At 59.1% G+C, this 57,671-nt stretch carries 49 protein-coding genes (2 of these 49 only partly in view); 42 read left to right on the plus strand and 7 right to left on the minus strand.

Going from position 1 to position 57,671, the window contains the following annotated elements; translation table 11 throughout:
- The 3 genes in view from AC1V0D_RS17175 to AC1V0D_RS17185 are tightly spaced (at most 12 nt apart) and all read left to right on the plus strand, a layout consistent with a single transcriptional unit that may run on beyond the window.
- Positions 1-155 carry the final stretch of a YqcC family protein gene (locus AC1V0D_RS17175; protein WP_046102467.1) on the plus strand. Its footprint begins 175 nt before the window's first position, so the window shows 155 of its 330 coding nt (coding positions 176-330); the start codon falls outside the window, past its left edge; its stop codon occupies positions 153-155.
- A complete protein-coding gene (gene truC, locus AC1V0D_RS17180; protein WP_482907803.1) occupies positions 155-934 on the plus strand; it encodes a tRNA pseudouridine(65) synthase TruC in 780 nt (259 codons plus the stop codon). The genes AC1V0D_RS17175 and truC overlap by 1 nt, the downstream gene beginning before the upstream one ends.
- Before the next feature lie 12 nt (positions 935-946).
- A complete protein-coding gene (locus AC1V0D_RS17185) occupies positions 947-1,393 on the plus strand; it encodes a flavodoxin (protein WP_046102465.1) in 447 nt (148 codons plus the stop codon).
- Between the two features lie 55 nt (positions 1,394-1,448).
- On the opposite strand, the gene garD is transcribed toward AC1V0D_RS17185, so the two are convergent.
- Positions 1,449-3,008 carry a galactarate dehydratase gene (gene garD / locus AC1V0D_RS17190; protein ID WP_482907804.1) on the minus strand — a complete coding sequence of 520 codons (1,560 nt, stop codon included), beginning with the start codon at positions 3,006-3,008 and terminating at the stop codon, positions 1,449-1,451.
- Positions 3,009-3,513: 505 nt separating this feature from the next.
- Here garD and AC1V0D_RS17195 point away from each other — a divergent pair.
- The 6 genes from AC1V0D_RS17195 to AC1V0D_RS17220 all read left to right on the plus strand — a co-directional run bounded on the left by AC1V0D_RS17195 (position 3,514) and on the right by AC1V0D_RS17220 (position 10,491).
- The gene (locus AC1V0D_RS17195) at positions 3,514-4,875 is read left to right on the plus strand and encodes an MFS transporter (protein ID WP_482907805.1); all 1,362 of its coding nucleotides are present in this window, start codon (positions 3,514-3,516) and stop codon (positions 4,873-4,875) included.
- Positions 4,872-6,218 (plus strand): enolase C-terminal domain-like protein, encoded by a 1,347-nt coding sequence (locus tag AC1V0D_RS17200; protein WP_482907806.1) that lies wholly within the window; start codon positions 4,872-4,874, stop codon positions 6,216-6,218. Before AC1V0D_RS17195 ends, AC1V0D_RS17200 begins: the two co-directional genes overlap by 4 nt.
- 10 nt (positions 6,219-6,228) lie before the next feature.
- On the plus strand, positions 6,229-7,560 hold the full coding sequence (gene gudD, locus AC1V0D_RS17205) for a glucarate dehydratase (RefSeq protein ID WP_009086980.1): 1,332 nt from the start codon (positions 6,229-6,231) through the stop codon (positions 7,558-7,560).
- A gap of 42 nt (positions 7,561-7,602) precedes the next feature.
- Positions 7,603-8,373 carry a 2-dehydro-3-deoxyglucarate aldolase gene (gene garL, locus AC1V0D_RS17210; protein ID WP_058958278.1) on the plus strand — a complete coding sequence of 257 codons (771 nt, stop codon included), beginning with the start codon at positions 7,603-7,605 and terminating at the stop codon, positions 8,371-8,373.
- Between the two features lie 18 nt (positions 8,374-8,391).
- Entirely contained in the window at positions 8,392-9,276 is an 885-nt protein-coding gene (gene garR / locus AC1V0D_RS17215) for a 2-hydroxy-3-oxopropionate reductase (RefSeq protein ID WP_140029479.1), read from the plus strand.
- A gap of 75 nt (positions 9,277-9,351) precedes the next feature.
- Entirely contained in the window at positions 9,352-10,491 is a 1,140-nt protein-coding gene (locus tag AC1V0D_RS17220) for a glycerate kinase (RefSeq protein WP_482907807.1), read from the plus strand.
- Positions 10,492-10,510: 19 nt separating this feature from the next.
- On the opposite strand, the gene barA is transcribed toward AC1V0D_RS17220, so the two are convergent.
- Positions 10,511-13,240 (minus strand): two-component sensor histidine kinase BarA, encoded by a 2,730-nt coding sequence (barA, locus tag AC1V0D_RS17225; protein WP_482907808.1) that lies wholly within the window; start codon positions 13,238-13,240, stop codon positions 10,511-10,513.
- A gap of 92 nt (positions 13,241-13,332) precedes the next feature.
- On the opposite strand from barA, the gene rlmD reads away from it, so the two are divergent.
- The 6 genes from rlmD to queE all read left to right on the plus strand — a co-directional run bounded on the left by rlmD (position 13,333) and on the right by queE (position 21,995).
- Positions 13,333-14,649: a 23S rRNA (uracil(1939)-C(5))-methyltransferase RlmD gene (gene rlmD / locus AC1V0D_RS17230; RefSeq protein WP_154929337.1), complete on the plus strand. Its 1,317-nt coding sequence runs from the start codon at positions 13,333-13,335 to the stop codon at positions 14,647-14,649.
- A 29-nt stretch (positions 14,650-14,678) separates the two neighbouring features.
- Positions 14,679-16,910, plus strand: coding sequence for a GTP diphosphokinase (gene relA, locus AC1V0D_RS17235; protein WP_009086968.1), 2,232 nt, complete (start codon positions 14,679-14,681; stop codon positions 16,908-16,910).
- A gap of 156 nt (positions 16,911-17,066) precedes the next feature.
- Positions 17,067-17,852 carry a nucleoside triphosphate pyrophosphohydrolase gene (gene mazG, locus AC1V0D_RS17240; RefSeq protein ID WP_482907809.1) on the plus strand — a complete coding sequence of 262 codons (786 nt, stop codon included), beginning with the start codon at positions 17,067-17,069 and terminating at the stop codon, positions 17,850-17,852.
- A gap of 232 nt (positions 17,853-18,084) precedes the next feature.
- A complete protein-coding gene (pyrG, locus tag AC1V0D_RS17245) occupies positions 18,085-19,722 on the plus strand; it encodes a glutamine hydrolyzing CTP synthase (RefSeq protein ID WP_009086964.1) in 1,638 nt (545 codons plus the stop codon).
- 76 nt (positions 19,723-19,798) lie between these two features.
- A complete protein-coding gene (gene eno, locus AC1V0D_RS17250) occupies positions 19,799-21,094 on the plus strand; it encodes a phosphopyruvate hydratase (protein WP_009086962.1) in 1,296 nt (431 codons plus the stop codon).
- 229 nt (positions 21,095-21,323) lie between these two features.
- Positions 21,324-21,995, plus strand: coding sequence for a 7-carboxy-7-deazaguanine synthase QueE (gene queE / locus AC1V0D_RS17255; RefSeq protein ID WP_150030186.1), 672 nt, complete (start codon positions 21,324-21,326; stop codon positions 21,993-21,995).
- 106 nt (positions 21,996-22,101) lie between these two features.
- Here the strand turns inward: queE and queD are convergent, their stop codons facing one another.
- The gene (gene queD, locus AC1V0D_RS17260; RefSeq protein WP_009086958.1) at positions 22,102-22,461 is read right to left on the minus strand and encodes a 6-carboxytetrahydropterin synthase QueD; all 360 of its coding nucleotides are present in this window, start codon (positions 22,459-22,461) and stop codon (positions 22,102-22,104) included.
- Between the two features lie 298 nt (positions 22,462-22,759).
- Here queD and cysJ point away from each other — a divergent pair, with 298 nt between their 5' ends.
- The 3 genes from cysJ to AC1V0D_RS17275 are packed head-to-tail and all read left to right on the plus strand — an operon-like array spanning position 22,760 to position 27,023.
- Positions 22,760-24,571: an NADPH-dependent assimilatory sulfite reductase flavoprotein subunit gene (gene cysJ / locus AC1V0D_RS17265; protein ID WP_482907810.1), complete on the plus strand. Its 1,812-nt coding sequence runs from the start codon at positions 22,760-22,762 to the stop codon at positions 24,569-24,571.
- Positions 24,571-26,292 (plus strand): assimilatory sulfite reductase (NADPH) hemoprotein subunit, encoded by a 1,722-nt coding sequence (cysI, locus tag AC1V0D_RS17270; protein ID WP_482907811.1) that lies wholly within the window; start codon positions 24,571-24,573, stop codon positions 26,290-26,292. The genes cysJ and cysI overlap by 1 nt, the downstream gene beginning before the upstream one ends.
- A complete protein-coding gene (locus tag AC1V0D_RS17275; RefSeq protein WP_009086951.1) occupies positions 26,289-27,023 on the plus strand; it encodes a phosphoadenylyl-sulfate reductase in 735 nt (244 codons plus the stop codon). Before cysI ends, AC1V0D_RS17275 begins: the two co-directional genes overlap by 4 nt.
- Positions 27,024-27,082: 59 nt before the next feature.
- On the opposite strand, the gene AC1V0D_RS17280 is transcribed toward AC1V0D_RS17275, so the two are convergent.
- Positions 27,083-27,367 carry a YciI family protein gene (locus tag AC1V0D_RS17280; RefSeq protein WP_009086949.1) on the minus strand — a complete coding sequence of 95 codons (285 nt, stop codon included), beginning with the start codon at positions 27,365-27,367 and terminating at the stop codon, positions 27,083-27,085.
- A 9-nt stretch (positions 27,368-27,376) separates the two neighbouring features.
- A complete protein-coding gene (locus AC1V0D_RS17285; protein ID WP_046102457.1) occupies positions 27,377-28,396 on the minus strand; it encodes an aminopeptidase in 1,020 nt (339 codons plus the stop codon).
- 365 nt (positions 28,397-28,761) lie between these two features.
- Here AC1V0D_RS17285 and cysG point away from each other — a divergent pair, with 365 nt between their 5' ends.
- The 13 genes from cysG (at position 28,762) to rpoS (ending at position 40,133) form a co-directional block, all read left to right on the plus strand.
- Positions 28,762-30,177, plus strand: a complete 1,416-nt coding sequence (gene cysG, locus AC1V0D_RS17290; RefSeq protein WP_426608321.1) for a siroheme synthase CysG — start codon at positions 28,762-28,764, stop codon at positions 30,175-30,177.
- A gap of 9 nt (positions 30,178-30,186) precedes the next feature.
- Positions 30,187-31,095, plus strand: a complete 909-nt coding sequence (gene cysD / locus AC1V0D_RS17295; protein WP_009086943.1) for a sulfate adenylyltransferase subunit CysD — start codon at positions 30,187-30,189, stop codon at positions 31,093-31,095.
- 11 nt (positions 31,096-31,106) lie between these two features.
- Positions 31,107-32,534 (plus strand): sulfate adenylyltransferase subunit CysN, encoded by a 1,428-nt coding sequence (gene cysN, locus AC1V0D_RS17300; RefSeq protein ID WP_482907812.1) that lies wholly within the window; start codon positions 31,107-31,109, stop codon positions 32,532-32,534.
- Positions 32,534-33,139 (plus strand): adenylyl-sulfate kinase, encoded by a 606-nt coding sequence (gene cysC, locus AC1V0D_RS17305; protein WP_046102454.1) that lies wholly within the window; start codon positions 32,534-32,536, stop codon positions 33,137-33,139. The genes cysN and cysC overlap by 1 nt, the downstream gene beginning before the upstream one ends.
- A 54-nt stretch (positions 33,140-33,193) precedes the next feature.
- Positions 33,194-33,514 carry a DUF3561 family protein gene (locus tag AC1V0D_RS17310; RefSeq protein WP_140925056.1) on the plus strand — a complete coding sequence of 107 codons (321 nt, stop codon included), beginning with the start codon at positions 33,194-33,196 and terminating at the stop codon, positions 33,512-33,514.
- A gap of 176 nt (positions 33,515-33,690) precedes the next feature.
- Entirely contained in the window at positions 33,691-34,008 is a 318-nt protein-coding gene (gene ftsB, locus AC1V0D_RS17315) for a cell division protein FtsB (protein ID WP_009086936.1), read from the plus strand.
- 3 nt (positions 34,009-34,011) lie between these two features.
- Entirely contained in the window at positions 34,012-34,728 is a 717-nt protein-coding gene (gene ispD, locus AC1V0D_RS17320) for a 2-C-methyl-D-erythritol 4-phosphate cytidylyltransferase (protein WP_058958443.1), read from the plus strand.
- Positions 34,728-35,210 carry a 2-C-methyl-D-erythritol 2,4-cyclodiphosphate synthase gene (ispF, locus tag AC1V0D_RS17325; RefSeq protein ID WP_337021968.1) on the plus strand — a complete coding sequence of 161 codons (483 nt, stop codon included), beginning with the start codon at positions 34,728-34,730 and terminating at the stop codon, positions 35,208-35,210. The genes ispD and ispF overlap by 1 nt, the downstream gene beginning before the upstream one ends.
- Positions 35,207-36,247: a tRNA pseudouridine(13) synthase TruD gene (gene truD, locus AC1V0D_RS17330; RefSeq protein ID WP_426608322.1), complete on the plus strand. Its 1,041-nt coding sequence runs from the start codon at positions 35,207-35,209 to the stop codon at positions 36,245-36,247. The genes ispF and truD overlap by 4 nt, the downstream gene beginning before the upstream one ends.
- A 191-nt stretch (positions 36,248-36,438) precedes the next feature.
- Complete coding sequence (gene surE, locus AC1V0D_RS17335; RefSeq protein WP_009086929.1) at positions 36,439-37,200, plus strand: 5'/3'-nucleotidase SurE; 762 nt, start codon at positions 36,439-36,441, stop codon at positions 37,198-37,200.
- Positions 37,194-37,820, plus strand: coding sequence for a protein-L-isoaspartate(D-aspartate) O-methyltransferase (locus AC1V0D_RS17340; RefSeq protein WP_009086927.1), 627 nt, complete (start codon positions 37,194-37,196; stop codon positions 37,818-37,820). Before surE ends, AC1V0D_RS17340 begins: the two co-directional genes overlap by 7 nt.
- A gap of 162 nt (positions 37,821-37,982) precedes the next feature.
- On the plus strand, positions 37,983-39,083 hold the full coding sequence (gene nlpD / locus AC1V0D_RS17345; protein WP_009086925.1) for a murein hydrolase activator NlpD: 1,101 nt from the start codon (positions 37,983-37,985) through the stop codon (positions 39,081-39,083).
- A 57-nt stretch (positions 39,084-39,140) separates the two neighbouring features.
- Complete coding sequence (gene rpoS / locus AC1V0D_RS17350; protein ID WP_009086923.1) at positions 39,141-40,133, plus strand: RNA polymerase sigma factor RpoS; 993 nt, start codon at positions 39,141-39,143, stop codon at positions 40,131-40,133.
- 120 nt (positions 40,134-40,253) lie between these two features.
- Here rpoS and mutS read toward each other — a convergent pair whose 3' ends face one another.
- Positions 40,254-42,815, minus strand: a complete 2,562-nt coding sequence (mutS, locus tag AC1V0D_RS17355) for a DNA mismatch repair protein MutS (protein WP_482907813.1) — start codon at positions 42,813-42,815, stop codon at positions 40,254-40,256.
- A gap of 586 nt (positions 42,816-43,401) precedes the next feature.
- Between mutS and AC1V0D_RS17360 the strand changes: the two genes are divergently transcribed.
- Positions 43,402-44,325 carry an amidohydrolase family protein gene (locus AC1V0D_RS17360; protein WP_167432414.1) on the plus strand — a complete coding sequence of 308 codons (924 nt, stop codon included), beginning with the start codon at positions 43,402-43,404 and terminating at the stop codon, positions 44,323-44,325.
- Between the two features lie 23 nt (positions 44,326-44,348).
- Here AC1V0D_RS17360 and narL read toward each other — a convergent pair whose 3' ends face one another.
- Entirely contained in the window at positions 44,349-44,999 is a 651-nt protein-coding gene (gene narL / locus AC1V0D_RS17365; protein WP_111208205.1) for a two-component system response regulator NarL, read from the minus strand.
- Positions 45,000-45,312: 313 nt separating this feature from the next.
- On the opposite strand from narL, the gene AC1V0D_RS17370 reads away from it, so the two are divergent.
- The 10 genes from AC1V0D_RS17370 to recA form a co-directional block, all read left to right on the plus strand.
- Positions 45,313-46,707 (plus strand): NarK family nitrate/nitrite MFS transporter, encoded by a 1,395-nt coding sequence (locus AC1V0D_RS17370; protein WP_140925067.1) that lies wholly within the window; start codon positions 45,313-45,315, stop codon positions 46,705-46,707.
- 99 nt (positions 46,708-46,806) lie between these two features.
- A complete protein-coding gene (locus AC1V0D_RS17375) occupies positions 46,807-50,568 on the plus strand; it encodes a nitrate reductase subunit alpha (RefSeq protein WP_482907814.1) in 3,762 nt (1,253 codons plus the stop codon).
- A complete protein-coding gene (gene narH / locus AC1V0D_RS17380; protein ID WP_482907815.1) occupies positions 50,565-52,109 on the plus strand; it encodes a nitrate reductase subunit beta in 1,545 nt (514 codons plus the stop codon). The genes AC1V0D_RS17375 and narH overlap by 4 nt, the downstream gene beginning before the upstream one ends.
- Positions 52,106-52,834 carry a nitrate reductase molybdenum cofactor assembly chaperone gene (gene narJ / locus AC1V0D_RS17385; RefSeq protein WP_482907816.1) on the plus strand — a complete coding sequence of 243 codons (729 nt, stop codon included), beginning with the start codon at positions 52,106-52,108 and terminating at the stop codon, positions 52,832-52,834. The genes narH and narJ overlap by 4 nt, the downstream gene beginning before the upstream one ends.
- Positions 52,831-53,508 carry a respiratory nitrate reductase subunit gamma gene (gene narI, locus AC1V0D_RS17390; RefSeq protein WP_046102444.1) on the plus strand — a complete coding sequence of 226 codons (678 nt, stop codon included), beginning with the start codon at positions 52,831-52,833 and terminating at the stop codon, positions 53,506-53,508. The genes narJ and narI overlap by 4 nt, the downstream gene beginning before the upstream one ends.
- 150 nt (positions 53,509-53,658) lie before the next feature.
- Positions 53,659-54,741, plus strand: a complete 1,083-nt coding sequence (mltB, locus tag AC1V0D_RS17395; RefSeq protein ID WP_033736026.1) for a lytic murein transglycosylase B — start codon at positions 53,659-53,661, stop codon at positions 54,739-54,741.
- Between the two features lie 79 nt (positions 54,742-54,820).
- Positions 54,821-55,156, plus strand: a complete 336-nt coding sequence (locus AC1V0D_RS17400; protein ID WP_058958497.1) for a zinc ribbon domain-containing protein YjdM — start codon at positions 54,821-54,823, stop codon at positions 55,154-55,156.
- 178 nt (positions 55,157-55,334) lie between these two features.
- On the plus strand, positions 55,335-56,108 hold the full coding sequence (tam, locus tag AC1V0D_RS17405) for a trans-aconitate 2-methyltransferase (RefSeq protein WP_140029467.1): 774 nt from the start codon (positions 55,335-55,337) through the stop codon (positions 56,106-56,108).
- 101 nt (positions 56,109-56,209) lie between these two features.
- Positions 56,210-56,704 (plus strand): nicotinamide-nucleotide amidase, encoded by a 495-nt coding sequence (pncC, locus tag AC1V0D_RS17410; RefSeq protein WP_046102442.1) that lies wholly within the window; start codon positions 56,210-56,212, stop codon positions 56,702-56,704.
- Positions 56,705-56,799: 95 nt separating this feature from the next.
- A protein-coding gene (gene recA / locus AC1V0D_RS17415) for a recombinase RecA (RefSeq protein ID WP_009086899.1) crosses the window boundary here: on the plus strand, positions 56,800-57,671 show its 5' portion. It continues 196 nt past the right edge of the window; 872 of the gene's 1,068 nt are visible here — the first part of the coding sequence; it begins with the start codon at positions 56,800-56,802; the stop codon falls past the right edge of the window.

The raw sequence follows: 57,671 nt of genomic DNA on the forward strand, positions 1-57,671 counted from the left end.
TGCACGCCCTGATGGCGGCCGGTCATCCGCTGCCGCAAAACTTTGCCGTCGCGCCCTATTATGAGGTTGCGCTGGTGCCTGACCAGCCCGGCATTGCGCCGCTGCTGCTCACGCTGCGTCAGCTGGATGCGTTGCTCAGGGATGCGGCCCACTGATGCTGGAGATACTCTATCAGGATGCGTGGCTGGTTGCGGTCAACAAGCCCAGCGGCTGGCTGGTGCATCGCAGCTGGCTGGATCGGCATGAAACCGTGTTTGTGATGCAGACCGTGCGTGATCAGATCGGCCAGCATGTCTTTACCGTCCATCGTCTGGACAAGCCAACCTCCGGGGTGCTGCTGATGGGCCTTTCGAGTGAGGTTGGCCGCCAGCTTTCTCAGCAGTTTGAACAGCATCAGATGCAGAAAACCTATCACGCCGTGGTGCGTGGCTGGCTGGAGAGCAGCGGGACGCTGGACTATCCGCTGGTTGAAGAGCGGGACAAAATCGCGGACAAGCACGCCACTGAAGCACGCGCCGCACAGCCCGCGGTCACCGACTATCAGTCGCTGGCCACGGTCGAGATGCCGGTCGCCATCAGCCGTTACCCCACCTCACGCTACAGTCTGGTTGAGCTCTCACCTAAAACCGGTCGCAAACATCAGCTGCGCCGTCATATGTCCCACCTGCGTCATCCGATTATTGGCGATTCGGCGCATGGCGACCTGCGTCAGAACCGGGGCGCCGCGCAACATTTTGGCGCGGACCGGCTGATGCTACACGCCAGCAGTCTGGCCCTGACCCACCCGGTGACCGGCGAGCCACTGGTGCTGCGCGCCGGGCTGGATAGCGTCTGGCAGAGGCTGATGACGCAGTTTGGCTGGCAGGATTGCATTCCTGAGGTGCCGCGGGTTGAGTTTGACGCCGCGCCAGGACAGGATAACGTTTCAGAATAAGTGAGAGATCAGATGGCAAAGATTGGCATTTTTGTGGGGACGGTTTATGGCAATGCGCTGCTGGTGGCGGAAGAGGCCGAGCCGATTCTGCAGCAGCAGGGGCACAGCGTGACCCTGTTTGATGACCCGACGCTGGCGGACTGGCAGGCCTTTGCTGGTGATGTGGCGCTAATCGTCACCTCAACCACCGGTCAGGGCGATTTTCCTGACACCATTTCCGGTCTGTTCCACGCGATAAAGGATCAGCTGGGGCACCAGCCCGCGCTGCGCTATGGCGTCATTGCGCTGGGCGACAGCAGTTACGACCACTTCTGTGGCGCGGGCAAAGCCTTTGATGCGCTGCTGCAGGAGCAGGGCGCACAGCGGGTCGGTGAGGTGCTGCTGGTGGATGCCACCGAAAATCCAGAACCGGAAGCGGTGACCTCGCCCTGGGTCGATGCCTGGGGTGCGCTGCTCTGATCGCCTCGCCCGGGCTCTCTCTGCCAGCCGACGGCAGGGAGACGCCGGGCACGGCTCACGTCACCGGTGCCGGATTAAAGACCGCCAGCTGATTACGGATGCCCCAGCGATCGGACCAGGTCTGCTTCCTGCCACTGGCGATATCGAGAATCAACGCAAACAGCCGCCAGCCGACCTGCTCAATACTCTCTTCTCCGGTGGCAATCGTGCCGGCATTGATATCCATCAGATCGTGCCAGCGCTCGGCCAGCGCGTTACGGGTTGCCATCTTGATGACCGGAATGGCCGCCAGCCCGTACGGGGTGCCGCGACCGGTGGTGAAGACCTGCAGCGTAATGCCGGAGGCGAGCTGCTGGGTGCCGCAGACAAAATCGCTGGCGGGCGTTGCCGCGTAGATCAGTCCGCGGCGGGTGGGGCGCTGACCGGGGGACAGCACTTCCACAATGGCGCTGCGTCCCGATTTGGCGATGGAGCCGAGCGCTTTCTCCACCACGTTCGCCAGTCCCCCTTTTTTATTGCCCGGTGACGGATTGGCGCTGCGGTCGGTGTTGCCCTGGTCGAGGTAATTGTCATACCAGGCCATCTCTTCAAGTAAACGCCTTCCGACCTCCTCATTAATGACCCGCGGCGTCAGCAGATGAATGGCATCCCGCACCTCCGTGACTTCAGAAAACATCACGGTAGCCCCGCAGCGCACCAGCAGATCCGAGGCGAACCCCACCGCCGGATTCGCCGTCACGCCGGAAAACGCATCGCTGCCGCCGCACTGCATGCCGACAATCAGTTCCGAGGCGGGACAGGTTTCGCGCTGACGCTGATTCAGCCGCTGAAGATGACGCTCTGCCACCTGCAGAATCGCCTTTACCATCGCACCAAACCCCACCAGCTTTTCATCCTGCAAACGCACGATGTCATCATCATCCAGCGAAATCGCCTGCACGTCGGGGGTGCCGGTCAGCAGACGCTCCGGCTGTAACTTTTCGCAGCCGAGGCTGATGACCATCACTTCACCGCCGAAATTCGCATTCAGCGCCAGGTTGTGAATCGTGCGAATCGGCACCACCGCTGCAGGGGCGTTGATTGCCACGCCGCAGCCGTAGAGGTGATTCAGCGCGACCACGCCATCCACATTCGGATAGCGCGGCAGTAACTCCCGTTCGATGATCTGCACCACATGATCCACCACACCCGCCACACAGTGGACGCTGGTGGTGATGCCGAGCAGGTTACGGGTGCCCACGCTGCCATCCGCATTGCGGTAGCCCTCAAAGGTGTAGCCCTCCAGCGGCGGCAGGTCGGGCGGGACCTGGGTGGCTAACGGCAGGCTCGCCAGCGGCGGTGCCTCCGGCAGCGCCACCAGTGACTCATAGATCCAGCTGCCGCAGGCAATATCCCGCACGGCATAACCGATCACTTCGCCATAACGCACGATCGCCCCTCCCTGGTGAATCGCCTGCAGCGCGACTTTATGCCCCTGCGGCACATGTTCCGTCAGCGTCAGGCCATCCGCAAACTGCGTGCCAGCGGGCAGACCCAGCGTGTTGACCACAATCGCCACGTTGTCATGCTCATGGACTCTGATGCAGAGCGGCTGTTCATCTGTTGTGGGGTTCATCGCTCATCTCCTGTCGGGCGCACCGGCTTGTCCGGCTCGCATAATCTGACCTGTTACCTGCGGTGTATTAACCAGCTTCAGTATAAAGAGGGGAAGCAGGCCACACATTGTGCAACTGACCACTATTACGCCGATCTGCCGCGCTGTTTTGGGTCGATTCTCCAGAAGCAAGTGAAACGCCTCACAAAGCGGAGGGGAAAGGGCGACCCGGCACGGTTTCTGCGGCGCTATTTACCGCTTTCGTGAGCCATGCCGCAGGGTTTCGTGCATCCGCCAGACAATCACTTCATAACAGCCGTTATTCCAGGGCGATACGCCAATGTGCTCGCCACAGGCTGTTTTTATACTGAGCGCCGTTAGCCAAAGTCAGGTTATCTGTCACGACGTATTAGCCCGTCCTGAACCAAAGAGATCGCCGTGTTTAACCCAACTTCTCTCTGATACCCAACGCGATGTGTATGCAGTCAGAGCGAATGTAGCTCACGCTATATTTCAGGAGTGCATCATGAATAGTTTCAGCCAGACTGCGGAAGCGGTGCAGAAGCGCACCAACGCCCGTTACTGGATTGTGGTGATGTTATTCATCGTCACCTCATTCAACTACGGCGACCGCGCCACCATTTCGATAGCCGGTTCGGCGATGTCCAAAGATATCGGCCTCGATTCGGTCGGACTGGGCTACATCTTCTCTGCTTTCTCATGGGCGTACGTGATTGGTCAGATCCCAGGCGGCTGGCTGCTCGATCGTTTTGGCTCAAAGCGCGTCTACTTCTGGAGTATTTTTACCTGGTCGCTGTTTACCCTGCTGCAGGGCTTTGTCGATATCTTCAGCGGCTTCGGCATCATCGTGTCACTCTTTCTGCTGCGCTTCCTGGTGGGGCTGGCTGAAGCCCCCTCTTTCCCTGGCAACAGTCGCATCGTGGCCGCCTGGTTTCCGGCGCAGGAGCGTGGCACCGCGGTGGCGATCTTCAATTCAGCGCAATATTTCGCCACGGTGATCTTTGCGCCCATCATGGGCTGGCTGGTGTCGGAAGTGGGCTGGGCACACGTCTTCTGGTTCATGGGCGGGCTGGGGATCATCCTGAGCTTCATCTGGCTGAAAGTGATCCACGATCCCACCGACCACCCCGGCGTAAACAAAGCCGAACTGGCCTATATGGAACAGGGCGGGGCGCTGATCAATATGGATGTCAAAAAGGAGAGCCGCAGGGTGAGCTGGAGCGAAAAGTGGTTCCAGATTAAACAGCTGCTGACCTCCCGCATGATGCTCGGCATCTACCTCGGCCAGTATTGTGTTAACGCCTTAACCTACTTTTTTATCACCTGGTTTCCGGTCTATCTGGTGCAGGCGCGCGGCATGTCGATTCTCAAAGCGGGCTTTATCGCTTCGGTGCCGGCGGTGTGTGGCTTCCTCGGCGGGGTGCTGGGTGGGGTGATCTCCGACTGGCTGATGCGCAAAACCGGCTCGCTGAATATTGCACGTAAAACGCCGATTGTGCTCGGCATGTTGCTCTCTATCTCGATGGTGATGTGTAACTACACCGACACCGAGTGGCTGGTGGTCTTCTTCATGGCGCTGGCGTTCTTCGGTAAAGGGATCGGCGCGCTGGGATGGGCAGTGATGGCGGATACCGCCCCCAAAGAGATCAGTGGCCTGAGCGGCGGCCTGTTCAACATGTTCGGCAACTTCTCCGGCATCGTGACGCCCATCGCTATCGGCTACATCATCGCCACCAGCGGCTCCTTTGAGGGTGCGCTGATCTATGTCGGTATCCATGCCTTCGTCGCCGCCTTCAGCTTCCTGGTGATCGCCGGTGATATCAAACGTGTTGAACTGAAAACCCGGTCGGTTAAGGACGCCTCATGACGACGCAAAGTTCACCCGTGATTACAGCGATGCAGGTTATCCCGGTCGCCGGTTACGACAGTATGCTGCTCAACATTGGCGGCGCGCACAACGCCTGTTTTACCCGCAATATCGTGGTGCTCACCGACAGCGCCGGACACACCGGCGTGGGTGAAGCGCCCGGCGGCGACACCATCTATCAGACCCTGGTAGCGGCCATTCCGCAGGTCGAAGGCCAGCAGATTGCCCGCATGAATCGTCTGGTGCAGCAGGTGCACAAAGGGAATGCGTCGGCTGACTTCACCACCTTTGGCAATGGTGCCTGGACCTTTGAGCTGCGGGTCAACGCCGTGGCCGCGCTGGAAGCGGCGCTGCTCGACCTGCTGGGACAGTGTCTGGGCGTGCCGGTGGCGGAACTGCTGGGGCCGGGCAAACAGCGGGATGAAGTCACGGTGCTGGGCTATCTCTTCTATCTCGGTGACCGCCGCAAAACCGATCTGCCCTATCAGAGTGGCGAGCAGGCCAGCCACGACTGGTATCACCTGCGTCATCAGGAGGCGCTCACCAGCGAAGCGGTCGTGCGGCTGGCGGAGGCGGCGGCAGATCGCTATGGCTTTAAAGATTTCAAACTTAAAGGGGGCGTGCTGCCGGGCGAGCAGGAGATCGCCACGGCGGTGGCGCTGAAGCAGCGTTTTCCCGGCGCGCGCATCACGGTGGACCCCAACGGGGCATGGCGACTGGATGAGGCTATCACCCTCTGTAAGGGGATGCAGGATGTGCTGAGCTACGCCGAAGACCCCTGCGGGGCAGAGCAGGGCTATTCAGGACGTGAAGTGATGGCCGAGTTCCGGCGCGCGACCGGCCTGCCGGTCGCCACCAATATGATCGCCACCAACTGGCGGGAGATGAACCACGCGGTGATGGTTAACGCGGTCGACATCCCGCTGGCGGACCCGCACTTCTGGACGCTGAGCGGGGCCGTGCGGGTCGCCCAGCTATGCGATGAGTGGGGCCTGACGTGGGGCTGCCATTCCAATAATCACTTCGATATTTCGCTGGCGATGTTCACCCATGTCGGTGCGGCCGCGCCAGGTAACCCGACCGCGATTGACACCCACTGGATCTGGCAGGAGGGCGATCAGCGCCTGACGAAAAACCCGCTGCAAATCCGCAACGGAAAGATTGCCGTGCCGGATGCGCCGGGTCTGGGGATCGAGCTCGACTGGGACCAGGTGCACAAAGCCAGTGAGCTCTATCAGTCACTGCCCGCCGGTGCGCGTAACGACGCCACGGCGATGCAGTATCTGATCCCCGGCTGGACATTTGATCGCAAGCGCCCGGCATTTGGCCGTGCAACAGCATAAGGAGCAGGAGATGAGTTCAACACCTAAAGTGACCGCCATGCAGGTGATCCCGGTTGCCGGCTACGACAGTATGCTGCTGAATCTCAGCGGCGCGCACTCGCCATTCTTCACCCGCAACATTGTCATTATCAAAGATAACGCCGGACATACCGGTGTCGGTGAAATCCCCGGCGGGGAGAAAATTCGTCAGACGCTGGAAGATGCCGCCTCGCTGGTGGTCGGCAAAACGCTGGGCGAATATAAAAATACCCTCAGCCTGGTGCGCACGACGTTTGCCGATCGGGATGCGGCCGGTCGCGGCAACCAGACCTTTGATCTGCGCACCACAATCCATGTGGTCACCGGCATTGAGGCAGCACTGCTGGATCTGCTGGGTCAGCACCTGGGCGTTAACGTTGCCTCGCTGCTGGGTGACGGGCAACAGCGCGACCGCGTGGAGATGCTCGGCTACCTCTTCTATATCGGCGACCGCAGAAAAACCGCCCTGCCATATCAGAGCCAGCCGGACGATCCGTGCGACTGGTATCGCCTGCGTCATGAAGAGGCGCTGACCCCCGAGGCCGTGGTGCGCCTGGCGGAAGCCGCCTATGAAAAATATGGCTTTAACGACTTCAAACTCAAAGGCGGCGTGCTGCGCGGCGGCGAAGAGGCCGAAGCGGTGACGGCGCTGGCAAAACGCTTTCCCACGGCGCGTATTACCCTCGATCCCAATGGAGCCTGGTCGCTCAATGAGGCGATCCTGCTCGGCAAACAGCTCAAGGGCGTGCTCGCCTACGCAGAAGATCCCTGTGGCGCGGAGCAGGGCTACTCCGGGCGGGAAGTGATGGCGGAGTTCCGCCGCGCGACCGGCATGCCTACCGCCACCAATATGATCGCCACCGACTGGCGACAGATGGGACACACCCTGTCGCTGCAGTCGGTCGACATTCCGCTGGCCGACCCCCATTTCTGGACGATGCAGGGTTCGGTGCGGGTCGCACAGATGTGCCACGACTTCGGCCTGACCTGGGGCTCCCACTCTAATAATCACTTTGACATTTCGCTGGCGATGTTTACCCACGTTGCCGCGGCCGCACCGGGCGCGATCACCGCCATCGATACCCACTGGATCTGGCAGGAGGGGAATCAGCGTCTCACCAGAGAGCCGTTCCTGATCAAAGGCGGCATGGTGCAGGTGCCGCAGAAGCCCGGTCTCGGTATCGAGCTGGATATGGATCAGGTGATGCAGGCCCACGCGCTCTATCAGAAGCAGGGGCTGGGCGCGCGTGACGATGCCGAAGCGATGCAATTCTTAGTGCCTGGATGGACTTTTGATAACAAACGTCCGTGCCTGGTTCGTTAATCTTTCTGGCTCACGCGGAGCCGTCGTCACAGGAGTTCAACCATGAGTAATGCAGCCTGGCCCAACGGATTTCGTCGTCGCCTGTTAGCGGGTGAAACCCTGATTGGCAGCTGGTGCGCGCTGGCCAGTCCGATCTCTACCGAAATCCTGGGGCTGGCCGGTTTTGACTGGCTGGTGCTGGATGGGGAGCATGCGCCCAACGATATCACCACGTTTGTGCCACAGCTGATGGCGCTGAAAGGGAGCCACAGTGCGCCGGTCGTACGACCGCCCTGCAACGAGCCGGTGATCATCAAGCGCCTGCTGGATATCGGGTTTAACAACTTCCTCGTGCCCTTTGTTGAGACAGAAGAGGAGGCGCGGCGCGCGGTCGCCTCAACCCGCTATCCGCCCGCCGGTATTCGCGGCGTGTCGGTCTCCCATCGCAGCAACATGTACGGCACCCTGCCGGATTACAACCAGAGCATCAATGACAACATCACCGTGCTGGTGCAGATCGAAACCCGCCAGGCGGTTGACCACATCGACGCCATAGCCGCAGTCGACGGCGTGGACGGCATCTTCGTCGGGCCGGGCGATCTCTCTGCGGCGCTGGGCTACCTCGGCCAGCCCGCCCACCCGGAGGTGCTGGACGTGATTAAACACATTTTTGACCGTGCCAGAGCGGCCGGGAAGCCGGCGGGCATTCTGGCCCCGGTGGAGGCGGACGCCCGTCGTTATCTGGAGTGGGGAGCCACCTTTGTGGCGGTCGGCAGCGATCTCGGGGTATTCCGCAGCGCCACCCAGGCGTTGTGCGACAAATTTAAGCGCTAAGCAGCAAGGAGACACGCAATGAAGATTGGATTTATTGGCCTGGGCATCATGGGTAAACCCATGAGCAAAAATCTGCTGAAAGCGGGCTATTCACTGGTGGTGCGCGATCACCACGCCAGCAATGAAGCTGAACTGGCTGAACTGGGCGCGACCGTGGCAACCTCGCCGAAAGAGGTGGCTGAGCAGTGCGAGGTGGTCATTACCATGGTGCCCAACTCGCCGCAGGTGAAAGCGGTCTGTCTGGGAGAGGGCGGCATTATCGAAGGCGCGAAGCCGGGCCTGGTGGTGATCGACATGAGCTCGATTGCGCCGCTGGCGAGCCGGGAAGTGCACGATGCGCTGGCAGAGAAAGGGATCAGCATGCTGGACGCCCCGGTCAGCGGCGGGGAGCCGAAAGCGATTGAAGGCACGCTTTCCGTCATGGCCGGCGGAGAGAAAGCGGTGTTTGATCGCTGTTACGACATCATGAAGGCGATGGCGGGATCGGTAGTGCACACCGGTGACATCGGCGCAGGCAACGTCACCAAGCTGGCCAATCAGGTAATTGTGGCGCTGAACATCGCGGCGATGTCCGAAGCCCTGTCGCTGGCGACCAAAGCGGGGGTCAGTCCGGAGCTGGTGTTCCAGGCGATTCGTGGCGGCCTGGCGGGCAGCACGGTGCTGGAGGCGAAAGCGCCGATGGTGATGGATCGCAACTTCAGACCGGGCTTCCGCATCGACCTGCATATCAAGGATCTGGCGAACGCCCTGGATACCTCGCACACGCTGGGCGCGCATCTGCCGCTGACGGCGGCGGTGATGGAGATGATGCAGGCGCTGCGTAATGATGGCCAGGGAACGTCCGACCACAGTGCGCTGGCCTGCTATTATGAGAAGTTAGCGAAGGTTGAAATCGCCCGCTAAATCCCGGTGCCGGTCTCCGCGGAAACCGGCCGGGTTCAGCGCCGTTTCAATGACTCAACTGTGCTCGGATTGCCTATGAAAATCGTAATCGCACCGGATTCATATAAAGAGAGTTTATCCGCCCTGGAGGTGGCATCGGCGATTGAAGCGGGATTCCGTGACATCTTTCCCGATGCCCACTACGTGAAAATACCGGTCGCCGACGGCGGCGAAGGAACGGTAGAAGCGATGGTCGCGGCGACGAAAGGAAACATCGTCAGGCTGAAGGTGACCGGGCCACTGGGCACCCAGGTCGAGGCTTTCTATGGCCTCTCCGGCGATGCGTCCACCGCCTATATCGAAATGGCGGCGGCCAGCGGACTGGAGCGGGTGCCCGCCGCCCAGCGCGATCCGCTGATTACCACCTCGTTCGGCACCGGCGAGCTGATCCGGCATGCGCTGGATAAAGGCGTCGGCCACATCATTATTGGCATTGGCGGTAGTGCGACCAACGATGGCGGCGCCGGGATGATGCAGGCGCTGGGCGCCCGGCTGCTGGATGATCGCGGCCAGCAGATTGGTCACGGCGGCGGGGCGCTGCCTGACCTTGCCGCCATTGAGATTGATGCACTGGATGCCCGTCTTCGGCAGTGCCGCATTGAGGTGGCGTGTGACGTCACCAATCCGCTGACCGGAAAGGAGGGCGCTTCGGCTGTTTTCGGTCCGCAGAAAGGGGCGACACCGGCACTGGTGCAGCAGCTCGATCAGGCGCTGACCCACTACGCCGCGATTATTCAGCGCGACCTCGATATCGACGTACTGCATATCCCCGGCGGCGGTGCGGCAGGCGGTATGGGGGCGGCGCTGCACGCCTTTTGCCAGGCAGAACTGCGGCGCGGCATCGAAATTGTCACGGAGGCGCTGGGGCTGGCGGAGCAGGTAAAAGATGCCGACCTCGTGATCACCGGGGAAGGCCGCATCGACAGCCAGAGTATCAATGGCAAGGTGCCGGTGGGGGTCGCCAGCGTGGCAAAGCGCTTCAACAAGCCGGTGATAGGCATCGCCGGCAGCCTGACGGAGGATGTGGGGGTGGTGCATCAGCATGGTATTGATGCGGTGTTCAGCGTGCTCTACAGTATCTGCACGCTGGATGAGGCGCTCGCCACGGCCGGCAAAAATGTAACGATGACGGCGCGTAACGTCGCCGCCACGCTAAAGCTGGCCGGCTTTCACTGATCCTGCGGCCAGCCCCGGATTACCCGATGCCCAGCAGCTGCCGGGCTTCACGCGCCACGTTCTCCATCTCATCCTGTAGCTCCAGCAGTTCCGGCTCCAGGGCGGCGATATCGCTGGCCTGCAGCAGCTCTCTCTCCAGCTGGTGGCAGAGCTGCTTCATGCGCGGCACGCCGCTGTAGCTGGCACTGCCGTGCAGCTTGTGAATAATCTCCCGCAGGGCCGTGACCTCATTGGTGGCCATAAACTGCGCCATCTTCGCGTGGACTTCCGGTAAAAACTCCAGCAGCATCCGCAGCAGATCCCGTGCCAGGTCGGGTTTATTCGCTGCCTGCCGCAGTGCCAGCTGCCAGTCCAGCGTCGGCAGTATCGGCGGCAGTTCCGGCACGGCGACCACCGGCGCGGGCGTATAGCGCGCCAGCAGCTGCCTCAACTTGCTCTCATCAATTGGTTTGGCAAGATAGTCATTCATGCCCGCTTTGATGAGCTGCTCGCGTTCGCCATCAATGGCGTGAGCGGTCACCGCCACGATGGGGGTCGTGGCGTGCAGCGGCAGACCACGGATGATTTCGCTGGCGCGAATGCCATCGATGTCAGGCATCTGAATATCCATCAGAATCACATCCAGCGACTGCTGGCGCGCCTCGCGGATAGCGTGTTCGGCGCTGCTGCACAGCAGGATATTCTGCACCTGCTCCTCCAGCAGCGCACCAATCAGCTTGAGGTTGGCAGGGTTATCATCCACTGCCATCACCGTCAGCGGCAGGCGCGGGGAGAAGGGCAGCTCGCTGATCTGGCGGGTGTGCAGATCCAGCAGCATCGGCAGGAGTCGCGTCAGGGAGATTGGCTTGGCAATGCAGCCGTCAATGCCGCGCACCTTCAGTTCATCAGCCAGCAGCATCATCGGGCTGGGCAGGGCCATCAGCACATTATCTGCCCGATCCAGCAGCGCATTGATCCTCCCCTCGTTCAGCAGCTCGGGCTGGCTGATGCTGACCGGCATCGCCATCAGGAGCAGCGGATAGTGGGACGCCGGCAGGCCCTCCAGCGTTTCGCTGTAGTCGATCTGCAACGGCGTGGCGCTCAGCATCTCCAGCGCCGCGCGGGCGACGGTGGCATCCGCCTCGACATAGGCGATGCGGGACTGGGACAGCGCTTCCAGCACGCGCGGCATACCGGGCGCGTTGGGGTTGAGATCCAGCTGCACGCGAATCACAAAGGTAGAGCCCTGATCCGGCTGGCTGCTGAAGGTGATATCCCCGCCCATCTCCCGCACCAGTTTCTGGGTGATGACCAGACCCAGCCCGGTGCCGCCATGACGGCGCGAAATACTGGCGTCGGCCTGGCGGAACGCCTGAAACAGCTGCGTCTGCTGCTGCTCAGAGATACCGATGCCGCTATCCTCTACCTGAATCTCCAGCTCGACGCGCGTCTGGGTCATAACGCGCTGCGTGACGCGCAGGCCGATATGGCCCTGTTCAGTAAACTTGATGGCGTTGCCAATCAGGTTGATCAGAATCTGCTGCAGGCGCAGCGCGTCGCCGATGACGTTGTCCGGCACGCTGCTGTCGCACACCACCGTCAGCTCCAGCCCCTTGTCATGCGCCGACGGGGCCAGCAGCACCAGGGTCTCATCCAGGGTGGCACGCAGGGGGAAGGGGATCGCCTCCAGCATCAGCTTGCCCGCTTCCAGCTTCGAAAAATCGAGCACGTCATTAATGATGCTGAGCAGGTTGTTGGCCGAGCGCTCGATGGTCTGCATGTAGTCGCGCTGGGTCGTGCGCAGCTGAGTTTTCAGCATCTGGCGGGTAAAGCCCAGCACGCCATTAAGCGGCGTTCGCAGCTCGTGCGACATGTTTGCCAGGAACTCCGATTTGATGCGCGCCGCTTCCTGAGCGCGCTTCTTCGCCAGATCCAGTTCGACGTTCTGAATCTCCAGCTGCTCCAGCGTTTCCCGCAGATCGTACGTCGCCTGGTCGATGTTGTGCTGCATCTCTTCGTGATAGGCGGTCAGCGACATCGCCATGGCGTTGATGCCGTTTTTCAGCGTGCTGAGTTCGCCCAGCATGTACCCCTCAACGCGGCTGTCGAGCTGACCGCGACGGATGCGGTCAACGGTGGTCACCATGTTGCGGATCGGGCCAGTGACATCACGCATCAGACGATAGGCAAACAGCATCGCAAGGCAGAGGCAGAAGAGCAGCATCAGGGTGGCGACAAACACCTCTTTATACTGCTGCAGGCGCACCGACTGCAGATCGAGTTCAATCGCCACATAGCCCAGGGGGTTACCCGAGGGTTTGACCTTTTCATCGGGCAATTCATCCAGATCGTAGCGCTCGGCCGTGATCGGCGTGCGCAGAATCAACAGATTACCGTGACGCTCCATGGAGACATCATCGGGCAGGGCGTGGATATCCTCCTGCTGCAGCAGGCTGAGGTTCTGCCGGTTATTGGAGGTGACGTAGAGCTGGTTATGATTATCGAACACCGAGATCGCCCGGACGATGCCGGAGTGGCGGCGGTGCAGTAAACTCACCAGCTCCCGCATCGCATCGCGATCGTCCCAGGTCATGCTGTATTCGCTGGAGATCGCCAGCGGTTCGATGATATTCGCCCCGGCATCGATCACCTGGCGCTGCAGTTCATTGTAGCGATGGACCACAAAAAATGAGCTGAGCAGCAGGCCAACCATCAGCGTGGGTGCCAGAATTAAAATCATCATTCGCGCCCGCAGGCTGTATTTGGTCATAATAGTCGCCTGGCTACTCCGGCATTAACCTCCCTGCACATCCTGTCGACAGCACCGTGCAGGTCGTTTCGATAAAGAGAACTGATAACACTATGGCGCAATTTTACGTTGCAAAACAGCGCGTGGCGACACAACAGCGGATCACCGTCACCATCGATGAGCTCGATCCGTTCGGGCAGGGCGTGGCGCGTCACAAAGGCAAAACGATTTTTGTCGCCGGTGCCTTGCCGGGTGAGCAGGCGGAGATCACGCTGACAGAGGATAAACGCCAGTTTGCCCGGGGGAAAGTGAAACGGCTGCTCAGCCGCAGTCCGGCACGTGTCGCACCGCGCTGTCCCCACTTTGAGCGCTGCGGTGGCTGCCAGCAGCAGCATGCAGAGGTGGAGCTGCAGCAGCAGAGCAAAGCTCAGGCGCTGAGCCGGATGCTGAGCCAGGCCGCCGCGCAGACGATCGCGGTGGAGGAGGTGATCGCCGGTGAACCCTGGGGCTACCGGCGTCGCGCCCGTCTGGGTCTGCAGTGGCAGAATAAAGCGCAGCGGCTGCAGATGGGGTTTCGCCAGGAGGCGAGCAACGATCTGGTCGATATTCAGCACTGCCCCGTTTTAGTGCCCGAACTTGAGGCATTGCTGGTGCCGCTGCACCACTGCCTGAGTGCACTGCGCGCCGTCAGGCGTCTCGGTCATGTGGAACTGGTGCTGGCGGATAACGGCCCGCTGATGATCCTGCGCCATCTTGATGCGCTGCACCCGGACGACCGTGAAAAACTGGAACAGTTTTCGCATAAGCATCAGCTGATGCTCTTTCTGGATGCGGGTGATGAAGGGTTAACGTCGCTAACTACTCAGACACCTTTTTATCACTCTCACCAGCTTAAGCTAACCTTCAGTCCGCAGGACTTTATTCAGGTTAACGATGCGGTGAATCAGCAGATGGTGGCAAAGGCGATAGCCTGGCTCGATCTGCAACCGGAAGACCGGGTTCTGGATCTCTTTTGCGGCATGGGAAACTTCACACTTCCTATAGGAATCTTCGTACAAAATGTGGTTGGTGTGGAGGGGGTTGCAGCATTAGTGCGGCAGGCAGCGTATAATGCTGATTCGAATAATCTTAAAAACGTCAGTTTTTTTCAGCATAATCTGGAAGAGACGGTGTCGCGCCAGCCGTGGGCGGCACAGGGATTTAACAAGGTATTACTCGATCCGGCACGCGCCGGGGCTGCGGGCGTGATGGCACATGTGGTTAAACTTGCGCCAGAACGCGTGGTCTATGTGTCGTGTAATCCAACAACACTCGCCCGCGACAGTCAGGTCTTGCTGTCGGCAGGCTACCAATTGGAAAGGGTCGCGATGCTGGATATGTTCCCTCATACCCGTCATCTCGAATCCATGGTGCTGTTCAGAAAAACATAAGCGATGTATGTCGTTGTGCAGGAGAGGTTATGGTTGCGGTCAGAAGTGCGCATTTAAATACTGAGGGGGAATTTGCCCTCGACCAGTGGATCGCCAGTCTCGGTATCGCCAACCCGCAATCATGTCAACGCGTTGCCGATACCTGGCGCTACTGTGAAGCGCAGACGCAGGACCATCCCGATCAGTCGCTGCTGCTGTGGCGCGGGATCGAGATGGTGGAAATCCTCTCCATGCTCAGCATGGATATCGAAAGCCTCTGTGCGGCGCTGATCTTCCCGCTGGCTAACGATGAAGTGGTGAGTGAGGAGGAGCTGGAAACCGCCGTCGGCAAAGGCATCGTCTCGCTGGTGCACGGCGTGCGCGACATGGACGCCATCCGCCAGCTGAAAGCGATTCACAACGACTCCATGGCCTCTGAACAGGTCGATAACGTCCGCCGTATGCTGCTGGCGATGGTCGAAGATTTCCGCTGCGTGGTGCTGAAGCTGGCCGAACGCATCATGAACCTGCGCGAAATGAAAGATGCGCCGGAAGATGAGCGGGTGCTGGCGGCCAAAGAGAGCACCAACATCTATGCCCCGCTGGCCAACCGTCTCGGCATCGGTCAGCTCAAATGGGAGCTGGAAGATTACTGCTTCCGCTATCTGCATCCCGACGAATACAAGCATATCGCCCGGTTACTGCATGAGCGGCGTATCGACCGCGAGCAGTATATCGACAACTTCGTCAGCAACCTGCGCAAAGAGATGGCCAAAGAGGGCGTGCGCGCCGAGGTCTACGGTCGTCCGAAACATATCTACAGCATCTGGCGTAAGATGCAGAAAAAGTCGCTGGCCTTTGATGAGCTGTTTGATGTGCGGGCGGTGCGCATCGTGGCCGATCGCCTGCAGGATTGCTACGGCGCGCTGGGCACGGTGCATACGCTCTATCGCCATCTGCCCAGCGAGTTTGATGACTACGTCGCTAACCCGAAACCCAATGGCTATCAGTCGATTCATACCGTGGTGTTAGGCCCGCAGGGCAAAACGGTGGAGATTCAGATCCGTACCCGCCAGATGCATGAAGATGCGGAGCTGGGGGTCGCGGCGCACTGGAAATACAAAGAGGGCCCAACCTCGAGCAGCGCGCGTGGTGCTGCCGGCCACGAAGAGCGCATCGCCTGGCTGCGTAAGCTGATCAGCTGGCAGGAGGAGATGGCGGACTCGGGCGAGCTGCTTGAAGAGGTGCGCAGCCAGGTGTTTGATGACCGGGTCTACGTCTTTACCCCGAAAGGGGACGTGGTGGATCTGCCTGCCGGATCGACACCGCTCGACTTTGCCTACCATATTCACAGCGACATCGGTCACCGCTGCATCGGCGCAAAAATCGGCGGCCGCATTGTGCCGTTTACCTATCAGTTGCAGATGGGCGATCAGGTTGAGGTGATTACCCAGAAGCAGCCGAACCCGAGTCGCGACTGGCTCAACCCGAACCTGGGCTACATCACCACCAGCCGCGGACGCTCGAAGATCCACAACTGGTTCCGCAAGCAGGATCGCGACAAGAACATTGCCGCCGGACGGCAGATTCTGGATAACGAGCTGAACCAGTTCGATATCAGCCTGCGCGAGGCGGAAAAACTGCTGCTGCCGCGCTATAACGTGACCTCGCTTGAAGAGCTGCTGGCGGCGATTGGCGGCGGCGATATTCGTCTCAATCAGATGGTGAACTTCCTGCAGGCGAAGCTGAATAAGCCGAGCGCCGAAGAGGAAGATCGTGAGGCGCTGCGCCAGCTGACGCAGAAAGCCTACACTCCGCCGGCGCGCAAAGAGAGCGGGCGCGTGGTCGTGGAGGGGGTGGGCAATCTGATGCACCATATCGCCCGCTGCTGCCAGCCGATCCCGGGCGACGATATTGTCGGTTTCATCACCCAGGGGCGCGGCATCTCTATCCACCGCGCCGACTGCGACCAACTGGCCGAACTGATTTCCCACGCCCCGGAACGCATCGTCGATGCGGTGTGGGGCGAAAGCTACTCCAGCGGCTATTCGCTGGTGGTGCGGGTGACGGCCAACGATCGCAGCGGGCTGCTGCGCGACATCACCACCATTCTCGCCAATGAGAAAGTGAATGTGCTGGGCGTGTCGAGCCGCAGCGACACCAAAAAACAGCTCGCCACCATCGACATGGATATTGAGATCTACAACCATCAGGTACTGGGACGTGTCCTGGCGCGCCTGAACCAGGTCTCTGATATCATTGACGCCCGTCGCCTGCACTGATTGTCAGTCAGGCCCTGCGGCAACCGGCAGCGTGCGGTTGCGCGGGCGCAATCTGCACCCCGGGGCGCTGCCGGACGCGCGTTACTGCATCCGTCAGCGCCTGTCATGCGCCTCTCTGTTTCCTGTCATCTGACCATCAATCAAGGATCTACCCGAATGAACGCTATTGAGCGCCTGCTTGGCATTATGAAAACCCTGCGCGATCCCGAGCATGGCTGTCCGTGGGATCGTGAGCAGACCTTTGCCAGCATCGCGCCCTATACGCTGGAAGAGACCTATGAGGTGCTGGACGCCATCCAGCGCGAAGATTTCAGCGACCTGCGTGGCGAGCTGGGCGACCTGCTGTTTCAGGTGGTCTTTTATGCCCAGATGGCGAGCGAAGCGGATCGCTTCAACTTTGAGGATGTCTGCCACGCCATCAGCGACAAGCTGGAGCGCCGTCATCCGCACATCTTTGGCGAGGCCACGGCGGAAACCAGCACGGAGGTGCTGAAAAACTGGGAAGCGATTAAGAGCGCCGAACGGGCAGAGAAAGCGCAGCATTCGGCGCTGGACGACATCCCGAAAGCACTGCCTGCGCTGATGCGCGCCCATAAAATCCAGAAGCGTTGCCATAATGTCGGCTTCGACTGGACCACCCTGGGGCCGGTGGTGGCGAAAGTGCATGAAGAGATTGATGAGGTCATGCACGAGGCGCAGCAGAGCGTGGTGGACAGCGAAAAGCTGGAAGAGGAGATTGGCGATCTGCTGTTCGCCACCGTCAACCTGTCGCGCCATCTGGGCAGCAAACCAGAAACCGCGCTGCAGAAGGCCAACGACAAGTTTGAGCGCCGCTTCCGCGCGGTGGAAGCGATCATTGCCGCACAGGGACTGAGTATGCCGGGTGCGACGCTGGAACAGATGGAGGCCGCCTGGCAGCAGGTCAAAGCCGGGGAGAAGTGATGATTATTCCAGCGCTGTGCATAAAGTCGCCGTTTGCGCTTACACGATTCAGCGCGCCATCAACTTTGTGACGCACGTCAACATTTCTTCGGCGGCTATCCGCTATGTTAGCCGCAGCAATGCGTTGGAGGATGGCTGTGATTCATCAATTGTGGCTGATAGCGGTTTCCAGTATACTGTTTTCCCGTCCTGGTTATTCCACCGTCTTTAAACCTAAACTCTCAGGTTCAGCATGACAACGAATTATATTTTTGTGACCGGCGGGGTCGTTTCCTCTCTGGGTAAAGGCATTGCCGCAGCCTCCCTCGCAGCCATTCTCGAAGCCCGTGGTCTGAACGTGACCATCATGAAGCTGGACCCGTATATCAACGTGGATCCAGGCACCATGAGCCCGACGCAGCACGGCGAAGTTTTCGTCACTGACGACGGCGCCGAAACTGACCTGGATCTGGGTCACTACGAGCGCTTCATCCGCACCAAAATGACGCGTCGCAACAACTTCACCACGGGTCGTATCTACTCAGATGTCCTGCGCAAAGAGCGCCGGGGCGACTATCTGGGCGCAACCATTCAGGTTATCCCGCACATCACCAACGCCATCAAAGAGCGCATCATTGAAGGCGGTGAAGGTCATGATGTCGTGCTGGTCGAAATCGGCGGCACGGTAGGCGATATCGAATCGCTGCCGTTCCTGGAAGCGATTCGTCAGATGGCCGTCGACGTGGGCCGCGAGCACACCATGTACATGCACCTGACGCTGGTGCCTTATATGGCGGCGGCGGGTGAGGTGAAAACCAAACCGACTCAGCACTCTGTTAAAGAGCTGCTGTCGATCGGTATCCAGCCAGACGTGCTGATTTGCCGTTCTGACCGTGCCGTACCGGCTAACGAACGCGCCAAAATCGCCCTGTTCTGTAACGTCCCTGAAAAAGCGGTTATCTCGCTGAAGGACGTCGATTCCATCTACAAGATTCCTGGCATGCTGAAATCGCAGGGCCTGGATGACTATATCTGCAAGCGCTTCAACCTGAACGCACCGGAAGCCAACCTGGCCGAGTGGGAGCAGGTGATTTACGAAGAAGCCAATCCGGGTGGCGAAGTCACCATCGGTATGGTGGGCAAGTATGTTGAGCTGCCGGATGCCTACAAGTCGGTGATCGAAGCGCTGAAACATGGCGGCCTGAAAAATCGCGTGACCGTGAACATCAAACTGATCGATTCGCAGGATGTGGAATCACGCGGTGTCGAATTGCTGAAAGATCTGGATGCGATTCTGATTCCGGGTGGCTTCGGTTACCGCGGTGTGGAAGGCAAGCTGATGACCGCGCAGTATGCGCGTGAGAACAATGTGCCGTACCTGGGTATCTGCCTGGGCATGCAGGTCGCGCTGATGGAGTTTGCGCGCAATGTCGCCGGGATGCCGGGCGCCAACTCCACCGAATTTGTGCCAGACTGTAAATACCCGGTGGTGGCATTAATCACCGAATGGCGTGACGAAGAGGGCAACGTCGAAGTCCGCAGCGAGCAGAGCGATCTGGGCGGCACCATGCGTCTGGGCAGCCAGCAGTGTCAGTTAACGCCGGGCAGCCAGGTTCGCCAGCTCTACGGCTCTGACACCATCGTTGAGCGCCATCGCCACCGCTATGAAGTCAACAATATGCTGTTAAAGCAGATTGAAGCAGCCGGTCTGCGCGTGGCGGGTCGATCTGGTGATGATCAGCTGGTTGAGATCATCGAGATCCCGAACCATCCGTGGTTTGTGGCTTGCCAGTTCCACCCGGAGTTCACCTCGACACCACGCGATGGCCATCCGTTGTTTGCCGGCTTTGTGAAAGCCGCGCATGAGCATCAGAAGCGTTTAGCGAAGTAAGTTTCACAAACAGCGCGCGAACTTTTCGCGCGTTGTTTGTCTTAGGATTGACTAACTTGTACTGAGGAAAATCGTAATGTCCAAAATCGTAAAAGTCATCGGTCGCGAAATTATCGACTCACGTGGTAACCCGACTGTTGAAGCTGAAGTGCATCTGGAAGGCGGTTTCGTAGGCCTGGCCGCTGCGCCATCAGGTGCCTCTACCGGTTCACGCGAAGCGCTGGAACTGCGTGACGGTGACAAATCACGTTTCCTGGGCAAAGGCGTAACCAAAGCCGTTGCTGCAGTAAACGGTCCGATTGCTGAAGCGGTAAAAGGCAAAGACGCGAAAGATCAGGCGAACATCGACAAGATCATGATCGACCTGGACGGTACTGAGAACAAATCTAACTTCGGTGCAAACGCCATTCTGGCTGTTTCCCTGGCAGCGGCAAAAGCGGCGGCGGCGTCTAAAGGTCAGCCACTGTATGAGCACATCGCTGAACTGAACGGCACCCCAGGCAAATACTCTATGCCTCTGCCAATGATGAACATCATCAACGGTGGCGAACATGCCGACAACAACGTCGACATCCAGGAATTCATGATTCAGCCGGTTGGCGCAGCTAACGTGAAAGAAGCCATCCGTATGGGTTCTGAAGTGTTCCACAACCTGGCAAAAGTGCTGAAAAGCAAAGGCATGAGCACCGCTGTCGGTGACGAAGGCGGCTACGCACCAAACCTGGGTTCCAACGCTGAAGCACTGGCTGTTATCGCAGAAGCGGTAAAAGCAGCAGGCTACGAGCTGGGCAAAGACATCACCCTGGCGATGGACTGTGCGGCATCTGAGTTCTACAAAGATGGCAAATATGTTCTGGCCGGTGAAGGCGGTAAAGCGTTCACCTCTGAAGAGTTCACCCACTTCCTGGAAGATCTGACTAAACAGTATCCGATTGTCTCTATCGAAGATGGCCTGGACGAATCTGACTGGAACGGCTTCGCTTACCAGACCAAAGTTCTGGGCGACAAAATCCAGCTGGTGGGTGATGACCTGTTCGTAACCAACACCAAAATCCTGAAAGAAGGTATCGAAAAAGGTATCGCTAACTCCATCCTGATCAAATTCAACCAGATCGGTTCTCTGACCGAAACTCTGGCTGCGATCAAAATGGCGAAAGACGCGGGCTACACTGCGGTGATCTCTCACCGTTCAGGTGAAACCGAAGATGCGACCATCGCTGACCTGGCGGTTGGTACTGCAGCAGGCCAGATCAAAACCGGTTCAATGAGCCGCTCTGACCGTGTTGCTAAGTACAACCAGCTGATCCGTATCGAAGAAGCGCTGGGTTCTAAAGCGCCATTCAACGGTCTGAAAGAAGTTAAAGGTCAGTAATGACCCGGTGCTGATGCCACGTTGCGTGGCATCGCATAAACAGAAAGCCCCGCCCTGTGCGGGGCTTTTTGTTTATGCAGTGTACAGTCACGGATGGCAGGGCCCGATCAAGCGGCATTCCTGCCGGCCCGTGCAGTTCCCTGCGCGCGGAGAAAAGGCACAACGCGTGGTTGAGCTGCGCGACAAATCTGCCATAATCAGCGCCCCGATTTATCCAGGCGAGTAAAAAATGTTCTACCCGATTAACGAAATGTTCCAGACACTGCAGGGCGAAGGTTACTACACCGGCGTGCCTGCTCTCTTTATCCGCCTGCAGGGATGCCCGGTGGGCTGTAGCTGGTGCGATACCAAACATACCTGGGACAAACGGGCAGATCGGGAGACCTCGCTGGGCGACATTTTGATCAAAACGGTGGAGAGTGACGCCTGGGGCGATGCCGACGCGGCGACCCTGCTTCGCGCCATCGAACAGCAGGGCTGGACGGCGCGGCACGTGGTGATTACCGGCGGTGAACCGGCGATATACGATCTGCGCCCGTTAACCGCTGCGCTGGAACAGCAGGGTTTTCAGTGCCAGATTGAGACCAGTGGCACTCACGAAATCCACTGCTCTGAACGGACCTGGGTGACGGTGTCGCCGAAGGTGAACATGCGCGGCGGCTACGACGTGCTGCCGCAGGCCCTGAGCCGGGCTGATGAAATCAAACATCCGGTGGCGCGCCAGCGTGATGTCGAGGCACTGGATGAACTACTGGCGGGCATTGAGGACAGCAAACCGCGCATCATCGCGCTTCAGCCCATCAGCCGCAAAGAGGAGGCGACCCGCCTCTGCATTGAGACCTGCATCGCCCGTAACTGGCGTCTGTCGATGCAGACTCACAAATATCTCAATATCGCCTGATTTTCATCGCGGTGGTTTCTGCGCGCGGAGGGGGGCGTGCAGGGCAGGGGATAGCAGAGGCGAAAAAGGGGAGCCGCGTCGGATCGAAGGATTCGATCCGACAGGGTCAGCCGCGGTAAACGCAGCCCGCAGTGCAGGTTTCTTTGATCATGACCGCGCTTAACAGCGGCAGTTGCGGCTTCATCTGATCCCAGATCCATTTCGCCAGCACTTCGCTGGTGGGATTTTCCAGGCCGGGAATATCGTTCAGGTAGTAGTGGTCCAGCCGATCGTAGACCGGCTTAAACGCCGCTTTCAGTTCAGCAAAATCCATAACCCAGCCGGTATGCGCATCCACTTCGCCGGTAATCTCCAGACGAACCAGGAACGAATGACCGTGCAGACGGCCACATTTGTGTCCGGCCGGCACATTCGGAAGATGGTGCGCGGCCTCGAACTGGAATTCTTTAAACAGGGTGGTAGACATAGTGGTTCTCAGACATTAAAAACCGCTGGATTCTACCTGATTACCGCTTTTTTCGCACCCGCTGCGCACGAAGCGTTCTTTTTCTTCACCCGTCTTCCTCTGATGTCCAGCTAATTAACTGATATAGCGCCGCTTTGCTTACCACTTTTGCTGATTAATCCTACCTGAAAAACCATTTAGTCATTTTGGTTATTTGATATGTCGAAGGCGTATTTAATCGTTAATATACAGCCCGGTAACCTACGCACTCTTCCGCCATTTTACGGTCCGGACTTCTGATACTGGAATTTTTAACGCGATGACGACTCAGGCACCTGGTTCAATGCTTCCGCTCTCTCCGGAACAACTCGCCCGCTTACAGGCGGCGACGACAGATTATTCCCCGACTCAACTGGCGTGGCTGTCAGGCTATTTCTGGGGCAGGGTAGAACAGGCACCGGGTAGCGCCGTCGCCAGCAGCACACCGCCTGCGGCGGCCGCTGAAGCACCGGTTATCACACTGCTTTCCGCCTCACAGACCGGCAATGCCCGTCGTCTGGCCGAGCAGCTGCGTGATGACCTGCTGGCCGCCAAGCTGAATGTCAACCTGGTGAACGCCGGTGATTACAAGTTCAAACAGATTGGCCAGGAAAAGATGCTGGTCGTCGTTACCTCGACCCAGGGCGAGGGCGAACCGCCTGAAGAGGCGGTGGCGCTGCATAAGTTCCTGATGTCGAAAAAGGCACCGAAGATGGACGGGGCCGCCTTTGCCGTGTTTGGCCTGGGCGATACCTCCTATGAATTCTTCAGTCAGGCGGGCAAAGATTTTGACAGCCGTCTGGCCGAGCTGGGCGGCGAGCGCCTGCTTGAGCGCGTGGATGCGGATGTCGAGTATGCGGAACAGGCCACGGCCTGGCGCAGTGCGCTGACAGCGATCCTCAAAGCGCGGGTGCCGACTGAATCGCCGGCGCAGGCGGCCGCGACAGTGGCAGGCAGCGTCAACGAAGTGACCACCAGCCCCTACAGCAAAGAGGCGCCGCTCAGCGCCAGCCTGGCGGTGAATCAGAAAATCACCGGACGGGATTCCGACAAAGATGTGCGCCATATCGAAATCGATCTGGGCGACTCCGGTCTGCGCTATCAGCCCGGCGATGCGCTGGGCGTCTGGTATGAAAACGACGCAGCGCTGGTCAGCGAACTGCTGGAGCTGGTCTGGCTGAAAGGCGATGAACCGGTTGAGGTTCAGGGCAGCACGCTGCCGCTGGCCGAGGCGCTGCAGAAGCATTTCGAACTGACGGTGAACACGGCGCAGATTGTTGCGCAGTACGCTCAGCTGTCACGTAACGCCGAACTGCTGGCTCTGGTGGATGATAAAGCCAGACTGCAGCACTATGCGCAGCAGTATCCCATCGTCGACATGGTGCGCCTGGCTCCGTCTGAGCTCAGCGCCGAACAGCTGACCGGACTGCTGCGTCCGCTGACGCCGCGACTCTACTCTATCGCCTCCTCTCAGGCAGAGACCGATACCGAAGTGCATATCACCGTGGGTGCCGTTCGCTTTGATATCGAAGGTCGCCAGCGCGGCGGCGGCGCATCCACCTGGCTGGCCGATCGCATCGAAGAAGAGGGCGAGGTCCGGGTGTTCATCGAACATAACGACAACTTCCGCCTGCCGGCCGATCCGGATGCCCCGGTCATCATGATCGGGCCGGGCACCGGCATCGCTCCCTTCCGCGCCTTTATGCAGCAGCGCGATAACGACGGTGCGGGCGGCAAAAACTGGCTATTCTTTGGCAATCCCCACTTCACCGAGGATTTCCTCTATCAGGTCGAGTGGCAGAAATATGTGAAGGATGGTCTGCTGACCCATATCGACCTCGCCTGGTCACGCGATCAGGCTGAAAAGATTTACGTTCAGGATAAGATCCGCGCGAAAGGTGCCGAAGTGTGGCGCTGGATTCAGGAGGGCGCGCATCTTTATGTCTGTGGCGACGCCAATCGCATGGCAAAAGACGTCGAGCAGGCATTGCTGGATGTGGTGGTCGAACACGGCGGAATGGATCGTGAAACGGCCGACGAATTTTTAAGTGAGCTGCGCATTGAGCGCCGTTATCAGCGAGACGTTTACTAATGAGCGATAAACACCCTGGACCGCTGGTTGTAGAAGGCAAATTAACCGACGCCGAGCGTCTGAAGAAGCAGAGCAACTATCTGCGCGGCACCATTAAAGAAGATCTGGAAGAGGGTCTGACCGGTGGATTTACCGGCGATAACTTCCTGCTGATCCGTTTCCACGGCATGTACCAGCAGGACGATCGCGACATCCGTGCCGAGCGTGCTGAGCAGAAGCTGGAGCCGCGCCACGCCATGATGCTGCGCTGCCGTCTGCCGGGCGGGATCATTACGCCGACCCAGTGGCTGGCTATCGACAGATTTGCTACCGACAAAACCCTTTATGGCAGCATCCGTCTGACCAACCGTCAGACCTTCCAGTTTCACGGCATTCTGAAAAAGAACGTGAAGCCGACGCATCAGATGCTGCACGAAGTGGGGCTGGATGCGCTGGCGACCGCCAACGACGTCAACCGTAACGTGCTCTGCACCTCGAACCCGGTTGAGTCGGAACTGCATCAGGAAGCGTATGAGTGGGCGAAGAAGCTCTCTGAGCATCTGCTGCCGCGCACCCGTGCCTATGCCGAGATCTGGTGGGATAAGGAAAAGATCGCGACCACCGATGAAGAGCCGATCCTCGGTGAAACCTATCTGCCGCGTAAGTTCAAAACGACGGTGGTGATCCCGCCGCACAACGACGTGGATCTGCACGCCAACGACCTGAACTTCGTGGCGATCGCTGAAAATGGCAAGCTGGTGGGCTTTAACCTGCTGGTAGGCGGCGGCCTGTCGATCGAGCACGGCAACAAAGCGACCTACGCACGCACTGCCAGCGAGTTTGGCTACTTCCCGGTGGATAAGATCCTCGACGTGGCTGAAGCGGTTGTCACCACCCAGCGCGACTGGGGTAACCGTACCGACCGTAAAAACGCCAAAACCAAGTACACCCTGGAGCGCGTGGGCGTCGAGACCTTTAAGGCGGAAGTGGAAAAACGTGCCGGTGTGACCTTTGAGCCGATCCGCCCGTATGAATTCACCACCCGTGGCGATCGCATTGGCTGGATTAAAGGCATCGACAATAAATGGCACCTGACGCTGTTTATCGAGAATGGTCGCCTGCTCGACTATCCGGGTCGTCCGCTGAAGAGCGGCATTGCCGAAATTGCGAAAGTTCATCAGGGCGATTTCCGCCTGACCGCCAACCAGAACCTGATTGTGGCGGGCGTGCCGGAGAGCGAGAAAGCGAAGATTGAAGCGATCGCCCGTGAACATGGTCTGATGGATCACGTCACGCCGCAGCGCGAAAACTCGATGGCCTGCGTGGCCTTCCCGACCTGTCCGCTGGCGATGGCGGAAGCAGAACGCTTCCTGCCCGCCTTCGTGACCAAAGTCGAGGGCATCATGCATGCTCACGGCGTCGGTGATGAGCACATAGTGTTACGCGTTACCGGTTGTCCGAACGGTTGTGGTCGTGCCATGCTGGCAGAGCTGGGTCTGGTGGGTAAAGCGCCAGGCCGCTATAACCTGCATCTGGGCGGAAACCGCACCGGAACGCGTATTCCCCGCATGTACCGTGAGAACATTAACGAAAGCGAAATTCTCGCCACCATTGATGAGCTGGTGGGACGCTGGGCCACCGAGCGCCAGGCCGCAGAAGGCTTTGGTGACTTCACCATCCGCACGGGCATTGTCGCGCCGGTGCTGGACCCGGCACGCGACTTTTGGGAGGAGGCAAAATGAGTCATCCTGACCTCGCAGCACTGAATGAGATGTCCAAAGTCCAGCGTGCAATGGCGCTGGCAGCGACCAATGCGCAGCTGGAGAAGGCGTCAGCAGAAGAGCGGGTCAGCTGGGCGCTGGAGCATCTGCCGGGCGCCTATGTACTCTCCTCCAGCTTCGGTATTCAGGCCGCGGTGTCGCTGCACCTGGTGACGCGTCAGCAGCCCGATATTCCGGTGATCCTGACTGACACCGGCTATCTCTTCCCGGAGACTTATCGTTTTATTGATGAGCTGGCAGACCAGCTCAATCTCAACCTCAAAGTGTTCCGCGCCGAAACCTCCCCGGCCTGGCAGGAAGCGCGCTACGGCAAACTGTGGGAGCAGGGCGTCGAGGGGATTGAGAAGTATAACGAGATTAACAAAGTCGAACCGATGAACCGCGCGCTGGAAACCCTGGGCGCGCAGACCTGGTTTGCCGGTTTGCGCCGCGATCAGTCGGGCAGCCGGGCGAATCTGCCGGTGCTGGGCGTGCAGCGCGGCGTCTTTAAGGTGCTGCCGATTATCGACTGGGATAACCGGAAGATTCATCAGTATCTGGAACAGCACAAGCTGAAATACCATCCGCTGTGGGATGAGGGCTATCTCTCGGTGGGCGATACCCACACCACCCGCAAATGGGAGCCGGGTATGGCAGAAGAAGAGACCCGCTTCTTCGGTCTCAAGCGTGAGTGCGGCCTGCACGAAGGCTGAATCCCGCGCCTCTTCTCTCCCCCCTGACTGGCGGGAGAGAAGGGCGTCACTGCCTGGTCTCAGACGCCGGTTAAGCCACTGAAGGCTTCCGCTGCCCGCGTTACATTCACCTTTGTCACCTCATACTGCGCCACGGCGACAAAAGGATCTTCCGCTAAGATCGCCTCCAGCCGTTCACGCTCAATATCCCTCACCAGCAGCATGCCGCCGGTGCGCGGATCTTTACGTCCCGCCGCAATAAAAATGTCCGCGTCAAAATAGCGATTAAGCCAGTCGATATGGCCAGCCAGCAGGGTTTCAACTTCCTCTACCGGACGAATGTAATTCAGAAAGACGACGTACATGTCAGATCCTCACACGTTGGGATTGGTCAGTTCTCTGAGCAGCGGCAGCAGCACGCTGACACTGTCATGGGTTCGTCGGGCTATCTGACCCGGCAGCCAGCGGTCAAGGTAGTTCAGATTATCCAGGTCAGTCTGATGGCGGGTGACGCCATCGGGAAAGTGGCGGCTGCGGTGACGCTGCAGCGCGCCATCTTTATTTCCCAGCGTCCAGTTACTGGCGGTCACATCCAGCAGCGGAAAACCCGCCCTGTCAAAGGCATTCAGCCCGCTGACATCTTTTCGGGTCAGCTGATGACTGGCGGCGGGAATGCCGAGCTGGCGGGCCAGCAGCAGCGCCCGATCGCTGGTCTGCTTGCGTACCGCCCGGGGCGTATTCATGCCGCTGTTAAAATAGAGATGATCGCCGGTGATCAGGCTGTTGAGGTCGATGACCAGCAGGGTGTTCTTCTTCTCACGCGCGCTCATCCGCTCCACGTAGTCATCCATGCCGTGCAGATCGGCTTCTCCGGCGCTCAATGCCACAAAGCGGACGCCATAGTGCAGCGGTTTCTGACTCAGCTGCTGCGCCAGTTCCAGCATCACGCCCAGCCCTGAGGCGTTATCATCCACCCCCTGCAGACGCAGGCCGCCCAGATTGCGGTGAACCTGGGCGCTGTTCAGCGGCGTCCAGGTATCCAGATGGGCCACGATCAGGATCTCCTGCGGCACGCTGCCAGCGCGTGCGGCAATGACCGAGGTGGCGGTCAGCTTGTGCCAGCGCCGCGAGCCATCCTCTTCCTGCCAGTTGTAACCGGTGTTGAACTGGCGGGTATTGGTCTGATAACCCAGCGCGGTAAATTGCTGCTGCAGATAGTCAGCTGCCATCAGCTCAGCCGGGCTGCCACTCATGCGGCCCGGGAAAAAGGTGGCGATGTGCCGGACCTGCTGCTCAGCAAACTGGCCGGGCGGCGTGGCCAGTGCCAGTGCCAGCGGGGAGAGGAGTGCGCCAGACAAAAGAGTGGCAACCCTCAGACGGAGGGAACAAAACATAGTGCATCCTTTTTTTTATTTGTCCGGAGCGGGCCTGTACAGGGGCCAGGGCCGCTCATGCCGGGCGTATTATACGCTTTTTGTTCCGCAATCCTGTTAGTGGAATCGGGCGCTGTCGCCTCCGGCACAGAGAGGCAGACCTTTGCGCTGGCACTTATCTGCTTTTGCAGCGCAGCAGGTGCGGAGGAATCTGTGAGCCTGTTCACGAAAAAGCCATTACATTTCATCTGTTAAGATCAAATTGTTCTGTGCTTTGCGCCACCGTTATTCCATTCGGTAACTACTCATTCCAATTCGTAATTTCATCTGGATAAACTCAGCGACGTATAGTCCCGTTAATACAAAGTTAAAACATCAGGGTTAACGTGGACTATTTGCCTCTTTTTGCCGATCTCTCTGGCCGCCCGGTTCTGGTTGTCGGCGGTGGAGATATTGCGGCGCGAAAAATTGAACTGCTGCGTCGCGCGCGCGCGCGTGTGCAGATCGCCTCTCGTGAACTCTGCCCGGAACTGCAGGAACTGCTGGATAAGCAGGAGCTGGAGTGGGTGGCGACCGAATTTGATCCGGCTCAGCTGGATGGCGTTTTCCTGGTGATTGCTGCCACCGACGATAACCATCTCAACACCCAGGTTTTTGAAGCTGCTAACGCGCGGCATAAGCTGGTTAACGTGGTCGACGACCAGCCCAAATGCACCTTTATCTTCCCGTCGATTGTTGACCGCTCACCGCTGGTAGTAGCGATCTCCTCCAGCGGCACCGCGCCGGTACTGGCACGCATGCTGCGCGAAAAAATCGAAACGCTGCTGCCCGCCAGTCTGGGCCAGATGGCGGAGGTAGCCGGGCTGTGGCGCGATAAGGTCAAACAGCGCTTCAGCCGCATGTCCGATCGTCGGCGTTTCTGGGAGCGGGCCTTCGACGGTCTGTTCGCCAGTCAGATGTCCGCCGGTAACGTCGAAGAGGCGAAGCGCACGCTGGATCGTGAACTGCTGGAAGAGCCAACCCGTCAGGGCGAGATCTTTCTGGTCGGTGCCGGGCCGGGCGACAGCGGCCTGCTGACGCTGCGTGGCCTGCAGGTAATGCAGTTAGCCGACGTGGTGCTCTATGACCATCTGGTCAGTGAAGAGGTGCTGGACCTGGTGCGTCGTGACGCCGACCGCATCTGCGTCGGTAAACGCGCCAGCGCGCATACGTTGCCGCAGGAAGAGATTAATCAGTTGCTGGTTTCACTGGCGCTGAAAGGTAAGCGGGTGGTGCGCCTCAAGGGCGGCGATCCCTTTATCTTTGGCCGCGGCGGCGAAGAGCTGCAGGCGGCACAGCAGGCGGGCGTGCCTTTCCAGGTGGTGCCGGGCGTCACCGCGGCTGCCGGTGCGACGGCCTATGCCGGGATTCCGCTGACCCACCGCGACTATGCCCAGAGCGTGATGTTTATTACCGGTCACTGCCGTCCCGATGGGGATGATATTGACTGGCCATCGCTGGCGCGTGCGCGTCAGACGCTGGCGATCTACATGGGCACGGTTAAAGCGGCTGCTATCAGCGCGGCGCTGATTCAGCATGGTCGTGCACCATCAACGCCAGTGGCGGTGATCAGTCGCGGCACCCGTCAGGATCAGCAGGTGCTGACCGGCACCTTAGAACACCTTGAGGCGCTGGCCGCCTCGGCACCTACTCCGGCGCTGCTGGTGATCGGAGAGGTGGTTAATCTGCACGGGCAACTCGCCTGGTTTAAACATTCAGCACAGCAGGGGGCTCGCGAGTCCGCCGTTGTCAATCTGGCTTGAGGGAAAATCATGGACCAAAAACGACTCACTCATCTGCGTCAGCTGGAGGCGGAGAGCATCCATATCATTCGCGAAGTGGCTGCAGAGTTCAGCAACCCGGTGATGATGTACTCCATCGGCAAAGACTCTTCGGTCATGCTGCACCTGGCACGCAAAGCGTTCTATCCGGGCACGCTGCCGTTTCCGTTGCTGCATGTGGACACCGGCTGGAAATTCCGCGAGATGTATGAATTCCGTGACCGCACCGTGAAAGCGATGGGGGCCGAGCTGATCGTTCACCGCAACCCGGAAGGGGTGGCGATGGGCATTAACCCGTTTGTCCACGGCAGCGCCAAACACACCGATATCATGAAAACGGAAGGGCTGAAGCAGGCGCTGGACAAATATGGTTTTGACGCGGCCTTCGGCGGCGCACGTCGCGATGAAGAGAAGTCGCGCGCCAAAGAGCGTATCTACTCGTTCCGTGACCGCTTCCATCGCTGGGACCCGAAAAACCAGCGTCCTGAGCTGTGGCACAACTACAACGGTCAGATCAACAAGGGCGAAAGCATCCGCGTTTTCCCGCTGTCGAACTGGACCGAACTGGATATCTGGCAGTACATCTTCCTGGAAAACATCGAGATCGTGCCGCTTTATCTCGCCGCGCCGCGTCCGGTGCTGGAGCGTGACGGCATGCTGATGATGATTGATGACGATCGTATCAATCTGCAGCCGGGTGAAGAGATCACCCAACGGATGGTCCGTTTCCGTACCCTCGGCTGCTGGCCGCTGACCGGTGCAGTAGAGTCCGAAGCGCAGACGCTGCCGGAGATCATCGAAGAGATGCTGGTGTCCACCACCAGTGAGCGTCAGGGCCGCATGATCGACCGCGACCAGTCCGGTTCGATGGAACTGAAAAAACGCCAGGGTTATTTCTAAGGAGACGCCAGATGAATACCGTAATTGCACAACAGATTGCCGACCAGGGCGGCGTTGAAGCCTGGCTGACCGCTCAGCAACACAAGAGCCTGCTGCGTTTTCTGACCTGCGGCAGCGTGGACGATGGAAAAAGTACCCTGATTGGGCGTCTGCTGCACGACACCCGTCAGATCTATGAAGACCAGCTCTCTTCACTGCACAACGACAGCAAACGTCACGGCACCCAGGGCGAGAAGCTCGATCTGGCGCTACTGGTAGATGGTCTGCAGGCGGAGCGTGAGCAGGGCATTACCATCGACGTGGCCTACCGCTACTTCTCGACCGAAAAGCGTAAATTCATTATTGCCGACACGCCGGGCCATGAGCAGTACACCCGCAACATGGCGACCGGGGCCTCCACCTGCGACCTGGCGATCCTGCTGATCGACGCGCGAAAAGGCATGCTGGATCAGACCCGTCGTCACAGCTTTATCTCGACGCTGCTGGGCATTAAGAACCTGGTGGTGGCGATCAACAAGATGGATCTGGTGGACTACAGTCAGGATCGCTTCGAGGCGATCAAACAGGATTATCTCGATTTCGCCGCCCAGCTGCCGGACGATCTCGACATCCGCTTTGTGCCGATGTCGGCGCTGGAGGGGGACAACGTTGCGACGGCCAGCCAGACCATGCCGTGGTACACCGGCCCGACGCTGCTGGACGTGCTGGAGACCGTGGAGCTGAAGCGCGTTGTCGACCATCAGCCGATGCGCTTCCCGGTGCAGTATGTGAACCGTCCTAACCTCGATTTCCGTGGCTATGCCGGTACCCTGGCGTCAGGCAGCGTACAGGTGGGTCAGCGCGTTAAAGTGCTGCCGTCTGGCGTGGAGTCGACGATTGCCCGCATTGTGACCTTTGATGGCGATCTGCAGGACGCGGGAGCAGGGGAGGCGATTACCCTGGTGCTGCAGGATGAGATTGATATAAGCCGTGGCGATCTGCTGGTGGACGCCAGTGAAACGCTGACGGCAGTGCAGTCGGCCAGCGTTGACGTGGTGTGGATGGCGGAGCAGCCGCTGCAGGCGGGTCAGAGCTACGATCTGAAAATCGCCGGTAAGAAAACCCGTGGCCGGGTCGAAAAGGTGCTGCACCAGGTCGACATCAACTCGCTGGCGACCCATCAGGTCGATGCGCTGCCGCTGAACGGAATCGGTCGCATTGAGATCGTCTTCAATGAACCGATGGTGCTCGACAGCTATCAGCAGAACCCGGTGACCGGCGGCATGATCTTTATCGATCGCCTGAGCAACGTTACGGTCGGGGCGGGCATGATCCATCAGCCCAACCAGGATGTGCCGGCCAGTACAGGTGAGTTCAGCGCCTTTGAGCTGGAACTGAATGCGCTGGTGCGCCGTCACTTCCCACACTGGAACGCACGCGATCTGCTGGGCGGTCAATAATGGCGCAGCACGACGACAACGTGGTGTGGCATGACCATCCGGTCACCCGCGCGGCACGCGAACAGCAGCACGGCCATCAGGGCGTGGTGCTGTGGTTCACCGGGCTGTCGGGCTCGGGGAAATCCACGGTCGCCGGTGCGCTGGAGCAGGCGCTGCACCGCATCGGTGTCAGCACCTATCTGCTGGATGGGGATAATGTGCGTCACGGCCTGTGCCGTGACCTCGGTTTCAGCGATGACGACCGCAAAGAGAATATCCGTCGGGTCGGCGAAGTGGCGAAACTGATGGTGGATGCCGGATTAGTGGTGCTCACCGCCTTTATTTCACCGCATCGCGCCGAGCGGCAGATGGTGCGCGATCTGCTGGAACCGGGACAGTTTATCGAGGTGTTTGTCGATACGCCGTTAGCGGTGTGTGAGGCGCGCGATCCTAAAGGGTTATACCGCAAAGCCCGGGCCGGAGAACTGCGAAACTTCACCGGTATCGACAGCGTTTATGAAGCCCCGGAGAGCCCGGAAATTCAGCTGGATGGCGAACAATTGGTTACAAAACTGGCCGCCCAATTGTTAGACCTGCTGCGTGACCGCGATATCATCAGATCCTGAAGAGACAGCGGCAAATCGTCTCTGATTTGCCGCCCTCGCACCAACAGGATGCCTATGCAGAACATAACCCCACTGCTCGCTCGTAAAGATGACACCACCCCGGATGAGCCGCGCTCACTGCTGCCGGGCTGCGTGATCGGCTTTCTCGCTTACTGGTGTGCGCTGGCGATCCCGTTCCTGCTGTTCGGCTCCAACACGCTGTTTTTCTTTCTTTATACCTGGCCATTCTTTCTGGCGCTGCTGCCGGTTGCGGTGGTCGCCGGTATTGCCCTGAATACGCTGCTCAGCGGACAGTGGCTCTGGACCGCACTCGCCACCGTGATTCTGGTGGTCTCTCTCTTCTGGTTGATGTTCTCTTTTCTCTCCGGCTGGTAAGCGCTGATGCTGCTGCGCTGATGTGCAAACGCATCGGCCGGTTACAAATCTTTTCCCCCCGGAATCGCTGCTGATTCATATTTTGTGCAGACGCGCGGCAAAGCGCGCCATTTTCTCCGCTGGTGTGGAGTCCTGTGCAAAGTTATGGGATGATTGGGCCGTTTTTAGGGGGCGGGATGGGAAAACTGACGTTACTGTTACTGGTGCTGCTCGGCTGGCTGCAATATTCATTGTGGCTGGGGAAAAATGGCATCCACGACTATACGCGCGTCAATGATGATGTCGCGGTGCAACAGGCTAACAATGCCAAACTGAAATCGCGCAACGATCAGCTGTTTGCCGAAATTGATGACCTCAATGGCGGCTCGGAAGCGATCGAGGAGCGTGCACGCAATGAGCTGGGCATGATTAAGCCCGGTGAGACCTTCTATCGTCTGGTGCCTGACCAGAACAAACGCAACGCGCAACAATCAGCGCAAAACCAACAACGATAAAACATGAATACTCTGGCCTCCCTTGCGGATGTGATTGCCGTGGTGCCCGCGGCCGGGATCGGCAGCCGCATGCAGGCAACCTGTCCTAAGCAGTATCTGACGATTGGTCAGCACACCCTTCTGGAACACAGCATTGCACGTCTGTTTTCCCATCCTGCCATTAAACAGGTTATTGTCGCCCTCAGTCCCGACGATCAGCACTTCGCCTCACTGCCGCTGGCGCGCGATCCGCGCGTGCTCAGGGTTACCGGCGGAGAGACCCGCGCCGAATCGGTGCTGGCTGGCCTGCAGGCCGCGCAGGGTTCCGCGTGGGTTCTGGTTCACGATGCTGCCCGTCCCTGTCTGCATCCCGACGACCTGCAGCAGCTGCTCAACGTGCGCGAACAGAGCCACGTCGGCGGGATTCTGGCCGCACCGGTGCGCGACACCATGAAACGTGGCGAGCCGGGCAAAGCCGCGGTGGCCCACACGGTAGAGCGTGACGATCTCTGGCACGCCTTAACCCCCCAGTTTTTCCCGCATGCGCTGCTGACAGCCTGCCTGACGCGGGCACTGACCGAGGGCGCAACCATTACGGATGAGGCCTCGGCGCTGGAGTATTGCGGCTACCATCCGCTGCTGGTCAGCGGACGCAGTGATAACATCAAAGTCACCCGGCCAGAAGATCTGGCGCTGGCGGCTTTTTATCTGAGTCAGATTCAATTAAAGGAGAGCGCATGATGCGTATCGGTCACGGTTTTGACGTTCACGCCTTTGGCGGAGAGGGTCCGTTAGTGATTGGCGGTGTGCGGATCCCGTTTGAGCAGGGGTTTATCGCCCATTCCGATGGTGATGTGGCGCTGCATGCGCTGACGGATGCGCTGCTGGGCGCGGTCGCCATGGGCGATATTGGCAAGCTGTTTCCGGATACCGATCCCGCGTTTAAAGGCGCGGACAGCCGCGGCCTGCTGCGCGAGGCCTGGCGTCGTATCGAAGCCAAAGGCTATCGCATCGGTAACGTGGATGTCACCCTGATTGCCCAGGCGCCGAAAATGCTGCCGCATGTGCCGCAGATGCGCATCAACATCGCGGAAGATCTGGGGTGTCACATGGATGCGGTCAATGTCAAAGCCACCACGACCGAAAAGCTGGGCTTTACCGGGCGCGGTGAAGGGATCGCCTGCGAAGCGGTGGCCCTGCTGCTGAAAACCGACACCCAATGACGCTTCACTATCTGCACGGCACGCCCGTTGCCACCGGCGTCATCAAAGCCAGCCCGGAAGATTTTGTGGTGGTTGAAGATCTCGGTTATGGCCCGGATGGGGAAGGTGAGCATCTGCTGGTGCGCATCCGTAAAGTGGGCGCGAATACCCGCTTCGTGGCGGAGGCGCTGGCGAAATATCTCGGTGTGCATCAGCGTGACATGAGCTATGCCGGGATGAAGGATCGCCATGCCGTAACGGAGCAGACGCTCTGTTTCCGTCTGCCGGGGAATGCGATGCCCGATCTGCGCGGTTTTGCGCTGGAGGGGGTTGAGATCCTGCAGGCGGTACGCCACAAGCGCAAGCTGCGCACCGGCGCGCTGGCCGGAAATGCGTTCCGGCTGGTCATCCGCCAGATCAGTGACCGTGAGGCGGTTGAGACGCGCCTGACGCAGATTCGTGACGCGGGTGTGCCGAACTATTTCGGTGAGCAGCGTTTCGGGCGCGGTGGCAATAACCTGGTGATCGCAGAGAAGTGGGCGCGCAACGAGATTACCCTGCGCGATCGCAACAAGCGCAGCCTGATGCTCTCTGCCGCGCGCAGTGCGCTGTTTAATCAGGTGACCAGTGCGCGTCTGGCGCAGCAGGGTGGCCTGAGTCAGGTCCTTAACGGCGATGCCCTGCAGCTGACCGGGCGAGGCAGCTGGTTTGTTGCGCAGCCGGATGAGCTGGAAGCGTGCCAGCGCCGGGTTGAACAGCATGAACTGCGCATCACCGCGCCGCTGCCGGGGCGGGGCGAGCCGGGTCCGCAGGCGGATGCGCTGGCTTTTGAAGAGCAGGTGCTGGCTGGCGAAACCCTGCTGACCGGCCTGATTGAGCGCGAACGGGTGGATGCCGCACGCCGTGCCATGCTGGTCGTGCCGCGCGATCTGCGCTGGAGCTGGTGGGATGAGGTGACGCTGGAGCTGACGTTCTGGCTGCCCGCAGGCAGCTTCGCCACTAGCGTCGTCAGAGAACTGCTGGTTCAGGCCGACGCGTCCGATCAGATTGATGAGTAATCTTCGCCGCAACCTGACCCGCTGTGTGGGGAATGTTGCGGCAACCCCCCTCTGCTGTGTGATTTACGCCTACCACTTCCTTGCGTGCCTCGCTAGAATGCAAAAATCGCCGCCCATTCCTCACCTGTTGCCATGCCGTTCAGACAGGTTCAGTCGCGGCGACCAGTCGAATAAAAAAAGGTCAGAACGAAATGCGGATATTGCTCAGCAACGATGACGGCATTCATGCGCCAGGTATTCAGACTCTGGCGAAAGCCCTGCGGCAGATTGCTGACGTGCAGGTGGTTGCCCCCGATCGTAACCGAAGCGGTGCGTCAAACTCGCTCACCCTGGAAACGCCCCTGCGAACGTTCACCCATGAAAACGGCGATATCGCGGTGCAGATGGGTACCCCGACCGACTGTGTCTATCTGGGGGTGAATGCCCTGATGCAGCCGCGGCCCGATATTGTGGTGTCAGGCATCAATGCCGGTCCCAACCTCGGGGATGATGTGATTTACTCCGGTACGGTCGCGGCGGCGATGGAGGGGAGACACCTGGGCTTACCGGCGATCGCCGTTTCGCTCAATGGTCATCAGCACTATGAGACAGCCGCGGCGGTGACCTGTGCGCTTCTCCGGGCGCTGACGCATGAGCCGCTGCGCACCGGTCGCATTCTCAATATCAACGTGCCCGATCTGCCGCTCTCCGAACTCCGGGGCATTCGCGTGACGCGCTGTGGCAGCCGCCATCCGGCCGATCAGGTGATTGCGCAGCAGGACCCGCGCGGCAATACCCTCTACTGGATTGGCCCGCCGGGGGAAAAACTGGATGCCGGGCCGGATACGGACTTCGCCGCCGTGGATCAGGGCTATGTCTCTGTCACCGCGCTGCACGTCGATTTAACGGCGCACAGTGCACAGGAGGTGCTCAGCGACTGGCTGGCGAAAGCTGAGGTGAATCTGGCATGGTGAATCGGCGTATTGAGACGTTGCTGTCACAACTGCGTCAGCAGGGCATCCATGACGAAAACCTGCTGAAAGCCATCAGCGAGGTGCCACGCGAACGCTTTATCGATGAGGCGTTCGAGCACAAGGCCTGGGACAATGTCGCCCTGCCTATTGGCTCCGGTCAGACCATCTCACAGCCCTACATGGTGGCGCGGATGACCGCGCTGCTCGGGCTGAATCCCCATTCGCGGGTGCTGGAGATCGGCACCGGTTCGGGTTATCAGACCGCCATTCTGGCCCACCTGGTTGATCACGTCTATTCCGTGGAGCGGATTAAAGGGCTGCAGTGGCAGGCCAAGCGCCGGCTGAAACAGCTCGACCTGCACAATGTCTCCACCCGCCATGGCGACGGCTGGCAGGGCTGGCCATCCCGTGGCCCGTTCGATGCGATTATCGTCACGGCGGCCCCGCCGGAAATTCCGATTGCGCTGATAGCGCAGCTGGCAGAAGGCGGCATTATGGTGCTGCCGGTGGGGGAAGATCAGCAGGTACTGAAACGGCTGCGTCGTCAGGGAAAAGAGGTGACCGAAGAGACCATCGAGCCGGTGCGTTTTGTTCCGCTCGTGCAGGGCGACCTGGCCTGACCCTCTACGTATTTCTTCACAACTGTTTCATGGCACCACGTACCTGATGTTGTTACTATCCGGTTTACCTAACGAAAACACAGCTTTTATCGCGTCACGCAGAGCATTCTGCTGGCAGATACAGTGAAACAGATAGATCAGAGTTGCCATCACGGGGGATTAATGAGCACGGGAAGCACACTTTTTCAGTTACGCCGTCTGGCGGCGCTTTCACTGGTAGGTTTCTGGCTGGCAGGCTGCAGCTCCAGCGACAACTCGCAGGCGCCCATCAGTCGCGTGGGCGACAATGGCGGCATGAACAGCAGCCCGTCTGACACAGGCATGGTTTCGGGCGGCGTGCCTGCCACACCTGCCCAGGGACAAATGTTAAGCACAAATTCAGGATCTGCTCCCCGTAGCGGTGGAATGATTAGTACCAGCGATAATGTTGAGACACAGAATGGCCGGATTGTGTACAACCGCAGTTATCAGAATATTCCAAAGGGTAGTTACTCCGGTGAAACATATACCGTTAAGCGCGGTGACACATTGTTTTACATTGCCTGGATTACCGGCAACGACTTCCGCGATTTAGCCCAGCGCAACAACGTTCCGGCGCCCTATAGCCTGAATGTGGGGCAAACGCTGCAGATTGGAAATGGGTCAGGTCAGCCGATTACGGGCGGAAATCCCATTACCGTTGCTGATGCAACGCAGGGCGGTGTTCCGGCGTCGCCACAAATTAAAGCGCCTGTTGTTGCACAGCAACCTGTTATTACGTATTCTGATGATTCGGGTAATTCGGGTGGCAGCAAATTGTTGCCTTCGAAAGGAGCAAATGTTGCAACGACAACAGCTCCAGTCGTGACCGCCCCCCCAACGGTGAGCAGTACCACCAACAGTTCAACGCCGGTCGGAAGCTGGCGCTGGCCGACCGATGGGAAGATTATCGATAACTTCTCTGCCGCCGAAGGTGGCAATAAAGGGATCGATATCGCCGGAACGCGCGGACAATCTGTCGTTTCCACCGCATCAGGACGCGTGGTTTACGCAGGTAACGCACTCCGGGGGTACGGTAATTTAATCATCATTAAACACAACGATGATTACCTGAGTGCCTACGCCCACAACGATACAATGCTGGTTCGGGAACAACAGGAAGTTAAGGCGGGGCAGAAGATCGCTACCATGGGTAGCACCGGAACCAGTTCAGTCAGATTACATTTTGAAATTCGTTACAAGGGGAAATCCGTAAACCCGTTGCGTTATTTACCGCAGCGATAATCCGGCAGAACAGACCCTTTTTATGTTCTGCCCTGGAATCACGGGTAGGAGCCGCTTATGAGCCAGAATACGCTGAAAGTAAACGAGTTACATGAGAACGCGGAATTCGATGAGAACGGAGCTGAAATTTTTGACGAGAAAGCACTCGTTGAAAACGAAGCCAGTGATAGCGACGTAGCGGAAGAAGAGTTGCTATCACAGGGTGCGACGCAGCGTGTTTTAGATGCGACGCAGCTCTATCTTGGGGAGATTGGCTATTCTCCGTTGTTAACGGCAGAGGAAGAAGTTTTCTTCGCTCGCCGTGCATTGCGGGGTGATATTCCTTCCCGTCGCCGTATGATCGAAAGTAACTTACGCCTGGTGGTGAAAATCGCCCGTCGTTACAGCAATCGTGGTTTAGCCCTGCTGGACCTGATTGAAGAAGGTAACCTCGGCCTGATTCGCGCCGTTGAGAAATTTGACCCGGAGCGCGGGTTCCGTTTCTCAACGTACGCCACCTGGTGGATTCGTCAGACCATTGAACGGGCGATCATGAATCAAACCCGTACTATCCGTCTGCCGATTCACATTGTTAAAGAACTGAACGTTTATCTGCGTACTGCGCGTGAACTGTCCCACAAGCTCGACCATGAGCCGAGTGCGGAAGAGATCGCGGAGCAGCTTGATAAACCGGTTGATGACGTAAGCCGTATGTTGCGTCTCAACGAACGCATTACCTCGGTTGACACGCCATTAGGCGGGGATTCTGAAAAAGCGCTGCTGGATATTCTGGCCGATGAGAAAGACAACGGCCCGGAAGACACCACGCAGGACGATGACATGAAACAAAGCATCGTCAAATGGCTGTTCGAACTGAACGCCAAGCAGCGTGAAGTGCTGGCACGTCGTTTCGGCCTGTTGGGCTATGAAGCGGCAACGCTTGAGGATGTCGGTCGTGAAATCGGCTTAACCCGTGAGCGTGTCCGTCAGATTCAGGTTGAAGGTTTGCGCCGTCTGCGCGAAATCCTGCAGGCGCAGGGCCTCAACATTGAAGCACTGTTTCGTGAATAACTGATCTGAGTATCAATGCGAAAAGCGGTGGTGAAAACCACCGCTTTTTTTATGCCTGCAGAAAAGGTCAGGCAGAAACGTAGCGGGCCGGTCCGCGCTTTCACGCGGCACGGCGAACCTTCAGACCAGCGACTTAAGGCGATAGATCCAGTCGAGCGCCTGACGCGGCGTCAGCGTATCCGGGTCCAGCGCCTCCAGGGCTTCTACCGCCGGAGAGGTCTCTTCAACCAGCAGAGGCAACTGAGAACCGTCGACCGTCGATGAGGCGGAGTGACTGGAGACGGTCTCCAGCTCTTTCAGCTTGCTGCGCGCGCGCCTGATGACCTCTTTGGGCACCCCCGCCAGCGCTGCCACGGCCAGACCATAGCTCTTGCTGGCGGCCCCCTCCTGCACGCTGTGCATAAAGGCGATGGTGTCACCGTGCTCCACCGCGTCCAGGTGAACGTTGACCACGCCCTCCATTTTCTCCGGCAGGGTCGTCAGCTCGAAGTAATGGGTCGCGAACAGCGTCATCGCCTTGATGCGGTTGGCCAGGTTTTCGGCACAGGCCCAGGCCAGCGATAAGCCGTCGTAGGTGGAGGTACCGCGTCCAATCTCATCCATCAGCACCAGACTGTTTTCGGTGGCGTTGTGCAGGATGTTGGCGGTTTCGGTCATCTCCACCATAAAGGTCGAGCGTCCGGAGGCGAGATCGTCAGCGGCACCCACGCGGGTGAAGATGCGATCCAGCGGGCCAATCAGCGTCTCATCGGCGGGAACAAAACTGCCAATCCACGCCATCAGCGCAATCAGCGCCGCCTGACGCATATAGGTACTTTTACCGCCCATGTTCGGACCGGTGATGATCAGCATTCTGCGCTGGGGGGCCAGGGAGAGCGGGTTCGCAATAAACGGCTCTTTCAGCACCTGTTCGACCACCGGATGACGGCCGCCGCTGATTTTGATCCCGGCTTTATCCTGCAACACCGGCCGGCAGTAATTCAGCGTCCAGGCGCGCTCGGCCAGATTGCTCAGCACATCCAGCTCTGCCAGCGCCGCGGCACTCAGCTGCAACGCTTCAAGATGCGGCAGCAACTGATCGAACAGCGCCTCATAGAGGCTTTTTTCCAGCGAAAGCGCTTTCCCCTTCGAGGTCAGTACTTTGTCTTCGTACTCTTTCAGCTCCGGGATAATGTAGCGTTCCGCATTTTTCAGGGTCTGACGACGGACATAGTGCATCGGCACCTGATGGCTCTGCGCGCGGCTTACCTGGATGAAGTAGCCGTGTACCCCGTTAAAGCCAACCTTAAGGGTATCTAGTCCCAGCTTCTCGCGTTCGCGAATCTCCAGCCTGTCGAGATAGTCCGTTGCACCATCGGCCAGCGCACGCCACTCATCCAGCTCGGCGTTGTAACCGGGGGCAATCACGCCGCCGTCGCGGATCAGCACCGGCGGGGAGTCGATGATCGCCTGCTCCAGCAGCTCACGCAGCGCGGCGAACTCGCCCATCTGGGTGCGCAGCTTCTGCAGCTGTGGCGCTTCAACATCGGCCAGTAGCTGGTTAAGCTCCGGCAGCTGCTGAAAAGCGTGCCGCATGCGGGCCAGATCGCGCGGGCGGGCGGTACGCAGCGCCAGGCGGGCCAGGATTCGTTCCAGATCGCCGACCTGACGCAACACTGGCTGAAGCACCTCACTGAGAGGCTGCAGTTCTGCAATCGACTCCTGACGCTGGGTGATCGTGCGCACGTCGCGCAGCGGCATATGCAGCCAGCGTTTGAGCATCCGGCTTCCCATCGGGGTGACCGTTTTGTCCAGCACGGCCGCCAGGGTGTTGTCGGTGCCGCCTGCCAGGTTCTGGGTGATCTCCAGATTACGGCGGGTGGCCGCATCCATAATGATGCTGTCCTGCTGCCGCTCCATGCTCAGCGAGCGGATGTGCGGCAGGGTGGTGCGCTGGGTATCTTTGGCATACTGCAGCAGACAGCCCGCCGCACTCAGTCCAAGATGCGCATTCTCCACACCAAACCCGTTAAGGTCACGGGTGCCGAACTGCAGATTGAGCTGCTGCCGGGCGGTGTCGATCTCAAACTCCCACAGCGGACGGCGGCGCAGGCCACGACGCTGATCGATCAGTGACATCGCCTGGAAATCTTCAGGGTAGAGCAGCTCGGCCGGGTTGGTGCGCTGCAGCTCTGCCGCCATAGTTTCGGCATCGGCAGGTTCGCTGAGGCGAAAACGGCCCGAGCTGATGTCGAGCGTGGCGTAGCCAAACCCCCGCGGACTTTGCACAATCGCCGCCAGCAGGTTGTCGTGCCGCTCCTGCAACAGCGCCTCATCGCTGATGGTTCCCGGCGTAACGATACGCACCACTTTGCGCTCGACCGGACCTTTGCTCAGCGCCGGGTCACCGATCTGCTCGCAGATCGCCACGGATTCGCCCAGCTGCACCAGCTTAGCCAGATACCCTTCAACCGCATGATAGGGCACACCGGCCATCGGGATCGGTTCGCCCGCCGACGCGCCGCGTTTGGTCAGCGAAATCTCCAGCAGCTGTGAGGCACGTTTCGCGTCGTCATAAAACAGCTCGTAGAAGTCACCCATACGGTAAAACAGCAGAATGTCAGGGTGCTCGGCCTTGAGGCGCAGGTACTGCTGCATCATGGGCGTGTGAGAAGGAAAGTCCTTTTCGGTTGGCTCTTGCATAAGGTTTTAACTCATCTTTGATGCGGTAAATTTCTGGCGGTCAACGCCCATGAAACCGAAAGGGATTCCAGGCGCGCGGGATAATCAGATGATAACGAATAGGGCAGGGCATATGCCAGCCTGATGCGCAGACCGTGAACCTGACCGGCCAGGAGCCATCCTGGCAAATGGCAGGACGGCTGGCGACAGAAAAGTGTCACTTTTGCACCCTTTGATGTGCTGCTGCGAGGCGGCTCGCGATTTCTGACAGGATAGCGCACCGGGGGATTGCCGATCAGGCGGCTGCGCGCGGAGCGTGGGGATCACCGGCAGGGTCGGGCGGATTAAAGAAAAATCAGTCCGCCATGCCCGCCTGAAAAAGAGACACCGGTCAAAGAAGCGGCACGCACATCTGCGCCCGGCGGATAAAAGTGCTTGAATCAACGGGTTACATTTTCAGCGCGCAAAATTTACCCGGCGCAGTCAGGTCAGCATCACGCCGTCATAGCGGCGACCGGGAGAGTTTGCCGGGATGATGACGTCGCGCTCAGGATGGAACGGAAAGTTTGGATAACGGCTTTAATGACCTTAATTATCAGGAGGATAAATGTCACTAACCCGTCGGCATTTCTTACACTCAGGCGCGGCGCTGGCTTTCGCGGCGACGTTTCCCGCCTTCGCAAACGTGCCTTACAGTTCGGGCGAGAAAAAACCTCAGCTGATTCCGCCGCCAGGCAGCGTCGATTGCCATATGCATCTGTACGACAGCCGCTGTCCTGCCGTGCCTGGCACAAAACTGATGAACCCGGCGAACGCTTCACTCGAAGACTATCGGAAGCTTCAGCAGAGACTGGGCATCAACCGGATGGTGATTGTCACACCCTCCCGCTATGGAACCGATAACAGCGTCCTGCTGAATGGCCTGGCGGCGAGCGGGGGAAATGCGCGCGGCGTGGTGGTGCTGGATTCGTCGGTCAGCGATGATGAACTGCAGAAGCTGCATCAGGCGGGCGTCAGGGGAATCCGGTTCAATCTGCGTTACAGCGCGGTTAACCTCGATGATATGGAGAAGTTAGCAGCACGCGTAAATCCCCTGAACTGGCATATTCAGGTGGTGACCTCTGGTAAACACTTAACCGAACTGGAAAGCCGGCTGCAAAGACTCCCGACCCCGGTGGTGATCGATCATATGGGGCACGTGCCGCAGCCGGAGGGCATTACGTCGCCGGTGTTTACCACGCTGCAGCGGATGCTGGATGGCGGGAAAAGCTGGATAAAACTCTCCGGGGTTTATATCGACTCCTTAACCGGCGCGCCGGGCTATAACGATGTGACGCCGGTGGCACAAAAACTGGTGCAGATTAACCCGGAACGGCTGCTGTGGGGCAGCGACTGGCCGCATCCGACCGAACCGGACAGCCATAAGCCGGACGATGCGGTGTTACTCGATCTGATGCAGGTCTGGGCGCCGGAGAGCCGGGATCGGCAGAGAATACTGCGTGATAACCCCGTTAAGCTCTATGACTTCTGACGCAGCATTTACAGGCAGCCAGGTCAGTTCAGCCCGTGCTGCAGCGCCCAGACCGCGGCTTCCAGCCGGGATTTAAGGTTCATCTTCTTCAGCAGATATTTGACGTGGACCTTAACGGTGCTTTCGCTGATGGCCAGCTTACGGGCGATCGCTTTATTGGTCATCCCGTCGCTGATCAGCTGCAGGATTTCGCGTTCGCGTCGGGTCAGCTGCGTGATGTCACGCGGCCGGGCAGGCCGGGCGTCGCGCAGCCGGGTGACCAGCATCGGCGTTAACGCCTCGCTCAGCACGATCTGACCGGCTGCCGCCTGATGCAGGGCTTTCAGCAGCGCTTCCGGCTCCATATCTTTCAGCAGATAGCCATCGGCGCCGCGCTGCAGTGCGCTGACGACATCCTCTTCCTCATCCGACACGCTGAACACCACCACCCGCCCGGAGAGGGGGGCTTCGCGCAGTCGGGTCAGGGTATCCAGCCCATTCAGTCCCGGCATATTCAGATCCAGCAGGATCAGGTCAGGATCGTGCTGCTGCGCCAGCGCCACGCCCTGCGCACCGTTTCCCGCCTCGGCAACCACCTGCAGTCTCTCATCCAGCGCGATTAGCTGCTTCAGCCCGTTGCGCAGCATGGGGTGGTCGTCGATCAATAAAAGCGTAAATGTCTCTGCCGTCACCATGACTCCTGTTCCTGTCGCCGCTGCCCGTCCGGATCGGGTGTGGGCCTATCTTACCGGTGAGGCGGGGGCGCTATATACCCCCAAAGGACTACTCCTTTATTTCCATTTTTACCTCTTCCCGGCACGCCATTTTCAGTGCAGCCGATTAACCCTATGATTTGCAATGACTCTCTGCTGCCTCTCCGCTACTTATCCCGGCTGAGACAGGATGACCACGCCCGGATAACCTGCATTGCCGTTGATTTGTATCAAGCAAGCGGGCAGGGCGGATACGCAGGATATGCCCCATTATTCTTCTGCTGATGAGAGAGTCATGACCCAATCTGCCCCTTTGCAAACCCCGACGCGCGGCGCACCGATCCAGGAGTGGCAACCGGAAAATGCGGCCTTCTGGCAGGCGCGGGGTAAACGCATCGCCAGCCGCAACCTCTGGATCTCTGTCTTCTGTCTGCTGTTGAGCTTCTGCGTCTGGATGCTGTTCAGCACCGTCGCGGTTAACCTGAATAAGGTCGGCTTCCGCTTCAGTACCGAACAGCTCTTTCTGCTGACCGCGCTGCCGTCGGTCTCCGGCGCGCTGCTGCGTGTGCCTTACTCATTTGTGATTCCCGTCTTTGGCGGACGCCGCTGGACCGCCTTCAGCACCGGCATCCTGATCGTTCCCTGCCTGTGGCTCGGTTTTGCGGTAAGGGACAGCCAGACCTCCTTCGCCACCTTTATGGCGATCGCTCTGCTGTGCGGTTTCGGCGGTGCTAACTTCGCCTCCAGCATGGGCAATATCAGCTTCTTCTTTCCCAAAGCCCGTCAGGGCGGCGCGCTGGGCATCAATGGCGGCCTGGGGAACCTCGGCGTCAGCGTCATGCAGTTTGTTGCTCCGCTGGCGATCTCCTGCGCCATTTTTGGTTTTGCCGATGGGGGGCAAGTCACCGCGAGCGGCGATAGTCTCTGGCTGGAAAATGCGGCCTGGATCTGGGTGCCGTTTCTGGCCATCGGCACGCTGGCCGCCTGGCTGGGGATGAACGATCTGGCGGCAGCGAAATCCTCGCTGCGCGAACAGCTGCCGGTGCTGAAACGTCCGCACCTCTGGATCATGGCGCTGCTCTATCTGGCGACCTTCGGCTCCTTTATCGGCTTTTCAGCCGGTTTCGCCATGCTGACAAAGACGCAGTTTCCCGGCGTGGTGATTATGCACTACGCCTTTTTTGGCCCGCTGATTGGCGCACTGGCGCGCTCAGCAGGCGGCATGATCTCGGATCGCTTCGGCGGAACCCGTGTCACCCTGATCAACTACGTGCTGATGGCACTGTTTGCTGCACTGCTGTTTCTCACGCTGCCGGGAGCCGGACATCAGGGATCGTTCGTTGCCTTCTTCGCCCTGTTTATGGGCCTGTTCCTCACTTCCGGCCTCGGCAGCGGTTCCACCTACCAGATGATTGCCGTGATCTTCCGCCGTCTGACGCTGGAACGCATCAAGGCCGAAGGCGGTGACGAGGCGCTGGCACAGCGGGAAGCCGCCACAGAAACCTCCGCGGCGCTTGGCTTTATCTCCGCTATCGGCGCGCTGGGCGGCTTCTTTATTCCGCAGACCTTTGGCCTCTCGCTTGCCATGACCGGCTCTCCGGCCGGGGCGATGAAAATCTTTCTGGTCTTCTACCTCTGCTGTATCGCCGTCACCTGGCGGGTCTACGGACGAAAAGCGCGCGCCGGATAACGACAACGCCGGTGTGGCGCACCGGCACCCACTTTATTTTCTGCATCAGCACGCATGCAGAGTGAGCAATGTGACACCAGGCCTTCAGGAGCCTTCCGGATGAGCAAATTTCTCGATCGATTCCGCTATTTCAAACAGCTGGCTGAGCCCTTTTCCGGCCAGCATGGTCAGACGCTGAACAGCAACCGTGACTGGGAAGATGGCTACCGCAGTCGCTGGCAGCACGATAAAGTCGTGCGCTCCACCCACGGCGTTAACTGCACCGGCTCGTGCAGCTGGAAAATCTACGTCAAAAACGGCCTGGTCACCTGGGAAACACAGCAGACTGACTACCCCCGCACCCGTCCCGACCTGCCGAACCATGAACCGCGCGGCTGTCCACGCGGTGCCAGCTACTCCTGGTATCTCTACAGCGCCAACCGCCTGAAATATCCGCTGATGCGTAAGACGCTAATCCAGCTCTGGCGCGAGGCGAAGGCGCAGCATAGCGATCCGGTGGAGGCATGGGCCTCCATCATCCGCGATCCGGAAAAAGCGCGCAGCTATAAACAGGCGCGCGGACGCGGCGGGTTTGTGCGATCCAGCTGGCAGGAGGTGAATGAGCTGATTGCCGCCGCGAATATCTGCACGGCCAAAACCTACGGCCCTGATCGCGTGGTCGGCTTCTCGCCGATTCCGGCCATGTCGATGGTCTCCTATGCCGCCGGGGCGCGTTACCTGTCGTTAATTGGCGGCACCTGCCTGAGCTTCTATGACTGGTATTGTGACCTGCCACCGGCCTCACCGATGACCTGGGGCGAGCAGACCGACGTGCCGGAATCCGCCGACTGGTATAACGCTTCCTACATCATTGCCTGGGGCTCAAACGTGCCGCAGACCCGCACCCCGGATGCGCACTTCTTTACCGAAGTCCGCTACAAGGGGACGAAAACCGTGGCAATCACCCCGGACTATGCCGAAGTCGCGAAGCTGTGCGACCAGTGGCTGAGTCCGAAGCAGGGCACCGACAGCGCGATGGCGCTGGCGATGGGCCACGTGATGCTGAAAGAGTTTCACCTCGACCGTGATATCCCCTATTTCCGCGACTATGTACGCCGCTACACTGACATGCCGATGCTGGTGCTGCTGGAGCCGCGCGAAGGCGGATTTTATGCCGCGGGTCGCCAGCTGCGCGCCAGCGATCTGGTCGATGGGCTGGGTCAGAAAAACAACCCGGAATGGAAAACGGTGGCGCTGGATCAGACCACCGGCGAGCTGGTGGCCCCTCAGGGCGCGATCGGTTTCCGCTGGGGCGAAAAAGGGAAATGGAATCTGGAACAGCGCGATGGCCTGTCGCAAAAAGAGGTGGAGCTGCAGCTGAGTCTGCTCGGCAGCCACGATGAGGTGGTCGAGGTCGGTTTCCCTTACTTCGGCGGCATCACCAGCGACCATTTTAACAGCGTCGCGCTGGATGAGATCCTGCTGCATAAGCTGCCGGTCAGACGCCTGACGCTGGCAGATGGCAGCGAAGCCCGGGTCGCCAGCGTCTACGATCTGACCCTGGCGAACTACGGTCTGGATCGCGGTCTGGGTGATGCTCACTGCGCGCAAAACTATGATGAGATCAAAGCCTACAGTCCCGCCTGGGCGGAGCGGATCACCGGCGTCTCCCGGCAGAACATCATCCGCCTCGCGCGCGAGTTTGCCGGGAACGCGGAGAAAACCCACGGACGTTCAATGATCATTGTCGGTGCCGGTATGAACCACTGGTATCACATGGACATGAATTACCGGGGACTGATGAACCTGCTGATTTTCTGCGGCTGCGTCGGTCAGAGCGGCGGAGGCTGGGCGCATTACGTCGGTCAGGAGAAACTCCGCCCGCAGACCGGCTGGGCTCCGCTGGCCTTTGGCCTCGACTGGCAGCGTCCGCCACGCCAGATGAACAGCACCTCTTTCTTTTACAACCACTCCAGCCAGTGGCGCTATGAAACCCTGGCGACCGAAGAACTGCTCTCACCGCTGGCCGATAAAAGCCGCTTCAGCGGCAGCCTGATCGATCTTAACGTCCGCTCCGAACGCATGGGCTGGCTGCCTTCCGCGCCGCAGCTTAACGTCAACCCGCTGCACATCGCCGCCCGGGCCAGCGCCGCCGGGCAGTCGGTAATTGACTATACCGTGGCGAGCCTGAAGCAGGGCACCCTGCGCTTTGCCGCTGAACAGCCGGACGATCCGCAGAACTTTCCGCGTAACCTGTTTGTCTGGCGCTCTAACCTGCTTGGCTCGTCAGGGAAAGGGCATGAGTACATGCTGAAGTATCTGCTCGGCACCGAAAACGGCATTCAGGGAAAAGATTTAGGCCAGCAGGGGCGCGTGAAGCCGGAGGAGGTCGAATGGCAGGCGCAGGGCGCCGAAGGAAAACTGGATCTGGTGGTGACCCTCGATTTCCGTATGTCGAGCACCTGCCTTTACTCCGACGTGGTGCTGCCGACCGCCACCTGGTATGAAAAAGACGACATGAATACGTCGGATATGCATCCGTTTATCCATCCGCTTTCGGCGGCGGTCGACCCCGCCTGGGAGTCAAAAAGTGACTGGGAGATCTACAAAGGCATCGCCAAAGCCTTCTCCGACCTTTGCCCCGGTCATTTAGGCGTTGAAACGGATGTGGTGACGCTGCCGGTGCTGCACGACTCGCCTGCCGAACTGGCGCAGCCGTTTGAAGCCAGAGAGTGGAAAAAAGGAGAATGCGATCTGATCCCCGGCAAAACGGCACCGCACATCATGGTGGTGGAGCGTGACTATCCGGCGACCTGGGCGCGCTTTACCACGCTGGGGCCACTGCTGGAGGCGCAGGGCAACGGCGGCAAAGGGATTAGCTGGAACACCTGCAAAGAGGTCGATCTCCTGAAGCAGCTGAACTATGTCAAAGCGGATGGCCCGGCTGCGGGACGGCCCAATATCGACACGGCCATTGATGCGGCCGAGGTGATTCTGGCGCTGGCGCCGGAAACCAACGGTCAGGTGGCGGTCAAAGCCTGGCAGGCGCTGGGTGCGATAACCGGTCGCGATCACACTCACCTGGCGCTGAACAAAGAAGATGAGAAGATCCGCTTCCGCGATATCCAGGCGCAGCCGCGCAAAATTATCTCCAGCCCGACCTGGTCAGGTCTGGAAGATGAGCATGTCTCCTACAACGCCTGCTACACCAACGTTCATGAACTGATTCCGTGGCGCACCCTGAGTGGCCGTCAGCAGCTCTATCAGGACCATGAGTGGATGCGCGCCTTCGGCGAAAGCCTGATGGTCTACCGTCCGCCGATTGACACCCGGGCAGCGAAGCCGTTGCTCAACAGTAAACCCAACGGCAACCCGGAGAAGGCGCTGAATTTCCTGACGCCGCATCAGAAGTGGGGCATTCACTCCACCTACAGCGACAATCTGCTGATGCTGACCCTGTCGCGCGGCGGCCCGATTGTCTGGATGAGTGAAGAGGATGCCCGCGAACTGGGCATTGCGGATAACGACTGGATCGAGGCGTTCAACGCCAACGGTGCCCTGACCGCCCGCGCGGTGGTGAGCCAGCGCATCCCGGCCGGTATGACCATGATGTATCACGCTCAGGAACGCATCGTGAATATCCCCGGTTCGGAGATCACCCGCCAGCGCGGCGGGCTCCACAACTCCGTGACCCGGGCCTGCCCGAAACCGACCCATATGATCGGCGGCTACGCCCAGCTCTCCTGGGGCTTTAACTACTACGGCACCGTCGGGTCGAACCGCGATGAGTTCGTGGTGGTGAGAAAAATGAATAACGTTGACTGGTTAGACGGGGAAGGCCACGACGCCTGCCAGGGCGGCCAGCAGGAGGTGAAACCATGAAAATTCGCTCACAGGTCGGCATGGTGCTGAACCTCGACAAATGTATCGGCTGCCACACCTGCTCGGTGACCTGCAAAAACGTCTGGACCAGCCGCGAGGGGATGGAATACGCCTGGTTTAACAACGTCGAGAGCAAGCCCGGCGTCGGCTATCCGCACGCCTGGGAAGATCAGCAGAAGTGGAAGGGGGGCTGGATCCGGAAGATCAACGGCAGGCTGGAGCCGCGCATGGGCAGCCGCGTCGGACTGCTGTCGAAGATCTTTGCTAACCCGGACGTGCCCGCGCTGGATGATTACTACGAGCCGTTCGATTTCGACTACCAGCATCTGCACAATGCACCCGCCGGAAAACAGCAGCCGATCGCCCGCCCGCGCTCGCTGATCACCGGTCAGCGGATGAAAAAGATCGAGAATGGCCCGAACTGGGAGGAGATCCTTGGCGGCGAGTTTGCGAAGCGCTCGCAGGATAAGAACTTCAATAACATCCAGAAGGCGATCTATGGCCAGTTTGAGCACACCTTCATGATGTACCTGCCGCGCCTCTGTGAGCACTGCCTTAATCCGGCCTGCGTGGCAACCTGTCCCAGCGGCGCCATCTACAAGCGCGGCGAAGATGGCATCGTGCTGATCGATCAGGATAAATGCCGCGGCTGGCGCATGTGCCTCACCGGCTGTCCCTACAAGAAGATCTACTTCAACTGGAAAAGCGGCAAATCTGAGAAGTGCATCTTCTGTTATCCGCGCATTGAATCGGGCCAGCCGACCGTCTGTTCGGAAACCTGTGTCGGCCGGATCCGCTATCTCGGCGTGCTGCTCTATGACGCTGATCGCATTGAACAGGCGGCGTCAGCGGAAAACGAAAAAGATCTCTACCAGCGTCAGCTGGATATCTTCCTCGATCCGCACGATCCGGCAGTGATCGCCCAGGCGCTGAAAGATGGCGTGGCGCAGAGCGTGATCGACGCAGCGCAGCGTTCGCCGGTCTACAAAATGGCGATGGAGTGGAAGCTGGCGCTGCCGCTGCATCCGGAATACCGCACGCTGCCGATGGTCTGGTATGTGCCGCCACTGTCACCGATTCAGTCGGCGGTGGATGGCGGCGCACTGGCTCACACTGGCGTGCTGCCGGATGTGGAGAGTCTGCGCATCCCGGTTGAGTATCTGGCCAACCTGCTGACCGCAGGCGACACCGCGCCGGTGCTGCGGGCCCTGAAACGGATGCTGGCGATGCGCCACTACAAACGCGCTGAGAGCGTGGAGGGGCAGCGCGATAGCCGCGCGCTGGAACAGGTCGGCCTGACCGAAGCACAGGCGCAGGAGATGTACCGCTATCTGGCGATCGCCAACTACGAAGATCGTTTTGTGGTGCCTTCCAGCCATCGCGAGCTGGCGCGTGAAGCCTTCCCGGAAAGTAAAGGCTGCGGCTTTAGCTTTGGCGATGGCTGCCACGGCAGCGACAGCCGGTTCAATCTGTTTAACAGCCGTCGCATTGATGCCATCGACATCGCCAGTCAGACCCGCCGCCAGGAGGATGCCTCATGATGACGTTACGGATGCTGTCACGGCTGCTGGATTACCCGGACGAGGCGCTGTTTGCTCATTACTCTGAGCTGATCGCGGCGCTGGACGCGACAGATGAACTTGATCTGCCGCAGCGGGCAGGGCTGGAGCAGTTTATTCAGCAGCTCTGTGCGCGGCCACTGCTGGATGCGCAGGCTGACTATTGCGCCCTGTTTGATCGCGGCCGCGCCACTTCGCTGCTGCTGTTTGAGCATGTGCATGGCGAATCCCGCGATCGCGGTCAGGCGATGGTCGATCTGCTGGCGCAGTACCGGGCCGCCGGTCTGGAGCTGGACAGTAAGGAGCTGCCCGACTTTCTGCCGCTCTATCTGGAGTATCTCGCCTGTCAAAGTGACGAGGCGGCGCGTCAGGGACTGGAGGATATCGTGCCGATTCTGGCTCTGCTGGCGGCGCGTCTGGAAGCGCGCCAGAGTCCCTATGCCGACCTTTTCACGCTGTTACTGACGCTGGCGGGCAGCGCGGCTGACCCGGCCGCCCTCCGGCCGCAGGTGGCGAAGGAAGCGCGTGACGACACCCCGGCGGCGCTGGATGCGGTCTGGGAAGAGGAGCAGATTAAATTTCTCGGCGAGCAGGGCTGTGTCTCAGCGCAGCAGGCGATGCATCAGCGTCGCTTCGCCGATGCGGTCGCGCCGCACTATCTGGATATTGCCGCGGCGACGGCACGCCGCACAGGAGAATCAGCATGAATGTTCTGAACACTTTCTTCTTCGATATTTACCCCTATCTTGCCGGAACGGTTTTTCTGGTGGGGAGCTGGCTGCGCTATGACTACGGGCAGTACAGCTGGCGGGCCGGTTCCAGTCAGATGCTGGATAAAAAGGGGATGCGGCTCGCCTCTAACCTGTTCCACATCGGCATTATCGGCATCTTCTTCGGGCATTTCGTCGGGATGCTGACGCCGCACTGGATGTATGAGTCGTTTCTGCCGATCGACGTGAAGCAGAAGCTGGCGATGGTGGCGGGTGGCCTGTTCGGGGCGATGACGCTGGCCGGGGGAGCGCTGCTGCTGAAGCGTCGTCTGACCCATCCGCGGGTGCGGGCGACCAGCAGCGTGGGCGATATTCTGATCCTGACCCTGCTGGTGGTGCAGGCCACGCTGGGCCTGCTGACCATTCCCTTCTCTGCTCAGCATATGGATGGCAGTGAAATGATGAAGCTGGTGGGCTGGGCACAGGCGGTGGTGACTTTCCACGGCGGTGCTTCACAGCATCTGGCCGGGGTGGCAGTGATCTACCGCGTTCATATGGTGCTCGGGATGACCCTGTTCCTGCTGTTCCCCTTCTGCCGGCTGGTGCATATCTGGAGCGCACCGGTTGAGTACCTGACCCGGCGCTATCAGCTGGTCAGAAACCGTCGCTGAATGCTGAGCCGCCGCGGGGGCAGGGCAGCCCTGCGGCGGTTTACACCGGTGTCAGCCTTGACGTTTTTTTAAGATTTTGACCTGTATGTCGCTGCGCTGAACGTCTACTATTACCGCATCTGATTTTACCCCCTCGTTTATGGATAACCGATGCGTCTCAAGCTAGCCCTCCTTGCCCTTATTCCGCTTCTGGCCTCCTGCAGCAGCAAACCTGACGTTCCCTCCCGGCAGAAGATGCTGGCTGCGCCGCAGGGCGGTTTTTTACTGCAGCCGTCGCATAACGGATCGGGCATGTCTGGCGATTTTGCCGGCAATCCGGCCGCCGAGAAATTTATCGATAAGATGGTGAAAGAGCATGACTTTGATCGTCAGCAACTGCACGACATTATCGGTCAGGCAAAACGGCTGGATTATGTGCTGCGGCTGATGGATCGTCAGGCCCCGAGCTATACGCCCGCGCCGGGTCCTAACGGGGCCTGGATCCGCTATCGCAACAAATTCATTACGCCGGATAACGTGCAAAACGGGGTAGCGTTCTGGAACCAGTATCAGGATGCGCTGCAGCGCGCGCAGCAGGTTTACGGCGTGCCGCCGGAAATTATTGTCGGCATCATCGGCGTGGAAACCCGCTGGGGACGCGTCATGGGGAAAACGCGCATTCTGGATGCGCTGGCGACCCTGTCGTTCAACTATCCACGCCGTGCTGAGTACTTCAGCAGCGAGCTGGAAACCTTCCTGCTGATGTCGCGTAAAGAGCAGGATGACCCGCTGGCGCTGAAAGGCTCTTTCGCCGGCGCGATGGGCTATGGTCAGTTTATGCCCTCTTCTTATCAGGAGTATGCGGTTGATTTTAACGGCGACGGTCATGCCAATCTCTGGGATCCGGTGGATGCGATCGGCAGTGTGGCGCACTACTTCCAGAAACATGGCTGGCGCAGCGGTGAAAATGTTGCCGTTCCGGCCAGCGGTCAGGCACCGATGCTGGATGATGGCTTCAAAACCCGCTACAGCGTGAGCATGCTGGCGGCCTCAGGATTGTCTCCTCAGGGCTCGCTGGACGGCAACGATGAGGTGAGTCTGCTGCGGCTCGATCTCGGCACCAGTTATCAGTACTGGTATGGCTTGCCCAATTTTTATGTCATCACCCGCTATAACCACAGCACCCACTATGCGATGGCGGTGTGGCAGCTGGGTGAGGCGGTCGGCAAAGCGCGACAGGGTGGTCTGTTATAAAGGCTACCCTTGTTAACTGTAAGGTTATATGATGTCGGCCTTTTCAGGCCACACAGCCACAGTTATTTCTGGAGTCGTTATGTCTTTACCTGCCTGCCCAGCCTGTCACGCCGATTATACCTGGCAAGATGGTGACAACCTCAACTGCCCCTCCTGCGGTCATATCTGGACCGAAGGAGAGGGCGACAGCAGCAACGCACAACTGGAAGTGCGTGATGCCAACGGCAATCTGCTGGCAGATGGCGACAGCGTCACGGTGATCAAAGATCTTAAGGTGAAGGGCAGCTCCTCTTCACTGAAGATCGGCACCAAAGTGAAAAGCATTCGTTTGGTTGAAGGGGACCACAACATCGATTGCAAAATCGACGGCTTTGGCCCGATGAAATTAAAATCTGAGTTTGTGAAAAAGAACTGAGATCAGGGGCGCAAGGACGCGCCCGCGCTCACTCTGCCTTATCCGGTTCCGCCTTCCTCTCCCCCCTTTTTCCGCCACCGCTGACTGTACAGTCAGTAAAACGCCGTCACGGGTCGCACTTTTTTGCCTTTCATCCGTCTCAGTAAACGAAGAGCTGATTGCTAAATGAGAGGTCAGGATGAAAGAGTGGGATCCCGTGCTGTATCGTAAATTTGAAGCGGAACGCACACGTCCGGCGCATGAGCTGCTGGCGCGTATCCGTCCGGAGCAGGTTGAGCAGGTCACCGATCTGGGATGCGGGCCGGGCAACAGCACGGAGCTGCTCGCTGATGCCTGGCCGCTGGCGCAGATTACCGGACTGGACAGTTCCGCGGCGATGTTAACGCAGGCCCGTGAACGCCTGCCACACTGCCGCTTTGTGCAGGCGGACATCCGCAGCTGGCAGGCAGAGGTCCCGCAGCAGGTCATCTACGCCAACGCTTCCCTGCAGTGGCTGGATGATCACACTGCGCTGTTCCCCCATCTGGTCAGGCAGCTGGCCCCCGGTGGTGCACTGGCGGTTCAGATGCCGGATAACCTCAATGAACCCTCGCACCAGCTGATGCGTGAGGTCGCCGCAACCGCGCGCTGGCGTTCACAGATCCGCACCGCTGATCGTGTCGCGCTGCTCTCTGCCGGCGCCTATTACGATCTGCTCACCCAGGCGGGCTGTGAGGTGGATATCTGGCGCACCACCTATTATCACGTCATGGCTGATGCGCAGGCGATTATCAGCTGGCTGCAGGCAACAGGCTTGCGCCCGTTCCTGGCGTCACTGGATGAGGCATCCCAGGCGGCGTTTCTCGCCGATTATCATCAGCAGCTGCTCAGCGCCTATCCGGCCCGGGCCGACGGTCAGGTGTTGCTCGCTTTCCCGCGTCTTTTTATGGTGGCAGTGAAAAAAGGGGCGTGAGCTGGAAACTCAGCCGCAAAAACAGGGCAATAGTGCAGAGAGCCCTTGAAAAAGTGCGCTTTCTGCACCACCTTCAATCCACACCCTAAGGGAGAGTCGCAATGGATGATCAGCAACTGCAGGCGCTTAGCGCGCAGATAGGTGAGAAGCTGAAGCAGCGCAACGCCACCGTCACCTGTGCGGAATCCTGCACCGGCGGATGGATTGCGAAGGTCTTTACCGATATCAGTGGCAGTTCCGCCTGGTTTGAACGCGGTTTTGTGACCTACAGTAATGAGGCAAAACAGCAGCTGGTGAACGTACAGGCAGCGTCGCTGGAACAGTATGGTGCGGTCAGCGAGGCGGTGGTGCGGGAGATGGCGCAGGGTGCCCGTCAGGCCGCTCAGGCAGACTATGCCATTTCAGTCAGCGGCATCGCCGGACCGGATGGCGGCAGTGAAGAAAAACCGGTCGGCACGGTGTGGTTTGGCCTGGCCGGCCCTGAAGATAAAGTGCTGACTTTTCAGCAGCATTTCAGCGGCGATCGTGATGCCGTACGCCGCCAGTCGGTGGCATGGGCCCTGCAGACACTGTATGGCGAATTTCTGACAAATTAAACTTGATACTGTATGACTATACAGTATAATTGTCGGCAACAGAAAGAGTGCAGGCACCCTGAGTGCGTGTTTACCCGGCTTGATTAGGAGTTGAAATGGCGATTGATGAAAACAAACAGAAGGCTTTAGCTGCCGCGCTGGGCCAGATTGAGAAACAATTTGGTAAAGGCTCCATCATGCGCTTGGGTGAAGACCGCTCAATGGATGTGGAAACCATCTCTACCGGTTCGCTGTCGCTGGATATCGCGTTAGGCGCAGGCGGTCTGCCAATGGGTCGTATCGTTGAGATCTACGGACCAGAGTCTTCCGGTAAAACGACGCTGACCCTGCAGGTCATCGCCGCGGCTCAGCGTAAAGGCAAAACCTGTGCCTTTATCGATGCCGAGCATGCGCTTGACCCGGTCTATGCCAAGAAGCTGGGCGTCGATATCGACAACCTGCTCTGCTCACAGCCGGATACCGGTGAGCAGGCGCTGGAGATCTGTGATGCACTGGCCCGCTCTGGCGCGGTCGATGTCATCATCGTCGACTCCGTTGCGGCGCTGACGCCGAAAGCGGAAATCGAAGGTGAGATCGGTGACTCACACATGGGCCTCGCGGCACGTATGATGAGCCAGGCGATGCGTAAGCTGGCCGGTAACCTGAAGCAGTCAAACACCCTGCTGATCTTCATCAACCAGATCCGTATGAAGATTGGTGTGATGTTTGGTAACCCGGAAACCACCACCGGCGGTAACGCGCTGAAGTTCTACGCCTCTGTCCGTCTTGATATCCGCCGTATCGGTGCGATTAAAGAGGGCGATAACGTGGTCGGCAGTGAGACCCGCGTTAAAGTGGTGAAAAACAAAATCGCCGCGCCGTTTAAACAGGCTGAATTCCAGATCATGTACGGTGAAGGGATCAATACCTTCGGTGAGCTGGTTGACCTGGGCGTGAAGCACAAGCTGATTGAAAAAGCGGGTGCATG

This window comes from Pantoea sp. PA1 (genome assembly GCF_056856975.1).

Bases quoted from the DNA above. Each gene is read 5' to 3' on its own strand.
- queD (WP_009086958.1), bottom strand. From the start codon at position 22,461: ATGTCTACCACCCTGTTTAAAGAATTCCAGTTCGAGGCCGCGCACCAT.
- AC1V0D_RS17375 (WP_482907814.1), top strand. From the start codon at position 46,807: ATGAGCAAATTTCTCGATCGATTCCGCTATTTCAAACAGCTGGCTGAG.
- AC1V0D_RS17185 (WP_046102465.1), top strand. From the start codon at position 947: ATGGCAAAGATTGGCATTTTTGTGGGGACGGTTTATGGCAATGCGCTG.
- garD (WP_482907804.1), bottom strand. From the start codon at position 3,008: ATGAACCCCACAACAGATGAACAGCCGCTCTGCATCAGAGTCCATGAG.
- narI (WP_046102444.1), top strand. From the start codon at position 52,831: ATGAATGTTCTGAACACTTTCTTCTTCGATATTTACCCCTATCTTGCC.
- narL (WP_111208205.1), bottom strand. From the start codon at position 44,999: ATGGTGACGGCAGAGACATTTACGCTTTTATTGATCGACGACCACCCC.
- cysD (WP_009086943.1), top strand. From the start codon at position 30,187: ATGGACCAAAAACGACTCACTCATCTGCGTCAGCTGGAGGCGGAGAGC.
- ftsB (WP_009086936.1), top strand. From the start codon at position 33,691: ATGGGAAAACTGACGTTACTGTTACTGGTGCTGCTCGGCTGGCTGCAA.
- eno (WP_009086962.1), top strand. From the start codon at position 19,799: ATGTCCAAAATCGTAAAAGTCATCGGTCGCGAAATTATCGACTCACGT.
- rlmD (WP_154929337.1), top strand. From the start codon at position 13,333: ATGGCGCAATTTTACGTTGCAAAACAGCGCGTGGCGACACAACAGCGG.
- AC1V0D_RS17360 (WP_167432414.1), top strand. From the start codon at position 43,402: ATGTCACTAACCCGTCGGCATTTCTTACACTCAGGCGCGGCGCTGGCT.
- cysI (WP_482907811.1), top strand. From the start codon at position 24,571: ATGAGCGATAAACACCCTGGACCGCTGGTTGTAGAAGGCAAATTAACC.
- AC1V0D_RS17220 (WP_482907807.1), top strand. From the start codon at position 9,352: ATGAAAATCGTAATCGCACCGGATTCATATAAAGAGAGTTTATCCGCC.
- AC1V0D_RS17200 (WP_482907806.1), top strand. From the start codon at position 4,872: ATGACGACGCAAAGTTCACCCGTGATTACAGCGATGCAGGTTATCCCG.
- AC1V0D_RS17400 (WP_058958497.1), top strand. From the start codon at position 54,821: ATGTCTTTACCTGCCTGCCCAGCCTGTCACGCCGATTATACCTGGCAA.
- cysC (WP_046102454.1), top strand. From the start codon at position 32,534: ATGGCGCAGCACGACGACAACGTGGTGTGGCATGACCATCCGGTCACC.
- AC1V0D_RS17340 (WP_009086927.1), top strand. From the start codon at position 37,194: ATGGTGAATCGGCGTATTGAGACGTTGCTGTCACAACTGCGTCAGCAG.
- cysJ (WP_482907810.1), top strand. From the start codon at position 22,760: ATGACGACTCAGGCACCTGGTTCAATGCTTCCGCTCTCTCCGGAACAA.
- AC1V0D_RS17195 (WP_482907805.1), top strand. From the start codon at position 3,514: ATGAATAGTTTCAGCCAGACTGCGGAAGCGGTGCAGAAGCGCACCAAC.
- cysN (WP_482907812.1), top strand. From the start codon at position 31,107: ATGAATACCGTAATTGCACAACAGATTGCCGACCAGGGCGGCGTTGAA.
- relA (WP_009086968.1), top strand. From the start codon at position 14,679: ATGGTTGCGGTCAGAAGTGCGCATTTAAATACTGAGGGGGAATTTGCC.
- queE (WP_150030186.1), top strand. From the start codon at position 21,324: ATGTTCTACCCGATTAACGAAATGTTCCAGACACTGCAGGGCGAAGGT.
- barA (WP_482907808.1), bottom strand. From the start codon at position 13,240: ATGACCAAATACAGCCTGCGGGCGCGAATGATGATTTTAATTCTGGCA.
- pyrG (WP_009086964.1), top strand. From the start codon at position 18,085: ATGACAACGAATTATATTTTTGTGACCGGCGGGGTCGTTTCCTCTCTG.
- pncC (WP_046102442.1), top strand. From the start codon at position 56,210: ATGGATGATCAGCAACTGCAGGCGCTTAGCGCGCAGATAGGTGAGAAG.
- garL (WP_058958278.1), top strand. From the start codon at position 7,603: ATGAGTAATGCAGCCTGGCCCAACGGATTTCGTCGTCGCCTGTTAGCG.
- narH (WP_482907815.1), top strand. From the start codon at position 50,565: ATGAAAATTCGCTCACAGGTCGGCATGGTGCTGAACCTCGACAAATGT.
- AC1V0D_RS17285 (WP_046102457.1), bottom strand. From the start codon at position 28,396: ATGTTTTGTTCCCTCCGTCTGAGGGTTGCCACTCTTTTGTCTGGCGCA.
- nlpD (WP_009086925.1), top strand. From the start codon at position 37,983: ATGAGCACGGGAAGCACACTTTTTCAGTTACGCCGTCTGGCGGCGCTT.
- narJ (WP_482907816.1), top strand. From the start codon at position 52,106: ATGATGACGTTACGGATGCTGTCACGGCTGCTGGATTACCCGGACGAG.
- ispF (WP_337021968.1), top strand. From the start codon at position 34,728: ATGCGTATCGGTCACGGTTTTGACGTTCACGCCTTTGGCGGAGAGGGT.
- AC1V0D_RS17275 (WP_009086951.1), top strand. From the start codon at position 26,289: ATGAGTCATCCTGACCTCGCAGCACTGAATGAGATGTCCAAAGTCCAG.
- tam (WP_140029467.1), top strand. From the start codon at position 55,335: ATGAAAGAGTGGGATCCCGTGCTGTATCGTAAATTTGAAGCGGAACGC.
- truD (WP_426608322.1), top strand. From the start codon at position 35,207: ATGACGCTTCACTATCTGCACGGCACGCCCGTTGCCACCGGCGTCATC.
- AC1V0D_RS17370 (WP_140925067.1), top strand. From the start codon at position 45,313: ATGACCCAATCTGCCCCTTTGCAAACCCCGACGCGCGGCGCACCGATC.
- garR (WP_140029479.1), top strand. From the start codon at position 8,392: ATGAAGATTGGATTTATTGGCCTGGGCATCATGGGTAAACCCATGAGC.
- rpoS (WP_009086923.1), top strand. From the start codon at position 39,141: ATGAGCCAGAATACGCTGAAAGTAAACGAGTTACATGAGAACGCGGAA.
- AC1V0D_RS17280 (WP_009086949.1), bottom strand. From the start codon at position 27,367: ATGTACGTCGTCTTTCTGAATTACATTCGTCCGGTAGAGGAAGTTGAA.
- mutS (WP_482907813.1), bottom strand. From the start codon at position 42,815: ATGCAAGAGCCAACCGAAAAGGACTTTCCTTCTCACACGCCCATGATG.
- ispD (WP_058958443.1), top strand. From the start codon at position 34,012: ATGAATACTCTGGCCTCCCTTGCGGATGTGATTGCCGTGGTGCCCGCG.
- AC1V0D_RS17310 (WP_140925056.1), top strand. From the start codon at position 33,194: ATGCAGAACATAACCCCACTGCTCGCTCGTAAAGATGACACCACCCCG.
- gudD (WP_009086980.1), top strand. From the start codon at position 6,229: ATGAGTTCAACACCTAAAGTGACCGCCATGCAGGTGATCCCGGTTGCC.
- mazG (WP_482907809.1), top strand. From the start codon at position 17,067: ATGAACGCTATTGAGCGCCTGCTTGGCATTATGAAAACCCTGCGCGAT.
- surE (WP_009086929.1), top strand. From the start codon at position 36,439: ATGCGGATATTGCTCAGCAACGATGACGGCATTCATGCGCCAGGTATT.
- truC (WP_482907803.1), top strand. From the start codon at position 155: ATGCTGGAGATACTCTATCAGGATGCGTGGCTGGTTGCGGTCAACAAG.
- mltB (WP_033736026.1), top strand. From the start codon at position 53,659: ATGCGTCTCAAGCTAGCCCTCCTTGCCCTTATTCCGCTTCTGGCCTCC.